General features: G+C 65.5%; 46 protein-coding genes (1 of these 46 running past the window's edge). 18 read left to right on the forward strand and 28 right to left on the reverse strand.

Features of this window, described 5'->3' with window-relative positions:
• Window positions 1-89: 89 nt before the first annotated feature.
• The 8 genes from G5C50_RS17540 to G5C50_RS17575 form a co-directional block, all read right to left on the reverse strand.
• Window positions 90-1,034, reverse strand: coding sequence for a hypothetical protein (locus tag G5C50_RS17540; protein ID WP_206107754.1), 945 nt, complete (start codon window positions 1,032-1,034; stop codon window positions 90-92).
• 645 nt (window positions 1,035-1,679) lie between these two features.
• On the reverse strand, window positions 1,680-2,882 hold the full coding sequence (locus tag G5C50_RS17545; RefSeq protein ID WP_165071475.1) for a deiodinase family protein: 1,203 nt from the start codon (window positions 2,880-2,882) through the stop codon (window positions 1,680-1,682).
• 61 nt (window positions 2,883-2,943) lie between these two features.
• A complete protein-coding gene (locus G5C50_RS17550; RefSeq protein WP_165071476.1) occupies window positions 2,944-3,336 on the reverse strand; it encodes a hypothetical protein in 393 nt (130 codons plus the stop codon).
• 15 nt (window positions 3,337-3,351) lie between these two features.
• Window positions 3,352-4,311, reverse strand: a complete 960-nt coding sequence (locus G5C50_RS17555; protein ID WP_165071478.1) for a DUF1559 domain-containing protein — start codon at window positions 4,309-4,311, stop codon at window positions 3,352-3,354.
• Window positions 4,312-5,267: 956 nt separating this feature from the next.
• Window positions 5,268-7,028, reverse strand: a complete 1,761-nt coding sequence (gene aspS, locus G5C50_RS17560) for an aspartate--tRNA ligase (protein ID WP_240907133.1) — start codon at window positions 7,026-7,028, stop codon at window positions 5,268-5,270.
• Window positions 7,029-7,150: 122 nt separating this feature from the next.
• The gene (aroA, locus tag G5C50_RS17565) at window positions 7,151-8,464 is read right to left on the reverse strand and encodes a 3-phosphoshikimate 1-carboxyvinyltransferase (RefSeq protein ID WP_165071479.1); all 1,314 of its coding nucleotides are present in this window, start codon (window positions 8,462-8,464) and stop codon (window positions 7,151-7,153) included.
• Between the two features lie 14 nt (window positions 8,465-8,478).
• A complete protein-coding gene (locus G5C50_RS17570) occupies window positions 8,479-8,796 on the reverse strand; it encodes a DUF167 domain-containing protein (RefSeq protein WP_165071481.1) in 318 nt (105 codons plus the stop codon).
• Complete coding sequence (locus G5C50_RS17575) at window positions 8,793-9,494, reverse strand: YggS family pyridoxal phosphate-dependent enzyme (RefSeq protein ID WP_165071482.1); 702 nt, start codon at window positions 9,492-9,494, stop codon at window positions 8,793-8,795. Before G5C50_RS17575 ends, G5C50_RS17570 begins: the two co-directional genes overlap by 4 nt.
• Window positions 9,495-9,590: 96 nt before the next feature.
• On the opposite strand from G5C50_RS17575, the gene G5C50_RS17580 reads away from it, so the two are divergent.
• Window positions 9,591-9,812, forward strand: a complete 222-nt coding sequence (locus G5C50_RS17580) for a hypothetical protein (RefSeq protein ID WP_165071483.1) — start codon at window positions 9,591-9,593, stop codon at window positions 9,810-9,812.
• Between the two features lies 1 nt (window position 9,813).
• On the opposite strand, the gene G5C50_RS17585 is transcribed toward G5C50_RS17580, so the two are convergent.
• Complete coding sequence (locus tag G5C50_RS17585; RefSeq protein WP_165071485.1) at window positions 9,814-11,034, reverse strand: hypothetical protein; 1,221 nt, start codon at window positions 11,032-11,034, stop codon at window positions 9,814-9,816.
• A 1,386-nt stretch (window positions 11,035-12,420) separates the two neighbouring features.
• On the opposite strand from G5C50_RS17585, the gene G5C50_RS17590 reads away from it, so the two are divergent.
• Window positions 12,421-14,832, forward strand: coding sequence for an exo-beta-N-acetylmuramidase NamZ domain-containing protein (locus G5C50_RS17590; protein WP_240907134.1), 2,412 nt, complete (start codon window positions 12,421-12,423; stop codon window positions 14,830-14,832).
• Window positions 14,833-14,841: 9 nt separating this feature from the next.
• Here the strand turns inward: G5C50_RS17590 and G5C50_RS17595 are convergent, their stop codons facing one another.
• The 3 genes from G5C50_RS17595 to G5C50_RS17605 all read right to left on the reverse strand — a co-directional run bounded on the left by G5C50_RS17595 (window position 14,842) and on the right by G5C50_RS17605 (window position 17,376).
• The gene (locus G5C50_RS17595) at window positions 14,842-15,582 is read right to left on the reverse strand and encodes a tyrosine-protein phosphatase (protein WP_165071486.1); all 741 of its coding nucleotides are present in this window, start codon (window positions 15,580-15,582) and stop codon (window positions 14,842-14,844) included.
• A 205-nt stretch (window positions 15,583-15,787) separates the two neighbouring features.
• On the reverse strand, window positions 15,788-16,696 hold the full coding sequence (locus G5C50_RS17600) for a polysaccharide biosynthesis/export family protein (RefSeq protein WP_165071488.1): 909 nt from the start codon (window positions 16,694-16,696) through the stop codon (window positions 15,788-15,790).
• A 236-nt stretch (window positions 16,697-16,932) separates the two neighbouring features.
• On the reverse strand, window positions 16,933-17,376 hold the full coding sequence (locus tag G5C50_RS17605) for a hypothetical protein (protein WP_165071489.1): 444 nt from the start codon (window positions 17,374-17,376) through the stop codon (window positions 16,933-16,935).
• A 350-nt stretch (window positions 17,377-17,726) separates the two neighbouring features.
• Here G5C50_RS17605 and G5C50_RS17610 point away from each other — a divergent pair, with 350 nt between their 5' ends.
• From G5C50_RS17610 to G5C50_RS17625, 4 genes are all read left to right on the forward strand, one after another.
• Window positions 17,727-18,560, forward strand: coding sequence for a hypothetical protein (locus G5C50_RS17610; protein WP_165071490.1), 834 nt, complete (start codon window positions 17,727-17,729; stop codon window positions 18,558-18,560).
• A gap of 100 nt (window positions 18,561-18,660) precedes the next feature.
• Window positions 18,661-20,181 carry a YcjF family protein gene (locus tag G5C50_RS17615; RefSeq protein ID WP_165071491.1) on the forward strand — a complete coding sequence of 507 codons (1,521 nt, stop codon included), beginning with the start codon at window positions 18,661-18,663 and terminating at the stop codon, window positions 20,179-20,181.
• 13 nt (window positions 20,182-20,194) lie between these two features.
• Window positions 20,195-21,628 (forward strand): GTP-binding protein, encoded by a 1,434-nt coding sequence (locus tag G5C50_RS17620; protein WP_165071492.1) that lies wholly within the window; start codon window positions 20,195-20,197, stop codon window positions 21,626-21,628.
• Entirely contained in the window at window positions 21,625-22,641 is a 1,017-nt protein-coding gene (locus G5C50_RS17625; protein WP_165071493.1) for a hypothetical protein, read from the forward strand. Before G5C50_RS17620 ends, G5C50_RS17625 begins: the two co-directional genes overlap by 4 nt.
• A gap of 14 nt (window positions 22,642-22,655) precedes the next feature.
• Here G5C50_RS17625 and G5C50_RS17630 read toward each other — a convergent pair whose 3' ends face one another.
• Genes G5C50_RS17630 through G5C50_RS17645 form a run of 4 tightly spaced genes read right to left on the reverse strand, consistent with a single transcriptional unit; the run spans window position 22,656 to window position 25,429 of the window.
• Window positions 22,656-23,528 carry a hypothetical protein gene (locus G5C50_RS17630; protein WP_165071494.1) on the reverse strand — a complete coding sequence of 291 codons (873 nt, stop codon included), beginning with the start codon at window positions 23,526-23,528 and terminating at the stop codon, window positions 22,656-22,658.
• Between the two features lie 6 nt (window positions 23,529-23,534).
• Window positions 23,535-24,038: an ExbD/TolR family protein gene (locus tag G5C50_RS17635; protein ID WP_240907135.1), complete on the reverse strand. Its 504-nt coding sequence runs from the start codon at window positions 24,036-24,038 to the stop codon at window positions 23,535-23,537.
• Between the two features lie 50 nt (window positions 24,039-24,088).
• A complete protein-coding gene (locus G5C50_RS17640) occupies window positions 24,089-24,568 on the reverse strand; it encodes an ExbD/TolR family protein (RefSeq protein WP_165071495.1) in 480 nt (159 codons plus the stop codon).
• Between the two features lie 60 nt (window positions 24,569-24,628).
• Window positions 24,629-25,429 (reverse strand): MotA/TolQ/ExbB proton channel family protein, encoded by an 801-nt coding sequence (locus tag G5C50_RS17645; RefSeq protein WP_240907136.1) that lies wholly within the window; start codon window positions 25,427-25,429, stop codon window positions 24,629-24,631.
• Window positions 25,430-25,808: 379 nt separating this feature from the next.
• Between G5C50_RS17645 and G5C50_RS17650 the strand changes: the two genes are divergently transcribed.
• Window positions 25,809-26,402, forward strand: coding sequence for a Maf family protein (locus G5C50_RS17650; protein WP_165071497.1), 594 nt, complete (start codon window positions 25,809-25,811; stop codon window positions 26,400-26,402).
• A 12-nt stretch (window positions 26,403-26,414) separates the two neighbouring features.
• On the opposite strand, the gene G5C50_RS17655 is transcribed toward G5C50_RS17650, so the two are convergent.
• Entirely contained in the window at window positions 26,415-26,825 is a 411-nt protein-coding gene (locus tag G5C50_RS17655) for a response regulator (protein WP_165071498.1), read from the reverse strand.
• 294 nt (window positions 26,826-27,119) lie between these two features.
• Between G5C50_RS17655 and G5C50_RS17660 the strand changes: the two genes are divergently transcribed.
• The 3 genes from G5C50_RS17660 (at window position 27,120) to G5C50_RS17670 (ending at window position 29,942) form a co-directional block, all read left to right on the forward strand.
• The gene (locus tag G5C50_RS17660; protein WP_165071500.1) at window positions 27,120-28,190 is read left to right on the forward strand and encodes a hypothetical protein; all 1,071 of its coding nucleotides are present in this window, start codon (window positions 27,120-27,122) and stop codon (window positions 28,188-28,190) included.
• 288 nt (window positions 28,191-28,478) lie between these two features.
• On the forward strand, window positions 28,479-28,796 hold the full coding sequence (locus tag G5C50_RS17665) for a hypothetical protein (protein ID WP_165071502.1): 318 nt from the start codon (window positions 28,479-28,481) through the stop codon (window positions 28,794-28,796).
• Between the two features lie 387 nt (window positions 28,797-29,183).
• Window positions 29,184-29,942 (forward strand): BON domain-containing protein, encoded by a 759-nt coding sequence (locus G5C50_RS17670; protein ID WP_165071503.1) that lies wholly within the window; start codon window positions 29,184-29,186, stop codon window positions 29,940-29,942.
• Between the two features lie 90 nt (window positions 29,943-30,032).
• Here the strand turns inward: G5C50_RS17670 and G5C50_RS17675 are convergent, their stop codons facing one another.
• Window positions 30,033-33,875, reverse strand: coding sequence for a DPP IV N-terminal domain-containing protein (locus G5C50_RS17675; RefSeq protein WP_165071505.1), 3,843 nt, complete (start codon window positions 33,873-33,875; stop codon window positions 30,033-30,035).
• Window positions 33,876-34,256: 381 nt separating this feature from the next.
• Window positions 34,257-34,802, reverse strand: a complete 546-nt coding sequence (locus tag G5C50_RS17680) for a hypothetical protein (RefSeq protein WP_165071507.1) — start codon at window positions 34,800-34,802, stop codon at window positions 34,257-34,259.
• A gap of 503 nt (window positions 34,803-35,305) precedes the next feature.
• On the opposite strand from G5C50_RS17680, the gene ispE reads away from it, so the two are divergent.
• The 5 genes from ispE (at window position 35,306) to G5C50_RS17705 (ending at window position 40,006) form a co-directional block, all read left to right on the forward strand.
• Window positions 35,306-36,184, forward strand: coding sequence for a 4-(cytidine 5'-diphospho)-2-C-methyl-D-erythritol kinase (gene ispE / locus G5C50_RS17685; RefSeq protein ID WP_165071508.1), 879 nt, complete (start codon window positions 35,306-35,308; stop codon window positions 36,182-36,184).
• A 31-nt stretch (window positions 36,185-36,215) separates the two neighbouring features.
• Window positions 36,216-36,851, forward strand: a complete 636-nt coding sequence (locus tag G5C50_RS17690; protein WP_165071510.1) for a SpoVG family protein — start codon at window positions 36,216-36,218, stop codon at window positions 36,849-36,851.
• Between the two features lie 164 nt (window positions 36,852-37,015).
• Window positions 37,016-37,951, forward strand: a complete 936-nt coding sequence (locus G5C50_RS17695) for an alpha/beta hydrolase (RefSeq protein WP_165071512.1) — start codon at window positions 37,016-37,018, stop codon at window positions 37,949-37,951.
• Between the two features lie 67 nt (window positions 37,952-38,018).
• Window positions 38,019-38,594 carry an ECF-type sigma factor gene (locus tag G5C50_RS17700; protein ID WP_165071513.1) on the forward strand — a complete coding sequence of 192 codons (576 nt, stop codon included), beginning with the start codon at window positions 38,019-38,021 and terminating at the stop codon, window positions 38,592-38,594.
• Window positions 38,595-38,806: 212 nt separating this feature from the next.
• Window positions 38,807-40,006, forward strand: coding sequence for an FHA domain-containing serine/threonine-protein kinase (locus tag G5C50_RS17705; protein ID WP_255487504.1), 1,200 nt, complete (start codon window positions 38,807-38,809; stop codon window positions 40,004-40,006).
• Window positions 40,007-40,018: 12 nt separating this feature from the next.
• Here G5C50_RS17705 and G5C50_RS17710 read toward each other — a convergent pair whose 3' ends face one another.
• The 8 genes from G5C50_RS17710 to G5C50_RS17745 form a co-directional block, all read right to left on the reverse strand.
• Entirely contained in the window at window positions 40,019-41,245 is a 1,227-nt protein-coding gene (locus G5C50_RS17710) for a GYF domain-containing protein (RefSeq protein WP_165071517.1), read from the reverse strand.
• A 55-nt stretch (window positions 41,246-41,300) separates the two neighbouring features.
• Window positions 41,301-42,329, reverse strand: a complete 1,029-nt coding sequence (locus G5C50_RS17715) for a hypothetical protein (protein ID WP_165071519.1) — start codon at window positions 42,327-42,329, stop codon at window positions 41,301-41,303.
• A gap of 179 nt (window positions 42,330-42,508) precedes the next feature.
• Window positions 42,509-43,294: a phosphoribosylformylglycinamidine synthase I gene (purQ, locus tag G5C50_RS17720; protein ID WP_165071520.1), complete on the reverse strand. Its 786-nt coding sequence runs from the start codon at window positions 43,292-43,294 to the stop codon at window positions 42,509-42,511.
• A gap of 58 nt (window positions 43,295-43,352) precedes the next feature.
• The gene (locus tag G5C50_RS17725; RefSeq protein ID WP_165071522.1) at window positions 43,353-44,195 is read right to left on the reverse strand and encodes an NYN domain-containing protein; all 843 of its coding nucleotides are present in this window, start codon (window positions 44,193-44,195) and stop codon (window positions 43,353-43,355) included.
• Window positions 44,196-44,290: 95 nt separating this feature from the next.
• Window positions 44,291-47,164, reverse strand: coding sequence for a phosphoribosylformylglycinamidine synthase subunit PurL (gene purL, locus G5C50_RS17730; protein ID WP_165071683.1), 2,874 nt, complete (start codon window positions 47,162-47,164; stop codon window positions 44,291-44,293).
• Window positions 47,165-47,259: 95 nt separating this feature from the next.
• Window positions 47,260-48,114, reverse strand: coding sequence for a prephenate dehydrogenase (locus G5C50_RS17735; RefSeq protein WP_240907138.1), 855 nt, complete (start codon window positions 48,112-48,114; stop codon window positions 47,260-47,262).
• Between the two features lie 162 nt (window positions 48,115-48,276).
• The gene (locus G5C50_RS17740; protein WP_165071524.1) at window positions 48,277-49,617 is read right to left on the reverse strand and encodes a protein kinase domain-containing protein; all 1,341 of its coding nucleotides are present in this window, start codon (window positions 49,615-49,617) and stop codon (window positions 48,277-48,279) included.
• 113 nt (window positions 49,618-49,730) lie between these two features.
• On the reverse strand, window positions 49,731-51,404 hold the full coding sequence (locus tag G5C50_RS17745; protein WP_165071525.1) for an AMP-binding protein: 1,674 nt from the start codon (window positions 51,402-51,404) through the stop codon (window positions 49,731-49,733).
• 325 nt (window positions 51,405-51,729) lie between these two features.
• Here G5C50_RS17745 and G5C50_RS17750 point away from each other — a divergent pair, with 325 nt between their 5' ends.
• Both G5C50_RS17750 and G5C50_RS17755 read left to right on the forward strand, forming a co-directional pair.
• On the forward strand, window positions 51,730-54,828 hold the full coding sequence (locus G5C50_RS17750; RefSeq protein ID WP_165071526.1) for a PSD1 and planctomycete cytochrome C domain-containing protein: 3,099 nt from the start codon (window positions 51,730-51,732) through the stop codon (window positions 54,826-54,828).
• 16 nt (window positions 54,829-54,844) lie between these two features.
• Complete coding sequence (locus G5C50_RS17755) at window positions 54,845-56,281, forward strand: DUF1501 domain-containing protein (RefSeq protein ID WP_165071527.1); 1,437 nt, start codon at window positions 54,845-54,847, stop codon at window positions 56,279-56,281.
• Here G5C50_RS17755 and G5C50_RS17760 read toward each other — a convergent pair.
• A complete protein-coding gene (locus tag G5C50_RS17760) occupies window positions 56,262-57,002 on the reverse strand; it encodes a tetratricopeptide repeat protein (RefSeq protein WP_165071529.1) in 741 nt (246 codons plus the stop codon). The two genes, G5C50_RS17755 and G5C50_RS17760, sit on opposite strands and share 20 nt — an antisense overlap.
• A 410-nt stretch (window positions 57,003-57,412) precedes the next feature.
• Between G5C50_RS17760 and G5C50_RS17765 the strand changes: the two genes are divergently transcribed.
• Window positions 57,413-57,671: the 5' portion of an APC family permease gene (locus tag G5C50_RS17765; protein ID WP_165071530.1), read on the forward strand. It continues 1,121 nt past the right edge of the window; only the first 259 of its 1,380 coding nucleotides appear in the window; it begins with the start codon at window positions 57,413-57,415; the stop codon falls past the right edge of the window.

Raw genomic sequence — 57,671 nt, forward strand, 5'->3', positions numbered from 1 at the left:
ACGTTTTGATCGCCGCCGCCGGAAAAGCGTTGGAGCTTGCGAGAGGCTTCCAATCGCCCCTGCGATGGCGGACTCGCTCGAACTCGCCCTCACCTCTGCGACGTCTGGACCTGCGCCGGCTGGCGAGAAGTCGAGTCGGCCAGCGTGCGAAAGGCCGACTCAATCTTGCGGGCTTCGGCGAGGTTCGCGGCGTCCTTCGTCGCGAGCCGTCCTGGCTCCAGAGGCAGGGTCCGCTCAACGCCAGCCGGGACATCGATCATCGCGAACGACCACGAAACGGGAATCCCGGCGAAGGACTTCGCCTTCACGTCCAGCGGACTGTCGACGACCGCAGGGGCAGCAAGTTCGCGGACGAGCATCGGTCCGTCGCCGTCCCTCAACTTGCACGCGAAGAGTTGCACGCGTCCCGAATCGGGGTCGACCAGAACGGCGTACATCACCTCGACCGTCTGATGCTCGGTTCCGACGACACAGGTCGTCGGAGTTCGGACGATGGCGAACGTGGGCGTCGCCCCCGCGAGGGTCGCCCTGCCTAGCTCGCGCGAGCCCGCGGCAAGGATGATCCGCTCCTTGGTCGACCACTCGCCCGAAAGCTGGCCGACGTTCGTCGACTCCACGATCACGTCGCCGCCCTCGCTCTCACCTCCAACGACTGGAGCAGCCAGCCCGACTCCGATCCTTCGCAGGCTGTAGACTCCCGCGTTCGCATCCCGGCCGACGTCTGCCAGGATCGATAACCTTATCCGCTTGGCCGTGACGTGCGCGGCTTCGGAGACCGTCCCCAGATCGCCCGAGGTCAAAACGGGAATCGACTTGAGGACGAGTTGAGACCATCCCGTCGGCATCCGGTCCGTGTGGAAAACCGTCCCCGCCGACAGACGCTCCAGTCGAGGCAAGCTGGCCGCTGAGGCGGCATTTGCGGCCGGTTGGATTTCGCCTCGCTCTCGCTCCCCAGCGCCAAACGACGCGAACGCCAGCACGACGAGCGTCGACCACCAGCGAAAACGGGAAGACGCGACCAATCCCCAGATCACAAGCAAACCTCTCAGGACCAAATCCGGAACCACCGGCTGTGCCGCCGCCGGATCATTTTAACCATTCTATCCAAACTCTCGCCATCTCTTCGATCCGGTGAAGTCAAACCTCAACACGTCACCGACGACGAGGCCATGGAAGGCCTTCCCCACGAGGATCGTGAAGGCGAGCGGAAGCACGATTGTAGGAGTCCGGAGTGAATTCGTTCCACCCAGTTTCCTGGAGACGTTCAAGGAGCGACCTATCGGGGGGAGATCTGGCGACGGCTATCTCGAAAAACGACCGACCGTTCAGCCCGCCGTCCGAAGCCTCCGCAGAAATCGCGATTTGGTCGTACCATCAGGATAGAGATGCGGACTCTCGGTCGTTCCTTGAGAATTCGGTCGCATGACGTGAGCCGACGGAGATTGCGCGGGAGGATTTCAGAGCGGCGCCGGCATAGCTTCTCGCCGAACGAAGCCACACGAGACAACGACTCAACTCCAACTTCCCCAAGCTTTTATTTCCATCAAGGCGGCATCTGAACGCTGACGAAGGAAGCCAATTCAAACCCGATTCCGGCTCAGAGTCGGAAAACGCGACGACCCCAGCGGGAGCGCCGGGGTCGACGTGGGTCGGTGGTGGAATGGGAGCGGTTGGATCGATCAGTTCGTCGTGGCGCTGGCATGCCCGCCGACGGAGGAGGCTTCGTCCTGGAGGAGGAGGATCAGCGATTGCTCCAGCTCGGCCGGCTTGAAACCGAAGGGGCCGCGGGCGTTCTTGAAGGCGATCTTCCCCGACTTGTCGAGGAGGTAGAACCGACCGGGCATTCCGCTGTAACGGGCCCCGACGGCGTCGTCGATCGTGTCGACGAGCATGGGGAACCCCAGGCTGAGGAGCTTCCCGCAGCGCTGGGCGACCTCGGCCCGTTCCTCATAGGTCGTCGGCTGGGCCGTCGACACGCCGACGAGGTCGTTGGACTGCATCCGCCAGCCGTCGCTGGGATGGGCCTCGCGGACGTAGACCATGACGAAGTCGGCCCGGTCGCCGTAGCGTCGGTGGAGCTTCTCGAAGTTGCCGGCCATGCTCCGGAATGGGCCGCAGGTGAAGTTGCCGAAGATCAGGACGATCGGCCTGGGGCCGACCAGCTTCGACAGCGTCAACTCGCCCTTGCCGTCGGCCGTTTTCAGAGTGAAGTCCGGGGCTGACTCGTCGAGCTTCGGACCGCTCTGAAGCGAGCCGATCTCCTGCCGGAACAGACCGCGGATCAACTGCTCCTTCGTCGGTCGGTCGCCGGGGCCCATCGAGCCCGAGGGGGTCGGCAGGACGCGTTCCAGGTCCATCCGCGAGAGGAACCCTGCGCCCTCGGGGTCGGCCGCCTTGAAGAACCTCTCGACCTCCTCCCGGACGACCTTGCCGTCGCCGTCGCGATCAAGTCGAGAGAAGAGCATCGAGCCGGGAGAGGGGGAATACGCCTTCGAGAAATCGAAGTCGGCCGCGGTCAGGGCCTCATCGTGGTCGCGGTCGAGACGGGCGAAGGACTCATCGTCGCCGGGGTATTCCTTGCGAGCGATCCTGCCGTCGCCGTCGCGGTCGAACCGGCTTCGGACGGCGTCCCAGCCGTAGCGGGTCTGGGTGGTCGACGTTCGGAACCAGCCGTTCGTGGAACCCATCGGCTCATCGTTGAGGATGGCCGTGTACATGTCGAGCCATTCGGGACGGTCGGGCCAGGCGTCGCGCAGAGCCTGCCAGCTTGCGTCGGGCTTGCCGGCCTCGGCGGGCTTCAATGGCTCATCGGCGACGGCCGGAAGGGCGACGGCCAGGCCGAGCGTGAAAGCCGCCGCGGAAAGAGAGAAGCGTGTGAGCATGAGCGTTCATCCAGGCAGGAGATGACGCCGAGCCCGAGGAGGCCCGGCGATGGAGATCCACTTATCTCATCATGTCGCGGAAGACGGTGACCGCTGGACTGGTGGTGACAAGGTATCGAGCGTCTCGTTCCACCTTCTTCCCCCTGGCGTTGAGGGTCAGCTTGACGCGGACGTCGAGGTTCGCGTCGGCCGGCTTGCCGTCGTCGACGTGGTAGTCGAGCAGCCTGGCGCCGGAGGTCCATTCCATGTCCTGAGCGACGATCGGAGGCGACGAGGACTGGAGCGAGTCGATCGACTTCCCCTCTTTCCAGGCGTCGAGCGTCGCCTTGAGGGCGACCATCGCACGATCGGGGTCGACCGGGTGGGCGACACCTGTGGAACAACCCGTCATCGACGCCCCAACCAGGACGGCGACGATGACGAGCAGGGAGCCGTGAAGAGAACGGAGCGGCATCGGTCGTCCTCCGAATCAGTAGGCGTCGCTGCTGATGACCTCGCCCCCAGCGATCGTCCCCAGGGCGCTCCAGGTCGGCAGGCTGACGGTGTTCTTGATGAATCTGACCGATCCGTCGGCCAGCAGCAGGTTGACTCCGCCGGAATGGAAGCTGCTCGGCGGCATCACGGCGCGGTTCGTGACGAAGAACCCACAGGAACGGCCGTTCGGCGGGTTGATGTGCTGGAAGATGTGCTGACCCGTCAGCCAAGGAGCCCCCATGAAGAGCGGGAACTGGTTGGACAGGTTGTTGATGTCGACGGCCTGGCACATGTTGTAGGCGTCGGTGACGGTCGTCGGCGCGAGGGGGGAGAAGAAGACGTCGGCCACCGGGCTGATCACCGCGTTGTTCCCGTCCGCGAGCACGCGCTCCGAGAACATGCCGGTGTTCGAGAGGCCGTCGGTCACGCTGGCGACCGTCTTGGACGTATTCCCGTGGAAGAGGCCGCTGGGTTCGGGAAGACCTGCGTTGCCGGCGACCGCCTCCTGCCAGACGATGCCGCTTCCCATGTCCGCCATGTAGTTCGTCTGACCGCCCAGCGAGGGGAGGGGGTTGCTCTTGTCCGACGGGCAGACGAAACCCGAGACCACAGTGAATCGGGCCGTCTGATTCGTCGCATCGTCGTACTTCATCACGAAGTTGATCGAGTTGAAGGCTGCGTTCTGCTCCAGCTGCGGCAGGATCATGCTGAGGGCAGAAAGCCCCGTGGCGCCGAACACCATGTTCGCCCCGGGGAAGGCTCCGCGGGCTTCGTGGTAGTTGTGGAGGGCCAGGCCGATCTGTTTGAGATTGTTGACGCATTGCACCCGCCGAGCGGCCTCGCGGGCCGCCTGCACGGCGGGAAGGAGGAGAGCGATCAGAACCGCGATGATGGCGATGACCACCAGCAGCTCGATGAGGGTGAAGCCGCGACCGCGACGAGGGAGGTTCGTCATGACTGCGATCCTGTGAAAGCGACGTGATGGGGATAACGAATCGCCAGCGAAAGACAGTGAACGAATCGAGGTGGAGGACCGCTCGTCGAACGACGAACGGCCTCGTCTTCAAGATGAGCCGGGTGAATTGACCGCGACGGCGTGGTCAGCCGTCCGGCGACGGTCGTGCTTCGTCGCCGGAAGGCTGGGTCCGCAGACCACGCCGGCGCGGTCAGCCCGCCCGAGCCCCTCTCGGAATCATCACTCTCGCCTGGCGGCGTCTGTCGAGAGGCCGTCGCGCAGGAGCGCTCAGACACAACCGACGTCGCGCATGGACGACCGCCAAGGATCGAAGCTGAATTCAGCCGCGATCAGGAGGCGCGTGGAGGGCGCTCAAGAGCCGCGCCGACGGGCGTCGGCGATCGGAGCGGCTCATCCCAGGGAGTGACCCTGAAACCGGCGGAGGGGGGAGCGACGACGATCCGTGGGAGGCACCCGTCGTTTCTCACGGTCGCAACGACCATGACAACTGGAGCATCGGCCGCAGGGGCTTTGGACCGGCATCGAGGCCCGTTGCAAGGGCGGGACGGAGTGTTCCAGGTCTGAGTCGCTGACTCGTCGGCGACCTGCAAGACCTGGAGCGTGACGAGCGACTTCGACGTGCTTCTCGCCGGGTGCGAACAACCAGCCCGGGCTTCGGGCCCGGCTGTCGCGCAGACGACCAGGAGCGCCAGGACTGGCGCAAGTCGTCCGATCGAGTTTCCCCGGACTTGCAACATCGTCATGATCAGGTCGAAACCGCACGAGGCCTGTTGGGCCGAGAACGCAGTGTGAAGGGCGTGCCTCTCAATCTATCCCCGCGCCAACGACTGTCAACGAATTTCCCTTTCAAAGGTTCAGAAAACGAACATCGCCGCGGAGGAATCCCTCGCGGCGACGTTCGTGAAGTTCAGATCCGGCTCGGAACGAGTCCGATATCAGGAGGACTTGATGTGAAGCTCCTTGAGCTGCCTCGGCGAGACGGTCCCCGGCGCGCCGGTCATCAGGTCGGTCCCCTTGGCCGTCTTGGGGAAGGCGATGCAGTCGCGAATGTTGGTCAGGCCGGCGTAGAGCATGACCAGACGGTCGTAGCCAAAGGCGATGCCGCCATGCGGCGGCGCCCCGTTGCGGAGGGCGCTCAGGAGGAAGCCGAACTTCTCCTCGGCCTCCTCGGGCGAGAGCCCCAGCAGGGCGAAGATCTTCGACTGGATGGCCGGATCATGGCAGCGGATGGTGCCGCCCGCTCCTTCCTCGCCGTTGATGACCAGGTCATACGCCTGGGCGCGGACCTTGGAGGGGTCCGTGTCCAGGAGCGGCAGGTCCTCGGCCAGCGGCATCGTGAACGGGTGGTGCTCGGCGACGTACCGGTTTTCCTCGGCGTCCCAGGCCAGCAGCGGGAAGCGGATGACCCACGAGTAATGGAAGCTCTTCGGGTCGTAGAGCTTCAATTCGGCCGCCAGTCGGGCGCGAAGATTGGAGAGCGCCTGACTGGTGACGGCCTGGGTGTCGGCGACGATCAGGATCAGGTCGCCGGCCTTGGCGTCGAACCGCTCACGAAGCTGAGCCTGGACCTCGGGCTTGAAGAACTTGGCCGTGGGACCCGCGAGCGTCTCGGCCTCGACCTTGAGCCAGACCAGGCCCTTCGCACCGAAGCTGCCGGCGAACTCGGTGAGCCCGTCCAGATCCTTGCGGCTGTACTTCTCCCCCGCGCCGGGGGCGCAGAGGCCTCGGATGCGGTTGCCGGCTTCCTTCGCCATCTGGAAGACGCGGAACTCGGTCTGCTCGGCGATGTCGGCGAGGTCCTTCAGCTCCAGGTCGTAGCGGAGGTCCGGCCGGTCGCTGCCGTAACGCTCCATCACGTCGTGATACTCGTAGCGTGGGAGCGGAATCGGCAGGTCCTGGCCGCCGAACTCCTTCGCCATGGCCGCGATCAGGCCCTCCATCGCGGTCATGACGTCCTGGTCTTCGACGAAGGACATCTCGATGTCGAGCTGCGTGAACTCGGGCTGCCGGGTGGCGCGAAGGTCCTCGTCACGGAAGCAGCGGGCGATCTGAAAGTAGCGGTCGAAACCCGAGACCATCAGCAACTGCTTGTAGAGCTGCGGCGACTGCGGCAGCGCGTAGAAGTGGCCCTCGTGGACGCGGCTGGGGACGAGGAAGTCGCGGGCGCCCTCCGGCGTGCTCCGACCAAGAACGGGGGTCTCCACCTCAAGGAAGCCCAGGTCGGAGAGGACCCGACGCATCGTCTGGCCGATCTGGTGCCGCATCACGAAGACGCGCTGGAGGTCCGGCCGGCGAAGGTCCAGGAAGCGGTACTTGAGCCGCAGCTCCTCGTTCGGCTCGGGCCCGTTGATCTCGAAGGGAGGGGTCGGCGAGGCGTTGTAGACGACCAGCTCGACGGCGCGAACCTCAACCTCGCCTGTCTTGAGCTTGGGGTTTTCCTTGCCGGCGAGTCGGGGCGCGACCTTGCCGCGGATGCCGACCACGTACTCGTTACGGAGTTCGCGCGCCTGGGCCTGGAGGTCGGCCCCAGCCTCGGGCTCGAAGACGACCTGGGTGACGCCGAAGCGGTCGCGGAGGTCGATGAACACCAGGCCGCCGAAGTCGCGCCAGGCGTCGACCCATCCGTTGAGCGCGACGGTCTCGCCGACCTGGGCCTTGGTCAATTCTCCGCAAGTGTGCGTCCGTTTCAGCAGCATGGTCCGTCCGCCGGCCTGTCGTCGCCGTAAAATGGTTCGCCGACCAGGCTTGAGACGCCCCAGAAGCGTTTCGGCCCGGCCGTGGTCAAGTGGTTCACGATACCCCCCCAGGAATCAGAGCGTCAAGCCGTCGGACCGGTTCGGACCCGGACCGCAGCCAGGTCGTCCCAGTAGTTGGGGTAGGTCTTGGCGACGCACCCCGGATCCTGGATCACGACCCCGGGGATCTTCAGCCCGGCCAGCGCGAAGGACATGGCCATCCGGTGGTCGTCGTAGGTCTTGATCGAGGCCGGCGTCAGGGCGTCCGGAGCAGGGGGGATGATGAGGAGACCGTCGGGCTGTTCGTCGACCACCGCCCCCAGCTTGCGGAGTTCCGCGGCGAGAGCGGCGATCCGGTCGGTCTCCTTGTGGCGGATGTGGCCGACGTTCCGAATCCGGGTCAGCCCGTCCGCGAAGAGGGCCACCACCGCCAGGGTCATCACGGTGTCGCTGATGGCGTTCATGTCGACGTCGACCGACCGCAGCGGGCCGCCGGTCACGGTGGTCCGATGACTCTCTCTCTCGACCTTGCAGCCCATGTGCTCCAGCACGTCGACGAACTGCATGTCCCCCTGGACGCTCGACGAGCCCAGGCCCTCGACGGTCACCGAGCCGCCGGTGATCGCGGCCAGGGCGAAGAAGTAGCTCGCGGCCGAGGCGTCCGGCTCGATGGGATAGTTCCGGCCGTCGTATCGACCGGGCTTGAGGATGAACCGCCTGTACTTGCGGTTCTCGGCCTCGTAGCCGAACTCGCGCATGACCGCGAGCGTCATCTCGACGTAGGGCTTCGAGACGAGCGTGCCCTCGACCTCGACCACCGTCTCTTCGCGGGCGTAAGGAACGGCCATCAGCAGCCCGCTGAGGAACTGGCTGGAGACGTCGCCACGGACGAAGGCGAAACCGCCGTCGAGACCGTCGGCCGTCACCAGGACCGGCGGGCAGCCCGTCTCAAGCTCGCTCTTGGTGAATGCGCCCAGCCCGTTGAGAGCCTGGAGCAGATCCTCCACCGGCCGCTGACGCATCCGAGGCGTGCCGTCGACGCGGTACTTCCCCTTGCCGACCGTCAGAGCCGCCGTGAGGAACCGGAGCGTGGTCCCCGAGTTGGCGACGTACATGTCGGCTTCGGCGGCGGGGAATCGGCCGCTGCAACCAGAGACGCGGATCGTCGAGGACGCGACATCGTGCTCGACTCCCACGCCCAGTTTCTTGAGGGCGTCGACCATCACTCGGGTGTCTTCGCTGTCGAGAGCCCCCGTGAGGACGCTCTCGCCCTTGGCGAGGGCGGCGACGATGAGGGCTCGGTTGGTCAGGCTCTTGGAGCCGGGAACGCGCACGGAAGCAACCGGCGCGGGGCCGGACCAGGGATCGATGGTCAGTTCAGCGGGGTAGTCGGGCATCGTTCTCTCGGTCGTCAGTCGTTCGAAGGCTTGGGTTCGGGCATGGCCGCGGCGATCAGTCGGCCGGCTTCCTCGGGCGACAGGCCGGCGAGGAGAATCCGCTTGCGGCGAGCGGTCTCGCCGGAGATCAAGGAGAGTTGCGAGGGCTTCAATCCAAGGGCTTTCGCGAGCACGTCCAGGATCGCGGCGTTGGCCTTCCCCTTGTCCGGCGGGGCGGTCACGGCGACTCGAAGGGCTCCAGCGTGCTCGCCGACCAGGCCGCTGCGACGCGCCGCGGGCTGTGCGTGGACGTACAGCAGGGCCCCCTCCTTGCTCGGCGTCAACTCGATCACGGTTCGGCTCCCTCAAACAGAGCGGAGCCCACGCGGACGAGCGTCGCCCCCTCCTCGACGGCCGCCTCGAAGTCGTTGGACATGCCCATGGAGAGGTGCGGCAGCGGCCGGCCCGTCAGCCGGGCCAGGGAATCGCGGATGGCTCGGAGTCGGACGAACGAGGGGCGGGCGGTTTCGGCGTCGGTCCCCCAGGCGGCCATCGTCATGAGGCCGACGACCTTGATCCGTGTGCAAGCGGCGATTGCCTGGGAATCGTCCAGAATCGAGGCGTCCTTCCAGCCGTGCTTCGCCTCCTCGTGAGAGGTGTTGACCTGAAGGCAGACCTCCGGCGGGTTGGCGGACTCGGCCGCCAGTTCATCGAGGGTCTGTAGGAGCTTCAACGAGTCGACGGCGTGGATCATCCGGACCATCGGAAATGTGCGCCGGGCCTTATTGCCCTGGAGGTGGCCGATCAGGTGCCAGCGAATTGGCATCGGGGAGTCGGAGAGAGCGTCAACCTTCTCCCAGAGCTCCTGGGGATAGTTCTCGCCCAGGTCGCGGGCGCCAGCCTCCAGTAAAGGACGGACGAGTTCGACCGGTCGCTTCTTGGTTACGGCCACGAGCGTGACGGTCGAGGGATCTCGGCCGGCGCGACGGGCGGCGGCGACGATCCTATCCTGGACTGAGGCGAGGTTCTCGCGGATGCGATCGGTATTCATAGCAGGGTGACGCGGTCGGCCGCGTCGGTTATTCTCGGTCGGATCGGGTCGTCTTGGAAATCGGCCCGCGCAGTTTGGGACCGAGGCGACCTGTCGATGAAGCCGCTTCTCATCATAACCGGAATCCTGTCGGCGGTCCTGATCACGGTTCAGGCGGTGCTCGGCCTGCTCATCCGGAGCGGCGGCAGCCCCCGACTCGTGACCAGCCATTTCCACACCGGGATGCTGACCGCCGTCGTGGTTCTGACCTACATCGTGCTCTCCCTCAACGCCATCCTCTCACAGCCTCGGCCGATCGACCGCGGCCCCGCCGACTGAATCAGGCGAGAGTCACGATGGGCTCAATGTCCCCTTCGGGAATCGCGAATCGACCGACCGCGAATCGGGCCGTCGTCGTGAAGCCCAGGAACGACCTCCGCGCCGCCGCGCCGAGGCTGCGGTAGATCACGAACGAATCGCCGCGTCCCCAACTCACGCGAGAAGCCCACGCGACGTCCGGCGAGCAGGCGGCGCCTCGCTCCGCGACGGTCAATGGCTTCCAAGCGAGGGCTTTTCGAGCCCGTTGGGCGTCCCACGAGATGAGCATCACCATCAAGGCTCTCCCGCCCCGCGACCTCTGGGCCAGGGAGATCCGACGTGTCGCCGGGTCGAACTCGAGCCGGGCGCCGCTAAGGGCCGCCAACTGAGTGACCTTGGCGCCAGGCCGCTTCCGGAGGCTCAGGCTGCCCAGGTCCGGGATCGACTCGACCGACAGCGGCGCGGGGACGTCCACGTGGGTCTCCCAAACCTCGTCCGGCGCGAGGCCTTCGACCTGGTCGGCCAGAATCGCCATTCGACGGCCTCGGAGCAGCAAGACGAGTCGCGTGACCTGGCGGCCTCCCGAGCGGAATGTCCACTCCGCGACATCCGCGGCTGAATTGGTCCCCCAGGCGGTCGGTTTGGGCGTGGACTCCGGCGAGGGCGCCGACCAGATGGGCCCAAACCAGGGAACGCCCGCGCCGAAGAGTTCAAACCGAGTTCCGGCGTCGGCCTGTCGCTGGTCGAAAACCAGGAAGTCCCCCCGAGGAGTCCAGTCGGCCCGGAGAACGCCCAGGACGCGATCCGTGCTCGACCAGGCGGGCAGGGGAGGGGGGACCGGTTCCGCGTCCCGACCCGGCAGCCACCAGGAAAGCACACGGTCGATGTCGGGCCGAGCGATCGCGGTGGAGACCCGCTTCCAATAGGCCCGGGGAGCCGTCTCGGCCGGAACGATTGCTTGCCGGCCGTCGGGCCGGGAGAACCGCATGAGCATGCGAACGAGGTCGGCCGCTCGCTCGTCGACGGCCTCCGGCCATCCAGGACGGACCCCACGCGCCTGCGCGATCCGTTCGATGGCGACGGGCCAGACTTCGAGTGGAATTTCGACAGGTGCTCCGGAAGCGTCCAACTCGCGGGACAGCCAACGCTCCAGCGGCGAGGAATCACCGCGCTTCTCCCAGACGTCGAGCGCCCTCTGGAGGCTGGCCGGAGTTTCCTGAGGAGCCATTAATTCATCGTTCATAACGGCCGTCCAAACGTCCTGTGCGGCCTGCGACCGCGCCTGGATCCGACGTACTCACACACCGGAAATTCGATCGTTGAAAGCTGCTGTTTATCTCTTCGGCAGAGCCTGCTCGGATCCTGTGCACCAGTGGGTCTCGGGAAGATGAAGTTTTGTTGGATCAGCCCTCGGAGGGGGCCTCCACGGGGATGCTCCCAAAAAAATTCGCTGGACGTAAGTTTTTGGAGCGTCAGGAAATCGGAATGGCAGCATGGGTGACGGCCCGGAATCTTGAGGCTGGCGTTTGGGTTCTGGCACCGGCTTTGCTTTATCCTCCTGGCGTCGAAACGAGAAACAAAACGACGACCAAAGTCGAGACGATTCCCAAGGTTACACCAAGACGGAGACAGGCCTGAACGGCCTCCCATACTTACAAGAAGCCACCCCACTGGCGACGATCGTCTCTGACGATTGCCCCGCCAAAGGGCGAGCGGGATGCCTCGCACGACCCCCCGCTCGCCCTTTCTCACACGAACGGTTCCGATCCCTGACCGGCACGAAAGGCGGGGAGACGTTGAGCCGAAGCGAGCCAACCGGTTTGTGGATGCGGTTCTTCATGGCCGAGGGAGAGGCGGCCACGGCGTACTGACTCTGCAACCGGTTTTTACACCCGGCTCCGACCCCAAAGGGTTGTCGAGCCAGTTCGAGACAACCGGCGGTGGATGCGGTTCTTCATGGCCGAGGGAGAGGCGGCCACGGTGAACCAAACCGCTGTCCGGTTTACTACAACGGTTCCGAATCACGGGAGTGGTTCGTCGAGCCCATCTGAGCCAACCGGTTTGTGGATGCGGTTCTTCATGGCCGAGGGAGAGGCGGCCACGGCGTACTGACTCTGCAACCGGTTTTTACACCCGGCTCCGACCCCAAAGGGTTGTTGAGCCAGTCCGAGACAACCGGCGGTGGATGCGGTTCTTCATGGCCGAGGGAGAGGCGGCCACGGTGAACCAAACCGCTGTCCGGTTTACTACAACGGTTCCGAATCGCTGAATGCGATTCGTCGAGCCCGCCCAAGCCAACCGGCAGTCGGTCTGGATGTTTGCGACCGAGGGAGAGGCGGTCGCAAGGATCACGAACGCTGTCCGGTTTTTTACAAGGCCGCCGAACCCGGCGGCACACAAGCTAACCGGTCTGTTGATCCGGAATTTTCACGACCGAGGGAGAGGCGGTCGTGAGAGTTCCAGTCGACGGCCGGTTTTTTATTTCGAAGCCGGCCTGCCTCGGCAGCCCACCTGAATCGCCGCATCCCGGCTGCTATCCCTTGCAGCCGGCTCTGCTTAGAATAAAGGCCTTCCGCGTCGGCGGCGACGCATGGGAAGACCTCACCAGGACCTCGCACCGAGGAGTGGGATGAACGTGGAAGAGCGCTTCGGCCGACGACTGGCGGCATGGATCGTATTTGGGGTGATGGGCTTCGCGGCATGCGGAGGCGTCGCCAACGCATATCAGCTTTCCGAACCGACGGTCGAGGCGGCCGCTGAACTCGGCTTCGACGCCAATCGGCTGGAGCGAGTGGGGGCGGCGGTGAAGAAGGCCGTCGATGCGGGGAGTATTCCCGGCGCCGTCGTGCTCGTCGGTCGCAACGGAGGCATTGCGTACGCCAAGGCTTTCGGCAATCGAGCCTCGGAGCCGGCCGTCGAGCCGATGACGCTCGACACGCTGTTCGACATGGCCTCGCTCACCAAGCCGATCGCGACCGCCACGTCGGTCATGGCTCTCATCGAGGAAGGCAAGATCCGCCCCAGCGATCCGATCGTGAAGTATTTCCCCGAACTCGACAATCACGGGAAGGGCCGCATCACCGTCGAGCACTTGCTCCGGCATCGCGGAGGTCTCATCCCCGACAATTCGATCAGCGACTACAAGGATGGCCCGGACGCGGCCTGGAAGAAGATCGCCGAGCTTCAGCCGGTCGCGCGGCCGGGGGCGAAGTTCATCTATTCGGACGTTGGCTTCATCATCCTGGGCAAGCTCGTCGAGAAGGTTTCGGGCAAGCCATTGTACGTCTTTGCCGCGGAGCGCGTCTTTGGGCCGACCGGGATGACGGACGCCCACTTCCGTCCTTTGGCCGGCGACGCCTCGAAATGGCCCGCCGTCGCTCGAATCGCCCCCACTGAGAAAGAAGGCGACGCCTTCCTCCGCGGCGTCGTCCACGACCCGCGCTCGCGGGCGCTCGGCGGCGTGGCAGGTCACGCGGGCCTCTTCGCCACGGCTGCCGACCTGGCCAACTACGCTCAGATGCTGCTCTATGACGGCGTCGCACCCAACGGCGACCGCGTCCTGAGCCCACTGACCGTCCGGCTGATGACGGACCCGGCCGACACCCCGTCGAACGAGCGTCGAGGACTCGGGTGGGACGTCGCCACCAGTTACAGCAGCCCGCGCGGCGAACTGTTCGGCACGACCGGCTTCGGCCACACCGGATTCACCGGCACAAGCATCTGGATCGATCCGGAAACGCAAACCTACGTCATCCTGCTGACGAGCCGGCTGCACCCGAAGGGTGGCGGATCGCCGATCTCCCTGCGTCGCGACGTGGCCACGCTCACGGCTGCCGCCCTCGCCGACCCGCCGGTGTACGACGCCACCTCGAATGAGCCCGTTACCGCCGCGACTCCGCCGGCCACGGTCAAGTGCGGGATCGACGTCCTGGCAGCCCACGGGTTCGACGCCCTCAAGGGGAAGCGGGTCGGTCTGGTGACGAACCATACCGGTCGCTCCGCCGACGGTCGCTCGACGATCGACGTCCTCTTCGCGGCCCCCGACGTCAAACTCGTCAAACTCTTTAGCCCCGAGCACGGCCTGCGCGGGTTGCTCGACCACGAGAAAATCACGAGCGGCGTCGACGAGAAGACCAATCTTCCCGTCGTCAGTCTGTACGAAGGCAAGAAGCGAAAGCCGCAGGATGAAGACCTGAAGGACCTCGACGTCCTCGTTTACGACATCCAGGACATCGGCGTCCGCTACTACACGTACATCTCCACGCTCGGCCTGGTGCTCGAGGCCGCCAAGGCCAACGGGAAGCAGGTCGTGGTGCTCGATCGTCCCAACCCGATCGGCGGCGTCGCCTTCGGCGGGCCGGTCCGGGACGAAGGGGAGGGGACGTTCGTCGCCTATCACACCATCCCGATCCGCCACGGCATGACCGTCGGAGAGATGGCCAAGCTCTACAACGCCGAGCGCAAGATCGGCGCCGAGCTGACGGTCATCCCCTGCGAAGGCTGGACGCGCGACGCGCTCTACGACCAGACCGGCCTGCTTTGGGTGAATCCCTCTCCGAACATGCGCAGCCTTACCGAAGCCCTGCTCTACCCGGGCGTCGGTTGGCTCGAAGGGACGAACCTGGCGACCGGCCGCGGCACCGACACGCCCTTTGAGCGAGTCGGCGCTCCCTGGATCAAGCCCATCGAATGGGCCCGCTCGCTCATGGCCATGAACCTGCCGGGCGTCGCGTTCACGCCGGTCGAGTTCACTCCGACCGAACGGCAGTATTCCGGCGAGAAGTGCGGCGGCGTCTACATCCAGATCACCGACCGCACAGCGTTCGAGCCGATCCGCCTGGGCCTGGCCCTCGCCTTGACGCTCCGACGCGACTACAAGGAGCAATGGAAGCCCGAGCGCATGCCGACGCTCCTCACCAGCAAGGCCACCTACGACGCAATCCTCGCCTCCAAGAGCATCGAGGAGATCGAGGCTCTCTGGGTGCAGGGCCTTTCCGACTTCGAGTCGGTCCGGAAGCAGTATTTGATCTATCCGGAGTGATCGGATCGGTCAGACGGGGAACCGCGCGCCCGGAGTGATCGGGCGCGGGTCCTTCGAGGGGTCGGGCGCCCGGTACTCGTCGCGAACCCAGCCTCGAAACCTCGACGGCTCGTGCTCCAGCCCCTGGGCTTTCAGCCAGGCGGCGTATTCATCGATCGGTTCGTGCAGATGTTGCGGACCGAGGATCGGGAAATGGCCGTGGAGGACCGTGAACCCCTCCATCGCCTTTTCCGGAGGCAGGCCGAGAACGTACAGGTTGTAGACGACGGTCGCCAACCCTGTCCGGTCCGCGCCGGCTCGGCAGTGGATCAGCAGGGGGGGAGGCGCGGAGGCGAGCGCGTCGATCAGGAACAGCAACTCACGCCGCGACGGCCGCCGCACGGCGCTGAGGGGCAAGTCGTAGAAGTCCACGCCTCCGGCTCGAGCGTTGCGGACCTCGTCCACATACCAGGACTCGGCCGGCGTCCCACCTCGCAGATTGAGGATCGACGCGAGGTGATGCTCGCGGATCATCTCGGGCAAACGCGTCGTCGGCTGAGACGATCGATACGCGCGGCCCGTGGCGATCACCCCGAAATTCTGGGTGAGATAGGGCCGCAACGCCAGCGGCGCAACCACGAGGATCACGGCCGCTCCCAGTAATCGGGCCGCAATCTTCAGTCGATGCCGCAAAGGTCGACGCTTGTACGCGTCGCTATCCGTCGAAACCAGGGGACGAAGACGTCGCCCTCTGGCGATGAGTCGGGTCATCAAGCCGGCGCTCCTTGCCTCAGGTGGGCGAACCGCGCGGCCATCATGAGCCGGCGCGGCCGCTTGGTCAATCCAACTTGGTCCCGACGGCGGGCGGACGTTTCCCGCCGATTCGCCCTCGAATACGAAGAGCCGGCCCGACCACGGGCGATGCCCAAGTCGGACCGGCTCATCTGTTCGACGGAATCATCTCAGGATCAGCAGATCAACGAGCCCCAGGCTGGGTCAGCAGCGAGTTGCTGGTTGCGCTGCTGGAGCTGCTCGACCCCGCGTTGATTCCGGCGGACGAGTACTGAATGCTGCGAATCGTGAACGAAGTCTGGAGCATTGAGTTGATGACCGTCTGGAATGGAGCGGCGAGACGGTCCAGGAAGATCGTCGTGCGGACGATCGGATCGCGATAGACGATGATGCGGTCGCCGGGCATAAGCTGGTAGTTGGTGGTGGGGTCGCCGCCGCTGGTGATGGCCGCGAGATTCACAGGCAGCAACTGTTCGCAGCATGCACCCGGAGGTGCGGGGCGGACCAGCCGAATGTTCTGGGGGGCGGCGGTCGGCATCAGGCCGCCGGCGTACTGGATGGCGTCGAGCACCGTCTCGTTGCCGGTGATCGGCAGCTTGCCAGGGGCGCCGACGTCGCCCAGGACGTAGTAATTCTTGCTGTTATAGGCCGTGACGTCGACGAAGACGCGGTCGGTGTCGCGTGGCTCGACGGGCTTCGGCTGCTGCGTCTTGGGATCTTCTTCCCAGAGGCCGAGCAGGTCGTCGGTGAGGTACTTTCGCAGGTGAAGGACGATCTTTTCCTTCACCTCGGACGTCGTCAAACCGGCGACATAGACCTCGCCGTAGAAGCCCAGACTGATTTTGCCGTCAGGCCGAACGAGTCGCTCGCCCGAGATCGGCCGACCTTCCAACGCGTCGAGAACCTCGACGAGGATCAGGTCGGGCGGCTCGATGATGTATTCGGGCATCGAGACTTTTTTGAATTCCGACGGGATGTTGCTGTTGGCGATCGCCTCTTCGGGCGTCTTCACCGTCTGGCAGCCGCAAGCGGCGCAGGCGGTCAGCAGCATCACCACCCAGCCGGCCCGGCGGATACTCCCTGTGCGTTCCATGCCTTCTCCTCCCGGCGTTCCGAGACCGGCTCGGCGGAGACCCCGGCTCCTGATTCGACCCGAGCGGCCGTCGCGATCCTTCGCGGCGTCCCCCGCTCGGCGGGTCTCCTGTCCCTATCTCCTTCGGCGGCCCGCGTCCCGGATCCCACTTCGATCACCCCAGGACCGGCCTTGACACGACTTAAAATCGGCATATTCCCCCGTCCGCTCAAATCGAAACGGGAGGGATTCCGTCGTTAGCGCACGCCTTCCGGAAAAAACCCGGCTGGGCGGTTGTAGAAATTGCGGGTCGTCGTTCGGCCGACCGGGGTTGAGACCTTCGGGGGAGTCTCCCTGCCGGAGCGGTTGAAATAAACCGAAGCCTGGCCTCCCGGCGCCCGCAGCGTCGCCCTTCTCGAGCCGGCCTGGCCCTGCGACGCCTGGGCCTTGGCGTCGACCGCCCCGCGCACCCCGCTGAACCGGCCGGAGCCGATCCCCGTGAACTGCTGGGCTGAGGAGACGGCCGACACCCCCGCCTGGCTCCTCGTCAACGGCACAGCGGTCCCAGACAGCATCTGCGCCGCCAGCGGATCCACCGCCATCACCTGGCCCGACGGATTGAACATCAGCGTCGGAGCCGTCGACTGCTGCGCCTGGGCAGTCCCCCCCGCAACAGCCGCCAACACCACCGCCGCGGCCATCCTTGCGACGCCTCGACAACCGTAAACCATGAGTCGCCTGGCCTTTCTTGGATCGGGAAAGACTCGTCATCGATCTCTTGACCCCTAGATCGGCCCGCCGCTTCCCCTCGTTTCAATCATTCGCACGCGAACGACCCCAAATCTCGGAACGTCCGTCAAGACCCCTGAATCCCAAATCTCCGTCAATTGCGTAAAACACGGAACCTACGCCTGCTTCCCAGTTTATCTACAGGTCCCCGAGCCCCAGGCCCGATCGTAGGGCAAGAGCCGTGACGGCGGCGTCGCGTTGGGACGGCCTCCCCCAGGAGTTCCGGAGGCGGAGCGTGCAACCCGATCGGACGAGGCAAGGAATGCACACGAATTCGTGGAGAAGGCGGCTGGGGACGTTGCTGCTGGCGACGGTGGCAGGCATGGTCCTGGCAGAATCCGCTCAGGCTCAGCAGATGGGGCTGTTCCCCCTGCACCCGATCAAGCGTAAGCGGGTGCCCTGTGACCAGGAAGATCCGGTCTACCGGATCTACAAGGACCAGTATTTCGGCTACCATCCGACCCTCTGGCGCCGCTTCCCCAGCGGCTGGGGCGCCCCCAGCCCCGAGGCTCCGAACAAGGAGCAAAACTACAAGGAGATCCCGCTCCTGAAGCCCGATTGGGCTTCGGACATGGAGCCGGGAGCCGAAGAGGGCGGCCAGCCGGGAGCAGCCCCGGCTCAGCCGAACGCCGCGAGGCCGAATCTTCCCCCCGCCCCCCCCGTGGACGACCGCAGCCCCTTCGAGATGGACGACAAGCCCGGCGCGGCGCCTCGGCAGGAGACGCCGCCGCGGCAGGAGCCTGCGCCTCGGCTCCCGAACGTCCCCGCGGCACCGGATGCGGAGAAGTCGCCGTTCGACCTTCCCGCCGCTCCCCGCGCCAGCAACACGAGGCCGCCGGAGCTCTCCTCGCCGACGGGTCCGTCCGCTTCTCGAACCGGCCGCGCCCGACGTTCGAGCGAGGTCGACGCGGCTGAGGCGGGTGGTCCGCTGCTCGCGATGCCGGACACCAGCCTTGACGACGCCTACCGCGCTCCCGAGCTGGGAGCGCCCATGGAAGCCGGCGCCGAGGTCCCCCAGCGCGTCCAGCAGGCGCCGCGACGCAGCCGTCTGGCATCCGTGATGGACAACCTCGGCTGGAACGTCAGCCGTCGCTGAGACTCGGGATTCCAGGCCGATCCCCTGGCGGGGTGGCAGGCGGGGTCGTCACAATCGAGGTGAGTCTCGAACGCGCCCCGCTCCTGCTGAGATCCTCGGTATGCGATCCCCTCAGCCCGCTTGGACACTCCCGGCCGTCGCGGCCGCCGCTTTTGCGGCCGTGGCGGCCTTCGTCGTCGTCGCGACGGCCGGCAACCGCCTCGGCGACTGGCGGCCGGGTCTTCTCATCGCGCTTGGGCTCGTGGTGGCTGGCGCTCTGGCCGGTCTGGTCTACGCCTGGCGCCGGCGCCCTGTTCCTCAGCCTGAAGAAGAAGCCGCCCCTAACCCCGCCGCTCTGGCCGAAGCCGCCCGCCAGCAGGCCGATCGAGCCCGTGAGCATATCGAAAAGATCCGGGACGCTCGACGTCGCGAAGAGCTGCGCGGCGAGTTATCGCGAATCGAGGAACAGCGAAACGCGGAGATGGACGTCGTCGTCTTCGGCACTGTCTCCGCAGGTAAGACTTCCCTGATCAATGCGCTGATCGGCCGCGAGGTCGGGGAGACCGGCGCGGTGATGGGAACGACCCGACAGGGCGAGAATCACGTCTACACGCTCCAAGGGGTTGAGGGAACGCTCCGACTCATCGATACACCGGGTATATCGGAAGCGGGCCTCGGCGGTACCGACCGAGAGAGTGAGGCTCGCCGACTGGCTGAACGCGCCGATCTGCTCCTCTTCGTCGTCGACCACGACCTGATCCGCCGCGAGTACGCCGTTCTCACTGAACTGGCCCGCCTGGGCAAGCGGTCGATCGTGGTGCTGAACAAGAAGGACCGATTCCCCGAAGCCGACGTCGCGGCGATACTCGCCAAGCTGAGAGAGAGGCTCGACGGCGTCGTCAAACCGCGGGACGTTGTGGCGATCGCCGCTGCTCCGCGCCCGATGCCTGTTCGCGTCGTCGCCGCCGACGGAACGTCGGAAACGGTTTACGAGATTCAAGAGCCCGATATCCAACCTCTTCGCGACGGCGTCGCCCGCGTGCTGTCGAACGAGGGAAACCTTCTCAGGGTGGCGAACCTTCTGATCAAGACCACGCTTCTGGGCCGGGAGGCCGAGTCGACACTCGACGCCGAACGTCGGCTCAAGAGCGAAGAGTTGATCGACCACTACCAGTGGGTGACAGCCGCCAAGGTCTTTGCCAACCCAGTCCCCGCGCTGAACCTCGTTCAGGGTGCAGCCGTGCAACTGGACCTGATCGCCGACCTCGCCCGCGTGTACGACCTGAATCCGTCGCCGGGACAGATGCGGGCCCTGGCGGCTCGGCTGGGGCAGGGGATGCTCAAGGTGGGACTCGTCGAGGCCGCGTCGTCGGTCGTCGCCGGCGTGTTCAAGCGGACGCCCACGACCTTCCTGGCCGCCGGCGCAGTCCAGGCTGTGACAATGGCCTATCTCTCTCGCATCGCCGGCAAGACTCTTTCGGACTACTTTCGGAACGGCGAGAACTGGGGGCCCGAAGGCGTGGAAGGCGCTCTCCTTCGCCAGTTCGAGGCCAACAGCCGGGCTGAGTTCCTCCAGGATTTCGCCGGTCAGGCCCTTGATCGGTTTCTGACCAAGGCGCGGCTCAAATCGGCTTCGGCATGACGGCGGAGAGACGATGACGACCCCAGGGAAACTCGACGGCTCGCCGACTCCCGCCGACGCGAAGGCGGCGCTCGATGCTCTGGAACGCGCGGCGAAGGCGGCCGAAGCCGAGGGCGAGCCGGACGCCGTCGAACGGGCTCGGGACAGCCTGAAGGCCACGCTTGACGCTCTGAAGCTCACGCCCGAGGAAGAAAAGGCGATGGGCCCGGAGGTCGCCCGGCTTCGCGAGTTGGCTCGCAAGCTCGATGAGACGACCGTCGAGATCGTTGCGTTCGGAATGGTCAGCCGGGGCAAGTCGTCGGTCCTCAACGCCTTGCTCGGCCGCGACGTGTTCGAAGTCGGCGCGACCCACGGAACGACGATCCGTCGCGGCTCACACGAATGGGCCGAGGCCGAGCCCGACGGGCTTCCGGACGCCCGGCTGATCCTGGTCGACACGCCCGGAATCGACGAGGTCGGCGGCGAGGTTCGCGAGATTCAGGCCCGCGACGCCGCCCGTCGCGCAGACCTGATCCTGTTCATCGTTTCGGGCGATATGCAGCGGATCGAAATCGACGCTCTGGCCGAGCTTCACAAGCATCGCAAGCCGATCATTCTGGTCTTCAACCAGGTCGATAAATATCCCGACGCCGACCGCGAGGCGATCCACGCCAAGCTGGAGGACGACCGCGTTAAAGGTCACGTCCGTCCCGAGGACGTCGTCCTCTGCGCTGCGAGGCCCGATCCCGTTCCCATCAAGATCCGCACGCCCGACGGCAAGTCTCGGATCGAGTGGGAACGTCCCGCGCCGCTGATCGAACCGCTCAAGGCCCGGATCCTCGACGTTCTCGAACGGGAGGGGAAGGCCCTTGTCGCACTGAATACCCTGCTGACGGCGGGTGATCTGCACGCCGAGATCCTGGATCGCAAGGTCCGAATTCGCGAGGAAGCCGCGAATCGCGTGATCTGGAACTACGCCCTCATGAAGGGGGCGGCCGTGGCGCTGAATCCAATCCCGGTCGCCGACCTGGCTGGCGGGGCGGCCGTCGATGTGGCGATGATCCTGGCGCTGAGCAAGGTCTACGGCATTCCGCTGACCCGCCCGGCCGCGATCCGTCTGGTACGCGACATGACGATCGCCATGGGGGCGACCGGACTGGTCCAGGTGGCGACACGGTTGATTGGCAGCGGCGTGAAGGCCTCGCTCGCCGGAGCGACGGTGATGACTGGCGGACTCGCCGCTCCACTGACGGCGCTGGGGTATGGGGCGATTGGACTGACGATGGCCGCCACGGCCGCCTCAGCATCGTACGTAATCGGGCATGCGGCCGGCGCCTATCTGAAGCAGGGAGGCCAGTGGGGGCCGCACGGCGTCAAAACGGTCGTGCAGCAGATCCTCGCCCAGTCCAAGACCGACTCGATTGTTGACCGCCTTCGCGACGAGTTGAAGTCGCAGATCAAGCCATGAGCCCTCGATCTCGAAAAGCCCTCGTCGCGACGGCTGTCATTGCGGTCGCACTTGCCGTCGTGGCCTTTGAGGTCGTCGCGACCCGACCCGTCCGCGGGGCCGTCCGTGCGTTCTTTGAACTCATCGCGATCGCCAACAGAGACGACGACCAACGAATCGAGGCGGCCCGCCCCTACTTCTCGTCCCGCTACCTGGCGTCTCATCCGATCCAGCCCGCCGAGGAAGGGGGGCTCGTCGGCCTCCCGCGTTCGATCCACCGGAACTTCCAGGCCTGGCGACAGGGCGACGAGGTCTGGATCTGCCCCTCGAACCGCGTCGGGTCGGTTTTCCGACTCGTCGAGGAAGGCGGCAGATGGCGGTTCGACGGCCTCGTGGGCTTGCTCCAAAGCGGCAACGTCCTCATCCCGGCCGACGAGCCACCGGACTCCCCCTCCCAATCAAGGAACCACGCCATGAATCGCTGGCTCGCCGTGCTTTCGGTCCTCTCGGTGATCGGGCTCCTCCCCACGACCTCCGCGCAGCAGGCCGCCCCCGCGCGTGAGATCCGCAACGGCTCGCTTTCGGCCGATGACCTGGCCGAGTTCCTCGGCGTCGGTGCGTGGGTCTTCGAGTATGAGGGGGGCCGGCCGAAGTGCCTGCTTGAAATCGAAGAGGAAGGTCAGAAAACCGTCAGTAAGAAGGAAGTTCTCGCCGTCGACGAACCCAACCATGGGCCGGAAGCTCGCCGAGGGAAAATCCTGCTCTTCATGCGGCGGGCCGACGTCCAGCTTCGGATTCACTCTGAAGCCTCGCGCGGAGGCGCCGGCATGGCCTTGCCGCCCGACGCCCTCTGGTGGGGTTGGAAGGCGTTCAGCGGATCAACGACCCGCCTGGAGAAGCCGGTCGCTCCCAAGCCCGGCGAGCCAGTCGTCCTTCTGCGTCATGAGATGATCGAAACCGGAGAGGGCGTCGCCGACCCCAAGCACCCGCGCAAGGTCGTGATGACGCTCAAACTGACGGTCGAATCCGACTGAGGGATGAAGGCCTCTCAGGGTTCGGGCGGAGGCTGATCCTCCGGGTCCGTCTGCGACTCGACCCACGACTGGAGGTCCTCCGGCGGGATCTCGTCGTTGAAGGTCCGTTCGGGGGTTCCTCGGCGGTGGGGGAAGGCTAGGAAGTTCAACATCTGGTAGACCCACCGCAGCAGCGAGATCAAGAACATCGCCCCGAGCACGACCATTGACCAGAAGAGGACCCGGTTCGACTCCTCGGCCGGTGCGTCGGTAGGACGCCGATCCCAGCCGATCTTGCCGATCAGCACGGGCGCTCCGCGCGCGGTATCACCCGCCTGGTACTTCATGACCTTCAGGAAGTAGCCGTTGAAGACGACCCGCTCGTTCACGTCGATCCCGATTGGGAAGCCTTCGGGAGCTTCCTCGAAAACGCAGTCGTAAGGGTATCTCCGCGCGTCGGGCGTGACGATCCAGGCCTCATAGAGCCATCCAGACTTGCTGAGCTTGGACTCAAACCGGACGACGCGAAGCGCCGCCCCTTGGATATGCACGGGGACGCCGCGATACAGTTCAGGACGCTCCCAGAGGTGGGTCAGGAAGACGTCGCGGCGCGCTTCGGCGGCGAGTTCCGCCGGAGTCTGCGGTCGGGCCTTTTCCAGCAGGTAGGCGTAAGCGGCGTTGTCTCGGAAGGTCATCGCCGTTCGGTCGGTCACCGTTTCGAAGACCTCGGACGAATCGGGCTGGATCGCAGCCGGAGCGGGACCGGCGCGAAGCGGCGGCTCTGCGGGAGGGGCGACGGGGCGGTGATAAGCGTAATACAACGCGCCCCAACCGGCAACAGTCAGAGCTGCCAGCAGCGCCAGCCGAGGAAGCTCCGACCCGTGGAAGAACGGGCTCGGTCGGTTCATGAGTCGTCAGCCTCCGTCGCCCTTCAACTCGTCGAAACTCAGCTTCGGCTCCTTCTTCGCCCGGATGAAGGCCTCGGTGAAGGCGTCGATGATCGACATCAATTCGGCGTAGCGGAGATTCGGGTCGATCTTGATGAGGGTTTGATCGAAAGGCGCGTCGGGGTCGAGGAGGTGGCGGTCCAGTTCCTTCGCGAGCGAGGCCGGGTCATTGGAAACGTCCATATCGGCGATGCTGATCTGGGCGAGTCGACCGGCGTCGTCCGCCTGGAGAACGACGGGGAGCGTCCGCAACGTAGCGGGGAGGTCGTTGGATGCCGCCGCTTCGGTCGGGGCGGCGGCCATGGCCGTCGCCGGCTGAGGCGGAAGCAGGTTCATCACGAACTGCCCCTCAACCGGCGCTGCGCGATACGTCAGGACGAAGAACGTCAGAAGCTGGAACGCCATGTCGAGCATCGGCGCGACGGGCACGTCCGGCCCTTCCATATCCGACTTCTTCCTGCGACGAACCACGGCCCGCCCCCCTCGATCGAATGTGAGAACGCGAATCGACGTCGTCGCGATCAGCTGCGAATCATCGCCTTGAGGGCGAACTTTCGGAAGCCCTGCGACTGACAGGCCTTGATGATCCCGAGCACCGAGCCGAAGTTCGTTTCCTTGTCGGCCCGCAGAATGATGGTCGTGGGAAGCGTCCCGGTCTCCGCGTCGAACTTGACGCCGGACGCCTTCAAGCCCAGCTTCACCAGGTCTGCCTGATGGCGGATCGTCTGGACGGCCTCGTCGATCCCCTGGGCGTGCTCACCCTGGAGCAAGCGTCCCTCGGAGTCGATGTTCAGGACGAGACGGTCCTCGGCGATCCGTGTGTCGTCCTCGACGGGCCGGGCCGAGCCGGCGTCCGGGAGGTTCACGCGCTGGTCGTAGTTGTCACTGGCGAAGTTGATCACCAGCATGAAGAACGTGATGAGCTGAAAGACGATGTCCAGGAGCGGCGTGAGGTTGGGCTCCGCCTTCATGGACGTCTTCGAATTGACGCTCCCGCTCATCGTGGCGAATCTCCCGGATCCTGCCTTCGTTCAGGCCGCCTCGGACCGTTCTCAGCCGGCTCAGGCGGTCGGCTGCTTGGAAGGAGCCTTGGCCGCTGCGACCAACGAGTTGATCGTGCGATCGGCGACGCGATTGGCCTCAATGGTCATCTGGGAGACGCGGTTGCGGAAGAAGGCGAAGAAGAAGATCGCCGGAACGGCGAGCGTGATCCCCTCAAGCGTGATGAAAAGGGCGGTTGAGATGCCCGCGGCCACCTTGTCGGGCCTCGGCTGTGCGCCGGCGGCGGTGGCGATCTCCTTGAAGCTCTCGATCATGCCCCAGACCGTTCCGACCAGCCCGATCATCGGGCCGAGCGTTCCGATCGTCGCCAGGTAGCTGATCTTCATCTCCAGCTCGGTGACGATCTCGTCCGAGGTCGCCGCCATCGCCTCCTTGGCCTCGGCCCGCCCATTGGGGAGGTTGGCGATCCCAGCGCGCACAAGACGAGCCAGGAACGAGTCGTTATCGCGGCAGATGTCATAGGCTTCCTGGAACTTCTTCTCCTTGATCGCCGTCTCCAGCTTCTCCACCAGGGCCGGCGGGACGGCCTCGCTCACCCGGTATTCGATAAACAACCGAATCACCAGGGCCGTGAAGTAGACCGAGAGGAACACAAGGAGAACGCCGATCGGACCCGAAGCCCGGATCGCCCACTGGAGCATGTTCTCCGGAGTCGCGGGCGTGGCCCCCTCGGCGGGGGTTGCGGCTCCGCCGGCGTTTGCCGGCTCCGCGGCGGGGGCGGCCGCGGGGGCCTCCTCAGGCGCGGCGGCCGGAGCCTCGGCGGCCGGCGGCGGGGCTTCCTTGGCCATATCCTGGGCCATGGATTGCGTGGCGCCTCCCGCCGCAAACCAGACCAATAAAGCCGCCGCTGCCGAGAACGCCAGCCAAGACCCGCTCGATCGGCGCGATCCCCGTCTCAGACGCATGTGACGCCCCCTCGTCCGACCAGCCCAGGAACGCTGGATCCGTGATGTGACCTCGACAGAACGACTCGACCCGTGATTCACTATCCGACGCCCGACAAGGCCTGTCAATCCGCTGGAATTCGGACTGCCCACGCCGATCCGGGCGCTGGAGAATCCGATGGCGACGCCCCAGTCCATCGGTCCCCCGCCTAAACCTACAACATTCGAGACGCCCGAGATCGTCTGACGTGTCGCGCCGGATCAAGTTTCGTTCAGATCGCACCGGGGACGTTCCATGTCGCGAGCCGCTTTGTCCGAGTTGATCCTGGCCAGCACCTCGACTTATCGACGGGCGCTGGTGGAGCGATTGGGGCTCCGATTCCGCTGTGAGGCGCCTCCGTTCGACGAAGCGGCCTTTCCCCGCGAGGGTCTCTCGCCCCGAGCGCTGGCGGAAGCCCTGGCGCGCGGGAAGGCGGAGAGCGTGTTCAACGCAAGCTCGAATGCCGTGGTAATCGGCTCCGACCAGTTGGTCTCATTCCAGGGACGTGTCTTTGGCAAGCCAGGAACGGCGGCGGGCGCCGTGGAGCAACTGGCCGTGATGTCGGGCAAAGCCCACGAACTGATCACGGCCATGGTGGTGATCGCCCCTGAAAGGCGCTTCGAACACACCGACGTCACGCGTCTGACGATGCGCACGCTGGACCGCCCTGCGATCGAGCGATACGTCGAACGCGACCGCCCCCTCGACTGCGCCGGCAGCTACAAGCTGGAGCAGGGGGGCGTGACGCTGTTCGATCGAATCGAGAGCGAGGATCAGACGGCGATCACCGGCTTGCCGTTGCTGGCGTTGACGCGGATCCTCGCCGAGTTGGGATTCAACGTCCCTTGAAACGAGAGCCGCTCAGGGCTCGTCGTCGTACCCGCCGGAGGTGCGGGGCGCCAGGCCGAGAACCTTGTCGATGGATCGGACGAGCTTCTCCATCGCGAACGGCTTGCGAATGTAATCGCGGACGCCCAGCATCTCGGCGTAGGCGCGGTGGCGGCTCCCCTCGTTGCCGGTGATCATGATGGTGGGGATCAGCCCGCCGGGGCGGCTGCGAAGCTTCTCAAGAACGAGGAAGCCGCTCTTCTTCGGCATCATCATGTCGAGGATGATGAGATCCGGGTTCTCGCGCTCGGCCACCATCAGCCCGGAGTTTCCGTCCCGAGCGACGAGGATCCGGAAGCCCCGGTTCTCCAGGATCGTGCGCATCGATTCAACGATCTCGTGGTCGTCGTCAACGAGCAGAATAGTCCGATGTTGTGGAGTCATGGCGTTGCTTTCTAGGCCCCGTCGGCGGGGCGCGCGAGAGTTCCGGCGATGCGCTTCGTCAGTCAGTCTATCCCCCGTTCCGGGCTCGGGCAAGTAGCCGAGTCGCCCGGCGACGGGCTCATGTTGGAGCATGGCCCCAACGGCGTCGCGGCCGAGCCACGACGTTCAGGCGCCCTCTTCTCAGGCGGAGGGGCGCGAGATCATAATAAAGTATGATTTCGGTCGGTCGGAGCAGCAACGGTTGCTGAGCCGTCGGTTGGCGATCGAGAATGCGATCGGCGAGGGCGAAACGCCATGAGATCACGAAACGCCTGGCTGTACAGCCTCGGACTATCCGGGGTTCTGGCCTTCGGACTGACGGGATGCGGCGGCGGCGACGTGCCCGACCCCAGTGCGGACGAGGCGGCGGCGACCGAAGAGGGCGGTGAAGCGCCGATCGAGCCAGCCGCTCCTGCCCCGGCCGGCGAAGCGCCCAGCCCTGAAGTGGCCGCCGCTCCAGCCGCACCAGCCGCGCCTGAAGCTCCCGCCGCTCCCGGGGCCCCGGCCGTCGCTTCGGCGGAGTCGGCCCCAGCGCCGACTGCTCCTCAGCCTGACGCACCGAAGTCCGAAGCCGTCCCCGTCGGCAAGTCGGACACGGCCGAGATGCTCGCTCTGGCGACAGGCGCGCCTCCCGCTCCCGCAGGAGCGAATGCTCCAAGCCCGGCGACTGGTTCCACTCCCGGCGGCCCCGCCCCGAGGCCGGGCGGTGCGCCGGGGGCGCCCGGTGAACGGGATGATCCTTCGCTGGCGTTCAACGCCGGCGCCCAGCCTGCACCTGGAGCCGGCCCTGGTGCCGCCCCCGGCGCAGGCGAGATCGCACCGCCCCGTGATCTCGGGGCCGGACCCGCGCCTGGTGGTGCGGAAGGAATGGGGGGGAGCGATCTGGCCGGCGGCGTCGGCGGCAACACCCCCAACGAGCCGGGCGATACGAACAGCCCCCACGGCGCGGTTAAAGCGTTTCTCTACGCACTCGAACATAAAGATCGAGACCGCCTCGCCGAAGCCACAGCGCTCCGAGCGAACAGCGACGAGGGCGGCAAGTATCGGGAACTGTTCTCCCGAATCATCGACAGCAGCATCTCCGACTCCGAGCTCGACGATTTGTCCACGAAGCTCCAGGGCTTCAAGGACACAGGCAGGAGCAACCAGATCAAGAGCACGGGGCGGGAAGGCGTGACGATCCAGAAGCAGTTGAAGGACGGCACAATCCTTCAGCGGACGGTCACGGTGCGCCGTGAGAAGAAGGGCTGGGGGGTGCTCGACATCAGCAACCAGTTGGAGTTCGACAGACCTCAGATGTCCAAGATGCCCAACCGGAGGCGTTGAGACTTCGCCCCAGGACTGGGTCGTCGAATGTAGATCTTTCTGCAATTCGGCCCATCGACTTCATGTAAAATCTGCACGGCCCGCGTCGAAATTCTCGGCGCAGGGCCGTTTTTTCATCAAGTTTTCGACTTGAACCGACGGGGGATCCCCCCGAATCGGCTCCACCGGTGACTTTGGTACGGCGAGTGCTCTAAGACAGGCCGCAATCTTCGCCGATTCACTTCATTCGATCGAATTCGCCCATCTCCGACGACCCGAAACAGGAACCAAGGAAGGAGCCTGTCAGGCATGTCCCTCGTCCATTTCAACTCCGGCGGCGTGTTCGAGATGTTCGTGATGTTCTTTCAGACCTTCGGGGTCGCGTCGCTCTTTCTGAATCGCCTGACACCTCACCACTCCTACTGGGCCAACGTGGGGCGGGTGGGCGTCATTCTCGCCCTGCTCGGGCTGGGCATTTCGGGGGCTCTCTGCGGCCGGCACGATTCCGAGTTCGCCCTCTTCGCTGGAGGAACCATGACGCTCCTCCTGATCGGCATGACGGTCGGCAACGGCGCGATCGATGCGGTTGATGCGACCAACAGCCTCGCCGACGCCGAGGCGGCCTGATCGCGGGGAATTTTCCGCGACCCAAAGCAATTCATATCAACGACTTTCGTTTCACGGGGCCATCAGGTCCCGTTTTTTTTTGGGCGGTCATTTGACGGCCCCGGAAGCGTGGTTCATAGTTCGGGCGAATCAGTTTCCGGATCGTCGGGCTGGCGTTCCGCATCGACCCCCACCTCGATTCACACCTCTGTCTCGCCGGCCCAGCGATTGATCTGGTCGAAGCGTCTCTCGTGCTTCCTCGGGGCTTTCCCGAACCATCGCCGAGAGCCTGCGACGCAGGTCGACCGTCACGCACAAAGGATTGTTCCCCGACCCGAACGGACGCCCCGCTCGCCGTTCGCCACACAAGGTCGAGTCGGATCCATGCGGGAGAAGGACTTGCCCAAAATGGTTGGACTGAAACGGATTTCAACCGTGATCGGTCTCATGGCCGTGACGGCCCCGATGGCGATGGGTCAGGCCACGACGAATCCGAACCAGGTCGTCGCCGACTCCGTGGCCGGCGCGCTGCGGGCCAGCCGGACGCTGGCCTCGACGCGGATCGAGATCGAGGCCCAGGGGGGCATGGTGACCCTTTCCGGGGTCGCCGCCAACGCCGACCTCAAGAGTGAAGCGATCGCCCGCGTCCAGCGGGTCGCCGGAGTCACCGGCGTCGTCGACCAGATCACGGTCAGCGACGCGTCGGTCCGCCCGGCCCAGTACGTCCCGCAGGTCGCCATGGGTGGCCATCTCGGCCACGGCGGCGCGGTCGGCGGCGCTCCGATCGGGCTCGACGGCACGACGGGCGGGGTTGTCTCCGGCCCGATGGCTGGCGGCATGGTCTCTGGCCCCGTCACCGACGGCGGCCCGCTCCCCGAAGGTCCTTCCGGTGGCGCCGGCGGCGGCGCCGGTGCGATGCAGGGCCCGCCGAACTACGCCTGGCCCAGCTACGCCCCCGCCGGGAACTTCTCGGCCGTCGGCTACCCGACCGCCTACCCCTGGCAGGCCTGGCCGAACATCGGCCCCTTCTATCCCTACCCGGAAGTCCCCCTCGACTGGCGGGCGGTCACCCTCCGCTGGGACGACGGCATCTGGTGGCTCGACTTCAAGAAGCACTACACCCGGCCGTTCTTCACCCCGTATCCGTTCGGCATCTTCGCCTACTGATCCGGCCTGACGAGCGAGCGGTCTGACTTCCACGGCCGACCGGGTCCTTCCCGGTCGGCCGTCTTTTTGCGCGCTCAGCTCTTCTGAGACTCACGGGTGAGCCGCCGCAGCCGGCCGAGGTGCCCTGGGACGAGACGGAGCTGCGGGAGCGACTGAAGTCGATGGGGCCGGCTCGAGACCCAGCAGGTTCCGGCGGATGAAATCGTGCTGGAGCTTGGCGTAGTGGCCGCTCATGATCCCGTGCCGCGAGCCCGGGTAAATCATCAGCTCGAAATCCTTGTTCGACCTCTGAAGCTCCTCGACGAACCGCATCGTGTTTCGCACCGAGACGTTGTCGTCGACCTCGCCGTGGACGATCAGCAGCTTGCCGTGAAGGTTTCTCGCGGCCTCGACCACCGACGACTTCTTGTAGCCCTCGGGGTTGTCCTGCGGGAGCCCCATCAGGCGTTCGGTGTAGATCGAGTCGTAGTCGTGCCAGTCCGTCACAGGCGCTCCGGCGATGCCGCAGGAGAAGAGGTCGGAGTGGGTCATGGCGTAGGCCGTCATGTAACCGCCGTAGCTGTGGCCGGTCATGCCGATCCTCGAGCCATCCACGTAGGGCTTTTGCTTGAGCCAGGCGAGGGCGTCCTTGATGTCCTCCAACTCCTGAACTCCGAGCTGTTTGTACGCCGTGAAGGCCGAAACCTGTCCCTTGCCGCTGGCCGGTCGCGGGTCGACGCGGAAAACGATAATCCCCTCGGACGCCAGCGCCTGGTCGTTGATGCGTCCAGCGGCCCAGACGTCGTTGACGACCGGCGTGTGCGGACCGCCGTACGTCGTGAACCAGACGGGGTGTTTGACCGTCGCGTCCATGTCGGCGGGAAGCGTTAACTCGCCCTCCAGGATGAATCCGTCGCGGGCAGGAATCTTCACCCGCTCCCGAGGCCCGAAGCGGAAGTCCTTGATCTTGTGGACCGGATTCGAGTCCACCGTCCGGACCGTAGAGCCGTCGGACGCAGTCAGCCGCACTCGGGACGGCGTCGTCAGGTCGGACCAGGTCGAGATAAAGTACCGCCCATTCGGGCTGTGGGTCGTCTGGTAGCTACCCGTCCCCGACGTGATCCGCTCGACTGACTCTCCGGGCTTCACCCGGTAGAGTTGCGTCGACATCGGGGCGTCCTTCGTGCCGAGGAAGACAACCTCGCCCGTCTTGGCGTCAAAGTGCTGGATCGACCGGACTTCCCACTCGCCCTCCGTCAATCTTCCCTGGGGCGAGCCGTCGGCCGCATAGCGATAGAGGTGCGGCCAGCCGTCGCGGCTGCTGAGCCAGAGGAATGAGCCGTCCTCCAGGAACGACGGGGCGGTCGGCGAGAATATCCAGGCCTTGGTCTGATCGCGGAAGAGGACGTGAGGCTTGGAACCGTCGACTGGAACGTCCAGGAGGTCGAGCCAGGTCTGCACGCGGTCCTGTACGCAGGCCAGAGCCGACTTTGAATCGGGACGCCAGAACAGGGCGCTGATGAGAAACGCGTTGGAAGAGTACTCGGACAGATCAGCCCACTGGACGGGTCCCCCTGCGGCGGACACGATGCCGAGCCGCACCTTGGGGTTGGGCTCGCCCGAGCGCGGATAGCGGTTGACCTCGACCGTTCGCTTCGACGAGTCCTCGTCATGGAGCATGGTCAGAGTCGGCACCTCGGCGTCGTCGAACTCCAGGAACGCGATGCGCTGCGAATCCGGGCTCCACCAGTAGGCCGACCACGAGCGGTCGAAGATCTCCTCGAAATAGACCCAATCCGCGCGGGCGTGGCGAAGATCGTCCTTACCTCCCGTCGTCAGGGCCCGATCAACCGGATTGTCGACGTCGACGACGTGCAGGTCGTAGTTCCGCACGAACGACACGCGCTTGCCGTCCGGACTGAACTGGGGATCGGTCTCGTCGCCGGGGTCGTTGGTCAGGCGGACTCCCTTCGTCCCGTCGAGCGCGACGTAGTAGAGGTCGTGCTCATGCTCGAACAGCAGAGCCTTCTTGCCCGCGTCGAACTTCGTCGCCCCCGACGAGCGAGCGAATCGCCCGCCGCCGCCTCCGCTGCCTCCCGACGCCAGACGTCGAGCCAGCCCCGGCAGGGCCTTGGCGTCGAGGCCCTGGATCCGCTTGAGCGACTCCAGGATCTTGTCCGAGTTGAGGAACGGCTCGGCGCGACCCGTGAGAGCTTCGATTTTCAGAGGGCCGTTCTCGCCGGCCCTCAACCAGTGTTCGTCATCGAGCCATTCGACGGAGACCGGCGATCCGGAGAAGCCGAAGGCCCCGCCTTCGACGACCCCCCGGTCGTCGAAGCGGATCGTCTTGGGCGGCGTCCTCTCGCTGGCGAGGTTGTCGGCGGCGGTCGTCAGCAGGGGAGTGGACTTCAAGAGGCGGACGACGGGGAAATCGGCTCCGGCTGCGACCCCTGCGAACTTCCGCCAGGTCGCCAGGCCGTCCTCAGAACGAGGCTCCAGCAAGTAGGCCGCCAGCGCGCCGAGGGGTTGAGCGTCCTTCACCACGAGAGTGCCGGCGGCGATCCGCCGGGTCTCGGTGCGCGGCGTCACCATCAACGAGGTTACGTCCTGGCGGTCCCAGCCGCGGGTCTCGGCTCGCTCGACCTCGTCCACGCGATACGCCTCGACCTCAAGGTCCAGATCCTCGCGCAGCTCCTGAACGTCGATCCCATGGCGTTGAAGGAGGGCGACGGCCTCCGACTGGTCGGGAGGTAACAGGTAGGCGAACGGGCGGACGACCGATTCGGTGGTCTCGAAGTCGACCAGCACCTCGGCGGGGTAATCCTTCGGCTCATCAGTGGCGACGCGACGGCCGTCCTGCTCCTTCTCGACGAAGCCCTGGATCGGCTCCGCCCCCTTGAGCGCCCGGGGCTTCGTCCGCAACGCGACGCGACGCGGCTCCGCTGGGGTGGTCTCCTGCGCGGAGGAACGGGCGGCGTCGAGGAGCTTCTTGATTTCGTCCTTCTGGCTCGACGCGTATTTGAGGCACTCGCGGACGAAGTCGCGGGTGGCCAGAACGCGCGTTTTGTACGGTGCGTATGAGTAGGCCTCCGACAGAATCCCGATTCGATTGCGAAGCCCGACGTAGTTGGTGCCGAACCGCCCCAGGGCGGGGAAGCTCTCCCAACGGGCGTGATCTCCGCCGAAGGAACCATAGTAGTAGACCTGCTGTCCGGTCGCCTTCTCGTAGGACTCGGTCAGCGCGGGGAACATCTTCGTCCGAGCGAAATCGATCAGCGAGGGATCGCCGGCCGGAACGCGAGGGCCTTCATAAGTGATCGTGTAGCGGTGGTGCGAACCGTTCGTCGTGTGGGTGTCGATGAACAGGTGCGGATTCCACTCGTTGAAGAACTGAACGAGAGCGCGAGTCTCAGGGGCTTCCAGCTTGATGAAGTCGCGGTTGAGGTCCAGGCTGCGGGCGTTCCCCCGCGTTCCCATCCCTTCCTCGGGCCCGACCTGACCGGGGCGGTTGTCCTTCGACATCCGGTCGTTGCCGTCCGGGTTGTAGATCGGGGCGAAAACGACGATCAGATTCTTGAGCAACTCGGGATGAGGCTCGGCGATCAGTTCGCGGGCGAGCATCGGCAGGGCTTCCTTGCCGCAGACCTCGCCGCCGTGGATGTCGCCGATCGCCAGGACGACCAGCTTGCCGGAGCGAGCGGCCTCGGCCGCGTTCACGACGGGAGGGTCGGCCAGGATCAGCAAGGGGAGGGATCGTCCCTCCTCGGTTCGGCCCAACTCGGAGAAGCGAGCGATCGGCGACTTCGCGGCAAGCTTCCGGCAGAGGGCGACGACGTCCTCGTGCCGGGCAGTCGCTTTGTAGTCGCTTTTCTCAGCGACCGTCGCGAGTTCATCAACCGGATTGACGGGAGCCTGAGCCGTCAGGGCGAACAGCAAGACCGACGTGACGAGCATCGCCGCGTGTTCCTCTTCGAGTTGGTGCGAATCATGGAAGCGAGTCGAGAGAGGCTCTTGGGAGAGGAGGGCCGGGAGCGGACGAGAGGACGTGCAAACCGTCCGGCGCCGGTCGCCCCACGCTCTTCTGCCCTGAAGGGGCGGTCGCCTGGATCATGTGGAGCGATGATCCTGGAGCCGGTCGAAAGTCGTCGGAGCTTGAAAGCGTCTCAGACGCTGGACCGCAAGAACACGCCGGTTGCTTGCAGATCCGACGACCTTCGCCCGATTCTTCGGGCCGCCGTCTCCGAACAGGAGTTGGGGGCCCGAAGGAATCCGGCCTGGCCGCACTCGATGGTTCGACGCGGCCTCTTTCTCAAGCAGGTGACCGGCGAGCGGGTCTCACTCGTCGTCGTCGCCGCTGTCGTCGTCGTCGTCGACTTCGACCTCGGGCTCATCATCGTCCTCGATTTCCTCGTCCTCCTCGACGGCCGCCACAACGGCCTTGGCCGGCTTAGCGGCCGACTTGGCACGGGACGGGGCGACCTCGGTCCGGGGGATGGAGGCGCCGATGCCGGGAGCGTCGGCGGGCATCTCTTCCTTGGACCGCTGGACGAAGTGGGTGCCCTTCCCCTTGGCCGTCAGTTCGGCCGCGCGGGCTTCAGCGGCTTCCTTCTGGTTGTATTCGAAGGTTCCGACAGCCTTGTAGGCGTCGTTCATGACGACCCAAACGACCTTCATGCGGGCGGCCGGTTTGGGGGCGCGGGCGGACTTGGCCTTGGACTTCGTCGGAGCCTTGGCCTTCTTCTTGGGACGTCGTGTAGAAACCTCATCGTCGTCGTCGTCGAGTTCAACGACGTCTTCGGTTTCGTCCTCCATCGGGTCGAGAGGCTCAGCCGCCTCGCTCTGACGTCGCAGTTCCAGTCGATTCAGCGGTTTCCCAGCCATGAAACCGTCCCTCGGGTCTCGGAAGAAGGAGCAACAAGGCGTCGCCTTGCGGAGAGTCTTGCAACCCTTGCCGGGCCTTCCCGGCGGGGCGCATACGATCCCTCAGCTTACTCCAACGCACGAGTTTCCGACAAGCCGGAGGCCTGAGAGGGGTTCTGGAGAGCAGTTCGCGCAGGCTTTTCAAGAGCAGGAGCGGCCTTCTGGAAGGGCTTTGAAAAAATGTAAAAGCCGTCCGTCGCGAGTGCCGACGCGATTTCGACTTATGGGCTTTTTCGCTCTTGCCGGGATCCGAACGACGGGATAGAAACTGCCCCAGAACGGGGCCTGAAAGGGCCCGAGTCCGCCAGGGAGATCGCCTTGAAAGCCGAAGTCCGCCTATCATACTTGATCGTACGAATGGGGGCCTCGGCATTGATCTTCTTCGGAATCGTCGGTCGCCGTGAGGCTCGCAGAATCGGTCCGTTCGCCGAGAGGCGGCGGAGCGTTGGAGGAGTTCTCGCGCAATGATCGTCCGTCCGATCGCCGGAGGCGTGGAAGTCCTCGCGCCGGCGAAGCTGAACCTGTTCCTGGAGGTGCCGAGGCGAAGGTCCGACGGCTACCATGAGGTGGAATCGCTGATGGCGGCCGTCGACATGTTCGACGAGCTGACCTTCCGCGAGGACGAAGGTGGGGCGATCGCGCTGGAGTGCGACGACCCGAGCCTCCCGGTCGACGGCCGGAACCTGGTGGTGCGAGCGGCTGAGCTTCTGAAGTCGGAAACAGGCTGCGCGAAGGGTGCGCGGATCTCCTTGAAAAAGGTGATCCCAGCCCAGGCGGGCCTGGCCGGCGGGTCGAGCGACGCAGCGGCGACGCTGGCGGCGTTGGACCGCCTCTGGGATCTGAGGACGCCCAAGGAACGACTCGCCGAGTTGGCGGGGCGGGTCGGCAGCGACGTGGCTTTCTTCCTGGACGGTCCGATCGCGGTCTGCCGCGGCCGGGGCGAGCTTGTGGAAGCCGTGTCCCTGACGTCCCCCCTCTCATTCGTGCTGGTCGCTCCGCGCGTCGGCCTGAGCACGGCCGACGTGTACCGTCGTCTGACGCCGCCGCGAGAGCCCCGAGCGATCCAGCCGGTCCTCGACGCGCTGGCCCTGAAGAGCCCCGAAGATCTGGGACGGAGCCTGTTCAACCGGCTCCAGCCCGTCGCCGAATCGATCTGTCCGGAGCTCGTCGCCGTGCGAGACGCTCTGGCGGGATTGAGCCCGCTGTTGTGCGGGTCCCTGATGAGTGGCAGTGGTTCAGCCTATTTTGGGATCGCCCGCGATCCCGCCGCGGCGGACCGCGTCGCGGAAGCCCTCAAGCCGCTCGGACTAGGATTGGTCCGGGTCGTGACCTGCGGCCCCTGAGCAGAGAACGCCTCGTAAAGGAGTACCGGCTGTGGAGATCACCGAAGTTCGCATCAAGCTCATGGAAGACAACTCGGGGAGCAACGAGCGGCTGCAGGCTTTCTGCAGCATCACGTTCGACGACATGTTCGTCATCCGCGACCTGAAGATCATCGAAGGGGCCAAGGGCTTCTTCGTGGCCATGCCTTCCCGCAAGCTGACTGACCGCTGCCACAACTGCGGCACCAAGAACCACCTGCGGAGCCGATTCTGCAATCAGTGCGGATGTCGGCTCGACGAGAACCGCGCTCTGCGCGACGCCGATGGGCGCGCCAAGCTCCACGCCGACATCGCCCACCCGATCAACTCGACCTGCCGCGAGAAGATCCAGGCCGCCGTGCTCGCCTCGTACGCCGAGGAACTCGAGCGGGCCAAGATGCCGGGCTACGTGTCGCGGTACGACGACTACGAGACCGACGACTTCGAGATGCCGTACGAAATCCACGGCCCGGCCGTGCACGCCGCCCCCGAGCCGCCGCTCCGTCGGAGCCCGCTCCGCGGCCACACGCAGCACGCTCGCGGCGGTCAGTCGATCCTCCGCGGCCCTCACGTCTCCCAGCGGAAAGAATCGTCCGAGGGGAGCATGACGTCCGACCAGCGGGAATCCTCGTTCGGCAACGGCATCTGAGCCGCTGACTCGATCCAATCAGGGCCCGACGCGCAGCCTCTCAGAGGTCTGCACGTCGGGCCTTTTTTTTGCGCCGACGGTGGCGTCGTCCCAACGCCAGGGCCCATAATAGGTCTGGAACGACATACGTACGAGACGCCGGATCGTACCCGGGAGCCCTCCCCATGGCGAATGACGCGGCCGCCGATCCCCTCGTGGAAGATGCGCCTCCGGGATCGCCGACGCCGTCTGGGAAGCGTCCCCTGATCGGGCGTTTCACGAGGCGCTTCCTCTTGATGGCGGGACTAACGTTCGTGGGCTTCTTCGCCTCCCTTTACGCGCTCCAGGGGAGCATGATCTTCCCGGGCTCCTCGACCCAGGGCCGACCCGAATCCGTCGTCCGCGCCGCGCCCGACGAGGAGTTGCTGCGGCTCCCATCGCCGGGCGGCGAGATCGTCGCCCTCTTCGCGCCGGCGCAGTCGCCCGCGGGTGCTCCCTTGTCCGACGCGGCCGACCGCCCCGCGCTCGTCTTTTTCTACGGCAATGCGATGTGCCTCGCCTACTCGGTCCCCGAGGTCGATCGTTTCCGGCGGCTGGGGATCAACGTGATCGTCCCCGACTATCTCGGCTACGGCATGAGCGGCGGCAAGGCCTCTGAGGTCGGTTGCCGCCAGGCGGCGGAGGCCTGCTACGCTTTCCTGAAGTCGCGGAAATTCCCGGCCGGACGCATCTTCGTCGGCGGCTGGTCGCTGGGCGGGGCGGTCGCGATCGACCTGGCCTCCCGAGAGGAAGTCGGCGGGCTCTTCGCGTTCAGCACCTTCACAAGCACTCGCGACATGGCCCGGACGTTCTTCCCGATCGCACCTCCCGCCGGCTTCTTCAAGGACAAGTTCGAGAGCCTCGAGAAGATCGCCGCGATCAAGTGCCCCATCCTCCTGGGACACGGTCGTCGAGACCCGCTCGTCCCGTTCGCGATGTTCGAACGCCTCTCCGCCGCCTGCTCGAATCCTCCGGCGAAGCTCGTCCTCGATCGGGCCGAGCATAACGACTTCCTCGACCTCGGCGGAGGGGCTCTCGACCGAGCCGTGACGGATCTCGTTTCGAAGCCCAAGCCCCGGTAGGGCGTGCGTATCCAGGAGGTTGCCCCTGCGCCGTTCACGCGGCTTCTGATTCAGACGGAGCCCGTCGATGGAAGACTCCGACGAGGACGTGACGCGGATCCTCGAGAAGATCCACGAGGGCGACTCGGACGCACGTCAACGACTGGTCGAGCGCGTCTACCGTGAATTTCGCGAGATGGCCGCCCAACTGATGCGGGGCGAGCGCGCCGGCCACACGCTTCAACCCACCGCCCTGGTGAATGAGGCGATGGTGCGCATGCTGGGCGACGAGGTGATCGACCGCGCCGCCGACCGCCGTCTGCTGTTCGCCAGCGTCGCCAACGTCATGCGTCAGGTGCTCGTCGATCACGCCCGGAAGCGTCGCACCCAGAAGCGCGGGGGAGGACGCACCCGCCTCGCGCTGGACGCGGTTCTCGAGTCGTTCGAGGATCGAAACATCGACGTCCTGTCCCTCCACGAAGCCCTTCAGAGGCTGTCCGAGTTCAGCCCCCGGCAGAGCGAGGTGGTCTCGCTTCGATTCTTCGGGGGTTTGACGATGCCGGAAATCGCCCAGGAACTGGGTTGCTCGTTGAGCACCGTCGAGGCCGACTTCCGCACGGCTCGCGCCTGGCTGCACGCCGAACTGGCGAGGGAGCCGCGGTGACGCCGGAGCTCTGGCGTCTGATCGAGGCTCGCTTCCAGGAAGCTCTCGCCTTGGAGGGAACCGCCCGCATCGAGTTCCTGCACGACCTCCGACGCGATTCCCCCGATGCAGCGGATGAGGTTGAGCGGCTCCTGGAGCACGATCGAGCTGCCTCGGCGGACTGGTGCGACTTGCTGCCGCCAAACTCTGGCCGGCCAGAGACGGCATTATCCGTGACCCTTCGGGTCCTCGACGGCCCCCACGCCGGCGAGTCGTTTACGTTCCACGGGCATGACACATTCGTGGTAGGCCGATCGCGAAAATCCTCCTTCCGATTGCCGGAGGCGGATATGACGCTTTCACGCTTTCAGTTCCTGATTGAGGTCAATCCCCCGATCTGCCGCCTGGTCGACATGGCCAGCACCAACGGCACGCGCGTCAACGGCCGTCGCGTCGACGTTGCCGAGTTGGATGACGGCGATGTGGTCCGGGGCGGGCGTACGAGCTTCGGCGTCTCCATCAACCGGGGTGGAAACTCGTCCTTTATCCCGCTCCCTCCTCATTCCGACGCCGCGCCGGCCTCGCCGACCCAGGACGAATTCCCCGCCGTACCGGGATTTCGGCTTGAGCGGTTGCTGGGAGAGGGAGCGACGGGGGCCGTCTATCTCGGCCGCGACGTTTTAGGAGAGGCAGCGGCGGTCAAACTCATCTCGCCGGCTGCGCTCGGGGCCCCAGGGGCCGTCGCACGATTTCTCCGCGAGGCGACCATTCTCAGGCGACTGGAACATCCGGGCATCGTCGGCTACAGAGCGATCGGCAAAGCAGGAAGCCAGCTCTACTTCGCCATGGAATACGTCGATGGTTCGGATGCGACGTCTCTGGTCGATCGCCAGGGGCCGCTGAATCCTCGCGAAGCCGTGAGGTTGATGACGCCGATCCTTGACGCTCTGACCTACGCCCACTCGGTCGGCTTCGTCCATCGCGACGTCAAACCGTCGAATGTCCTTGTCGGTTGGTGTCATGGCGAGGAGGTGGTAAAGCTCGCTGATTTCGGGCTGAGCCGGATCTACCAGGAGTCGACTCTTTGCGGCCTGACGATGACTGGCTGCGGCGGCGGCACGACCGGGTTCACTCCTCCCGAACAGGTCGTCGATCTGCGCTCGGCGGGGACTCACTCCGATCAATACGCGGCCGCGGCGACTCTCTACTACCTTCTCACCGGGACCACCATCCACGACTATCCCGCGACGATCCAGGGTCGACTTCGCAAGATCCTGAACGAGGACGCGGTTCCGTTGCGCTCCCGACGCGAGGACGCGCCGGTTGCTCTCGCTTCGGTCGTCGATCGCGCGCTCTCCCGCGAGCCGACCGACCGTTATCCAAGCGTCACGGCTTTCCGCGAGGCTCTCGTCGAGCATTGTGGCGACGGGTGACCAGTCCATCGATCAGGCGGCGGGCTTCTGCAATCGTGCGAGACGAAGAGCCGGCGGAGGGGCGACGCCCCAATGTGAGGGGCTCGTCATTCCGGTGCTCGTTCCTCGGGACGAGGCCGCTGAGTCCATCGCTCGGCGATCGCAGTAATTCCGAAACCGACGCAGGAAAGAGAGAGTCTCGAAGTCGGCGAAGCCCGCCGCTCCGAGCCCCCGAAGCGCCCACTGATCAGCGGCGAACTCCTCGTTCTCCGGGTGCGGCGACCCCACCTTGGCCGCCGACTCGTCCACGTCGTCTCCAGCCGGGAGGCCGTGCCCCAGGTCGATGTGCGCGATCTCATGTCCGATGACGAACGCCAACTCAGCCTCGTCCGCGACCAGCGAGAACAGGCCGCGAGTCAGATAGACGTATCCGCCGGAATGTGAGAACGCGTCGACTCCTTCCGAGTCGAGAATGATGAACCGGTAATCGCCGTTCTTTCGGGCGCAGTTCTTGAGCGAGGCCTCGGCCGCTTCCGCCACGCGGGCGGCGAGTTGGGGATCCTCAACCGCTCGGCGGCCCTTCATGAATCGCTCATGAATGAGACGCCCACGAGTCGCCTCGTCCATGACGACCGGCGTTTTCTCAGGAGCCGCGACCGTCGACTCCACGTCCTCCTCGATCGAGACCGGTTCCGGAGTGCTTGGAGTGTCGCGAACGGCTCCAGAGTTCGGCGGAATCGGCTCGGACTTGTCGACGGTCGAAGCCGGACGCGTCAACGGGAGCGACATCGAAGCGATTCCCAGCAATCCGACGGCCGCCAGTAGAGTTAGGCCAGCAATCCGACGTCCCCGCGAGAGACCCACCTGGCTCGCCTTCGCAGCATTCGGAGCAGGCGTCGACGTTCCCGGAGCGTTGTCGTTGTTCGGGAAGAGACCGCGAAGCCGCCGCGCTTCGATCCAGGAAGGAAGCCCTTCCCGCCAGACGAGATCCATCGGCTGGATCATCCGGGCCGTCGCCAGCGATCGGAGCTGCTGGTCGGAGACGGGCCCGTAGGTTCGTCCCTGGTGTTGGTACGACCATTTGGGCTTCGTTGCGAAGAGCCCCTGGATTCGCTTGGCCTTCACCCAGCGTCGAGAGCCCTGTTTCCTGACGAGGTCGTCGGGCTTCAGAACGCCGTCTCTCGCCAATCGCCGAAGCTGGGATGAATCGACCGGAGCCTCTGCCTTCGACTGGGTCGAGTAGTGCCATCGCCTGCTCATCGGTTGTCCCCCCAATATCAGCCGGGTTCCAGGGAGCGGTCTTCGACGAATCAGATCACTTGCCGTCGGCGGAGCTGGCGACCCTGAGGGTGGACCGATCCCCCTGCACGGCGAGTCCTCTCGCTTCCCGAAGCATCCTGAGCTGGGACGCCAGGAGCGGGTGCAGGGTGTTATACAGTTCGCGTTCGGAATCGGACGCGGCCGGGCTGAAAAGGAGCTTCGACCGCCGCATGAAGTCGACGAGTTCGCCGACGGTCGTCCCGCCGTAGTTGAGCATGTCCGCCAGAATCCGCTCAGCGCGGGCGTTGCGGAGGCACTTTGCGTGGGCCTCAAGGCCCCGGATGAACTCGCGAGCTGCGATGACGTCGGCCTTGTCGCGATCTGGGGCGATCCAGTCCAACCGGACGGTGAAGGACCGCAGGGCCTCCTCGATTTTCGCGACCGAATCGGCTCGAAGGTCGCCACGTCCAACGGCCTCGAAGGCGTTGGCCACCGCCCGACGGTAGAGCGAGCAAGCGTCGTCGAATCCAGGCTCCCGGAGAATCAACGGCCACTCGCCTCGTGCGAGAATCCGAGCACGCGAGATCACCAGGCCTTCGCTGGGCAAGGCAAGAGGGGCCCGGACGAAGGTTCCGCCCGGCACGGGGACGTTCAACGCGGTGATATCGCTGTAGGAAGGCCCCGCCTTTTCGGCCAGTTCCTTCACCAGAGCGTTCAGGGCGTCGCCATTGGCGACGTCACTGAGGTTTGGGTTCTCAAGCCGCCGCGTCTGGTTCGCGGATACTGCACGGCCCGCCCGCTCAGTCGCGCGGTGAAGCAGGTCGCGATGGCGGAGACTCGACTCGCGAGTCTGCATCTCCAACGCGTAGCTCTGCCGCATGAGGGTGTCGGTCAAGATGGAGTGGGCCGTGGCCGTGTTGAGGTTGAAACGGCCCGCACCGTCCAGGAATCGGCCCTCGCCGCGGAGCACGTCGCCCGCAAAGGTCGCTCCTGGGAACAACACCTCTGTTTGAGCCCACGCTTCCCGCGAGGCGAGCACCACGGCGACCGACAGGCAGGCGAGCTTTCCAATGTATCGCAACATCTCAGGTTCCCCCCAGCGGATCGGTCGCTCGGACCGATCCTTGTCCCGATTTTGGAGGCGACCTTTCGCCCCCCAACGTCGGAACTTGCGCGAACGCCGGAGGAAACCCTTGGCAAAATGCGAAAAAAATCTCTCGCGGGCGTAGCTTCCGCCCTAACCGATTATCCTATCGAAGGTTATCAGCGAAGCGACTCAACCGCGCCACGGAAGACCTTCAGGCCGTGACCCTCTCGGCCGAGCTTGTCGCCAAGGCGGGTCCAGCGGGGGTGGTGCAGGGGAGAGACGAAGCGTTCGGGGTGCGGCATGAGGCCGAAGATCCGGCCGGTGGGGTCGCAGACGCCTGCGGCGGCGAGCGGTGAGCCATTGGGATTGGCGGGGTAGTCCTGGGTGGGCCGCCCCTCGGCGTCGGCGTACTTCAGGACGATCCGGCCGGAGTCGTCAAGGGCCTGGAGTTCGCTGGGGTCGGCCAGCAGGAAGCGCCCCTCTCCGTGCGCGACGGGGAGATCCAGCGGTTCGGAGAACGATACGAACGGCGAGACCCCCGGCCGAGGGAGCAACGTCACCCAGCGAGCCTCAAACCGGGCCGATACGTTATGAGCAAGCGTGGCCGGCGAGGAAGCCTTCCCGTCTCCGCCGCCCGGGAGCAGCCCGCAACGGACGAGGACCTGAAAGCCGTTGCAGATCCCCAGAATCAGACCGCCGCGATCATGGAATCGGCGCAGGGCGTCGCCCAATCCGCGCGCGAGATGCGTGGCGAGGATCCGGCCGGCGCCGAGGTCGTCGCCGTAGGAGAACCCGCCGGGGATGGTCAGGATCTGAAACAGGTCAAGGACGTGGGGCTCTTCGAGCAACCGGCCGACGTGCCAGGTCTCGGGCCGGGCGCCGGCTAGGCTCCAGGCGGCGGCCGTCTCCTCGTCGCAGTTCGTTCCCGGCGCCCGCAGCACGATCACGCGAGGCGTGGCCATAACGATCTAGGTCCCTTTTCAGGCAGGATGCAATGCGTTCCGCCGCAGCGCGGCCGACTCAGAACGAAGATTCAGAGGCGCCGAAAGACGACGCTGACTGGTAGTCGCCCACGTCGGCCGCGCGGTAGGCGAGGCTTCGCCGGAGCAACTCGGACTCATACACCTGGACGACGAAGTCGGCCGCGATCTTCAGCCGGGACGAGGCCCCCTTGGCGGGAAAGTCGGCCGGCGACCCCTTGCGGAACTCGGCCACTCCGACGTGCTTGGAGCGGCTTTTGACGTAGTTGATTCCCGGAATCCCGTCGGCGTCGCCCGAGATCAGAAGGGCGATGTCGTAGGTGTCCTGAAGCGCCACCATATCCACCGCCAAACTGGTGTCGAGCCCCTTCTCGTTGACCGTATGGTTCAAGAGGTCGACCTTCCAGTGCCCTTCCTGGCGGATCTCGACGAAGTCGGTGGCTGACTGGACGCCGTGGTAGAATCGCTTCTTACGCTCCAGAGCCCGCCGCTTGCCCTCGTACCACTCGCGCGTCTCAGCGAAGCAGACGTTCCAGGCCTCTTCCAGGCGGCGATCCAGCGGAAGGTCCGGATTACGGCGGGCGGCGTCCTCGATGTAGGCGTCGCGGAGGCGGGGATTGACCTCGAACCGGGCGCGGAGACGAGCTTCCGCCTTGGGATCGTTAAGGTCCCACTCGTCCATCTTGCCTACGACGTACCAGTAGATCCGCGAGTGTTGCGCCGTGGGCCAGTTGGACCCCTCGGCGAAGGTGCGCCCCCAGAAGTGGACGCTCTGTTCGAAGACGTGGCGATAGAACGACCCGTAATCGTCCACTCGCAGGTTCAGATGCTTCAATACGCCGTCCAGATTGGACCCATCAACGAACGTGACAAACCTTAACATGGTGGGACTCTCCCGCTTTTACCACCGAGGCCATATCGATCATCTCATCCATAACCATGCGCCCGCGGACGGTCGCTCCATGACGATCTTTTGACTTACCAATCCAGAGGGCGGCGCCAGGCGTCTTCCAACTCGTCCAGCGATGCGTCGACGACGCGCTCGCCGGCGACGCCCTCGATCACCAACCGCGCCGCCTCGCCCGCTTCCGCCGCCTTCGTCACGCCCAGTCGAGCATAGGGGAGCCCTTCCAGGACGCCGGCGAAGTCCGACAGTAAGTCGGGCTCAACCTCGACCAGAAACCGCGAGGGCGTCTCCGAGAAGAGAATCGCCGCGTCGGAGCCGGCGGCGGAATCGCAGGGCACGTCCTTCAGCGAGATCGATGCGCCGATCCGGCCGGCGAAGGCGGACTCGGCCACCGCAACGGCCAGGCCTCCCTCGCTGAGGTCGTGGCAGCTTCGGATCAGTCCTCGAGCGATCGCCCGGTGAACGGCTCGGAACGTCGCGAGTCCAGCCGCCGGGTCGACGACAGGAACCGAGCCTCCTTCGAGCCCACACGTCTCGGCCCAGAGAGACCCGCCGAACTCCGCCCGCGTCGTCCCGACCAGAACGATCAGGTTCCCGGGCGCCTTGAAATCCATCGTCACGCAACGGTGGACGTCGGGGATCTGACCGATCGCGCTGATGAGCAGCGTGGGGGGGATCGCCAGGCTCTCACCCTCGTGCGAGTATTCGTTGTACAGACTGTCCTTGCCGGAGATGAACGGCGTCTTATAGGCCAACGCCATCTCCCGACAGGCCTGCGCGGCGCGGACGAGAGATCCGAGGGTCTCGGGCCGCTCTGGATTCCCCCAGCAGAAGTTGTCGAGCAGGGCGATGCGGTCGGGGTCCGCACCGACGGCCACGCAGTTTCGCACGGCCTCGTCGATGACGCAGGCGGCCATGGCGTACGCGTCGAGCCGTCCGTAACGGGGGTTGATCCCGCACGAGACCGCAAGACCCCGGTGCGAGCCGAGGACCGGCAGGATCACCGAGGCGTCGCCCGGTCCCCGCTCGTGTTCGCCTACAAGCGGCTTGACCACCGTCCGAGCCTGGACCTCGTGGTCGTACTGACGGACGATCCATTCCTTGCTGCAAACGTCCCAGTGGCTCAGAATCTTGAGCAAATCGGCCGTGAAGTCGCCGGAGGGCGGAGTCTCGATCGGCCGAGCAGGAGACGGAGTGTACGTCGCGGAACGGACGACGTCCGGCCGACCCTCGTGGAGGAAGTCCATCGAGAGGTCGCCAACCACCTGGCCATGATAGCGGAGCGTCAACCGGCCGCTGTCGACGAACTCGCCGAGATCGGTGGCCTCGACGCCCTCCATCGAGCAGAGGTCTCGGAATTCTTCCCAACTCTCCGGCGGGACGGCCAGGACCATGCGCTCCTGGGCCTCGGAGATCCAGATTTCGGTGTAGGAAAGCCCCTGATACTTCAGCGGCGCGTTTTCCAGATCGACGACGGCTCCGGACTCGGCGCCCATCTCGCCCACGGCTGAGCTGAACCCGCCGGCGCCGCAGTCGGTGATCGCGCGGAAGAGGCCGCGGTCGCGGGCCTGGACGATCACGTCCAGCACCATCTTCTCCGTGATCGCGTCGCCGATCTGCACTGAGCCGCCGGAGACGGATTCGCTCTCGCTGGTCAGTTCGACCGAGGAGAAGGTCGCGCCGTGGATGCCGTCCCGGCCGGTCCGGCCGCCGATCGCCACGATCCGATCTCCGGGCTCAACGCTCTTGAACGCCTTCCCGCGCGGAATTACGCCCACGGTCCCGCAGAAGACGAGAGGGTTGCCCAGATAGGCCGGGTCGACGACGAGGGCTCCGTTGACGGTGGGGATCCCCATCCGGTTGCCATAATCCCGAACGCCCGCGACGACCCCCTTGAGCACCCGTTTGGGGTGGAGGACTCCCGCCGGGAGTTGGTCGGGCGGCAGGTTCGGCGGAGCGACGCAAAAGACGTCGGTGTTGCAGATCGGCTTGGAGCCCAGGCCGGTGCCGAGCGCGTCGCGGATCACGCCGCCGATACCCGTGTTGGATCCGCCGTAGGGGTCGATGGCCGACGGGTGGTTGTGGGTCTCAACCTTGAAGCAGACGTCGAAATCGTCGTCGAACCGGACGACGCCGGCGTTGTCGGAGAAGACGCTGACAAGCCAGTCGAGCCCCAATTCCTGGGTGGCGGAGAAGATCGTCCGCTTCAGGAGGTTGGGGATCGGGGTGCCGTCGAAATCGATCCGGCCTCGGAGCGTTTTGTGCGAGCAGTGCTCGCTCCAGGTCTGGGCCAGGGTCTCCAGCTCGCAGTCGGTGGGGTCGCGGCCGAGGTCGCGGAAATGCGCCTGGATCGTCTTCATCTCGGCCAGGCTGAGCGAGAGCTGGCCTTCCTTGCTGGTCTTCAGCAGCTCCGCGTCGTCCATCTCGCGGATCGGGACGACGATCAGGGCGAATTGGTAAGGCTTGCCCTGGCCGAGGTGGTCCAGGCTCATCGGACCGACGACGGCCTGCTCAACGGCGTCGTTGGCAAGGACGCGCTGGATGAGACGAGGCAGCAGGTCGGCCGGGCCTTCGATTCGATAGCTGCGGACGCTTCGGGCGCCGTCGACGGAGTATCCCAGATCTCGAAGCAGCGCCAGCGCGCTCTCGGCCTCGGGATCCGTGACGCCAGGCTTTGGGAAGACGTGGATCAGGGCGTCCCCGACCGCTCCCGAGGCGGCAGGGCAGGATTCCACGCGGAACTTCTCGACGACAGGGTCGACCAGCACACGACGGGCGGCGTCGCTCACGTCGTCGGCGGAAAGCCCTCCCTCAACGAGGAAGCCGCGGCTGGCGGCGACCTTCCAGGGGCCGGGGAGTCCGGATTCCACCGCCTCCTGGGCGATGCGAAGGCCGGTCGAGTCGGGTTGCCCGGGGGCGGGTTCGATGTCGAGGTGCCAGAGCATGTTCGATGTCAACGCCAGAGGGGGATTTCGAAGGTCGACAAGTGAAACGGCGACGAATTCGTCGGGGAGTCGGGCGGCCGATCGGTTGGTGCGGATCAGACGCTGGGGGGCTGCTGGGCTTCGAACGACGCGCGGCGCGATCGAGCGTCGCTCCACCATCGGCGGATGGCTTCCTCGTCATCGTTCATCAGGGCGTACTTGAGAGCGGCGAGGCGGTCCTGAAGCTTGCCGACGGCGTTCATCAAGGGGCCGCGGTTCTCGCGGAAGATGGCCGTCCAGAGTTCGGTGTCGGCGCCGGCCACTCGGGTGCAGTCGCGGAAGGCGCCGGCAGCCAGCGGATGCCAGTCGGCCGGGACGGCGCCAGCAAGTGCGGCGGCCAGGGCGTGGGGCAGGTGGCTGGTAAAGGCCACCACCTCGTCATGCTCGGCCGGTCCCATCTCGACGATCCGGCAGCCCAGCCCCGACCAGAACGTGCGGGCGCGGCGAAGACGACCGGGAGGCGTTCGGGTCGTCGGCGTCAGCACGCAGACGCGATCGCGGTAAAGGTCGGCTCGAGCGAAGGCGGCTCCAGAACGCTCGGAGCCGGCCAGGGGATGGGCGGCGACGAACATCCCGGCGGCGCGAGGGCTCTTCTCGACGGCTTCCACGATCGCCCGCTTGGTACTGCCGGCGTCCGTGACAAGGGCTTCCGGTGGTGCTGAGTCCGCGGCCCGCCGGACATCCTCGGCCACACGGCCGACGGGCGTGCAGACGACGACGACGTCGGCCTCGGCGACCCCCCGAGCCAGGTCGGTCGTCGCTCGGTCGATCGCGCCTCGCTCGCGGGCGACTTCCAGGCTTGCGAGATCCCGGCCGACGCCGACGACCTCCTTCGCGAGTCCCCGAGCACGGAGCGCCATCCCGATCGACCCGCCGATCAGCCCTACGCCCACGACGGCAACCGTCCCCAAGCCTTCCAAGAGTCCACGCCCTCAGCGTTGTTGCAATCCTTAGATCACCACGTCGTTACGACCAGAAGCAAAGCTGTGAACTTCCGCCGACTTCGCGGCCTCTTCATCTTAACGACGCCATGAGACCGCGACGAGACCGATCCGCACGATCCGAGGGCGCTCTCAGGGATGTACGGTCGGCATCAACGCCTGAAGCGCGTCTCCCATCGCCTGGGCGGATTTCCAACGATCCTTGGGTTGTTTCTGGAGGGCCTTCATGAGAATCCGCTCCAACTCCTCGGGAGCGTCGGGCCGAAACGCGCGAAGCGGGATCGGCGGGGCCTCCAGAATCAGCTCATACGAATTGGCCTGGCGGGGGTTGAAGCCGAAATACGGGTACTCATTGGCCAGGAGATAGTAGAGCGTGGCGCCGGCGCTGTAGATGTCGGCCGGTTCCTTCACGTCGCGGAACTCGCGAATGTGGTCAGGGGAGAGGAACCCAGTCGAGCCGCCGACCTCTCCCTGCCTGGTCATGCTGGAGAAGAGGTTGCCTTCCGCGAAGCTCTTGGCGAGACCAAAGTCCGAAAGCTTGACGCGAGGTCGGTGAGTCGGCCCCATCACCAGGAGATTCGACGGCTTGACGTCCCGATGGACGTATCCCTTGGAATGGGCGTACGCCAGTGCGGAGAGCAGTTGCCGACCGATTTGCACGACCGTCGAAACCGGCAACGGCCGATACTGCCGCGACCACTCCAGTGCGTTCTTACCGTCGACGTATTCCATGACCAGTTGGAAGACGCCGTCCAGCTCGAACAGGTCGTAGAACGCGACAATCCCCGGATGGCCCTGGCCCGCGGGGGTGAGAAGATTCTTGAGGACGTGGATCTCGCGACGGAAATACTTCAACGCCTTTTCATCGGCCGAAGCGTTCGTCAGCAACATCTTAACGGCGACTCGGCGACCCGTGGAGAGCTGCGTGGCCCGGTAGACTTCGCCCATCCCTCCCTCGCCGATCAGTTCTTCGATGAGGAAGTCAGGGTGCGTTTCGGGGAACTGACGTCGTCGATTGCGGCAGTTCAGGCAGAGATCGGCGTCCGAAGGGTGGACGTTCAGCGGGACTGCGAAGCCAGTCGACTCGTCGGAGTGCGAATCCCCTGGGGCCGGGGACGAGATCCGCGCCCCACAGCCCAGGCAAGTTCGACTCAAAACGGACTCCCCGCCTGAGGAGCCGTGGACCATCACGTGGAACTCGCTCTGGCCGGCGACGATTTCATCCCCTTCGCGAAGCGTGACTCGCTCGACGTGCAGGCCGTTGACCTTGGTGCCGTTGGTGCTTCCCAGGTCGACGAGTTGGTAGGCGGGTCCGCTGCGTTCGATCCGGAAGTGCTCGCGGGAAAGAAGCAGGTCTCTCGTCATGGGGAGAGCCGCGCGCGAGGAACGACCGACGATCATCGGCTCGGTCCCCTCGATTCGACGTTCCTCGCCGATGTGCGGCCCTGAGGTCACTCGCAACACCAAATCCATGCGGGTCTCCGCAACGCTCCCGTCACGATGCAGTCTTACATGGAGAATTGTAGCAAGGGCGCCAACCCCGATGAAACGGATTGGGCGCGGAGAGGCCGCACGGAGACGAAGGATCAGGAGACCGGCTGCCGATTCGCCAGTTCGCGAAGCGCGCGGAGGTCGACCTTGCCGGTCCCGGTGATCGGGATCTCCTCGACAGCGACGAAATCTCGGACCGACGGAATCCAGAGTCGCGGAACGCCGGCGGCGATCAAGCGGCGGTGGATCTCGTCGGGAGTCGCCCCCAGTTCGGTGTACAGGATGCAGAGCCGCTCACCATGCTTCGGGTCGGGGATCGACGTGACGGCCACCTGTTGTTCGTCGACGCCCGCAGCCGCCATCACGGCCGACTCGACCCCGAGGTGGGGAACCATCTCGCCGGCGATCTTGGAGAACCGGCTGATCCGATCCGTGATCGTCAGGAAGCCGTCCTCGTCGACGAAGCCGAGGTCGCCGGTGGCGTACCAGCCGTCCTTCAGAACTTTCGCCGTCGCCTCCGGCTTGCCGAGATAGCCGGCCATGACCTGCGGGCCCTTGATGCAGATCAGCCCCGTCGCGCCCCGAGGAAGGTCCTCGTTCGTGGTCGGGTCCACAGTCTTGACCAGGGTTCCGGGAACAGGAAGCCCAACGGTCCCGGGCCTGTTCGCATAAACGGTCCGACCGTCCGGAAGGACCTTGGACGAAGGGACGTTCACCGAGACCACCGGCGAAAGTTCGGTCGTGCCGTAGCCCTGCATCGGCTCGATGTTCAAGACGTCCTTGATCTCGCGATAGCACTCGTCCTTGAGCTTCTCAGCGCCCAGGATCAGGTGCTTGACCGTCTTGAACTGCTCGGGCCGACAGGCCTTCAGGTACATCCGCGCGAACGACGGGGTGCCGGCCACGAGCGTGACGGAGTGCTCCTCGCAGAGCTTGCCGATCGCCTTGGCGTCGACCGGGTTGAAGTGGTAGACGACCGTTTTGCCGAGCACCAGCGCCGTCCACAGGCCGATCGTGTAGCCGAACGAATGGAAGAAGGGAAGGATCCCCAGGATCACCTCGCGGTCGTCCAACTCGATCTGTTCGTGCACCTGGAGGACGTTGCTGAGGATGTTCCGATTCGTGAGCATCACCCCCTTGGGCTCGCCGGTCGACCCCGAGGTGAAGATGACCGTGGCGAGATCGTCCAGACCTCGGTTCTTCAGCCCCGGGAAGAAGCTGGAGAGCAGGGCCGTGGGGACGGCCTTGGCTACGAAAGCGGCCCAGAGCTTGTCAGAGGTCCGCACCCTCGCTGGGACGTCTTCCAGCATCAGCAGTTCGGCGGACGGCCGAATGTGGCATTTCTCCAGGACCCGGCCCGAAGTGATCACCCGCTTGATGCCGCACTGCTCGACGGCCGAGTCGACCATCGCCTGATTGGTCGTGTAGTTCAGGTTGACCGGGACCTTCCCCAGCAGGGCGATCGCCAGATTGGCTACCGCGGAGGGGACCATCGGCGGAAGCATCAGGCCGACGAATTCCTCGTCTCCAAGTTCGCGGGCCAGCACACGGCTCAACGCGGCCGCCCGAAGGAGCGTTTCGCCGCAGGTGAGCTTGGCGCCAGTACTGTCACGCATCGCCAGCCGACCGGGATTTCGCCGTACCTGGTCAACAAACGCGTGCAAAAGCGTACGCCAGGCCGTCGGCAGGGGAGAAAGCGGCCTGACAAAGCCATGGCTCTCGCCGGCCTTGGCGGAGCGATCTTCGGCGACCGTCTCGTCAGCGTTCATATCGGAACTCCCGAAACGGCCTCTAACATGCCCAAGGAACCTTACTTGGGACGAATCGACGGGACCGTCACTTTACGCGAACGGGAGAATCGCGGCAACCTCGCCCTGGGGCGAAACTCGCATGGATCCATCACGCGCGGGTCGCAACCTCGGTCAGGTCGACTTCGCTTCGTCGACGGCTTCCTGGTGAGAGAGCCGCCTGGAAAGCCGGTCACGGCTGACGACGACTCTGTAACCCGTTACAATGGCGAAGTCCAAAGCCGCCGGGTCGTCAATCCCACCGATGCGTTCGTCTCCTGTTCGAGGTCGTGGCGAGGAGTGATCGATGACTTGGCGCTCAGCTATCAGAGCGACTGCGGCCCTCCTGGTCTTCTCGGCTCCCCTCGCGCGGGCTGAAGAGAACACGCCTGTCAGCGGTTCCGTCCGGTTCAACCGGGACGTTCGAGGCATCCTCTCGGACAAGTGTTTCCAATGTCACGGCCCCGACGAATCCCAGCGCAAGGGGAAACTGCGGCTCGACTCGTTCAAGTTCGCGACGGTCCCCGCGAACGGCGGCGATCCGGCCGTCCTGCCCGGCAAACCTGACGACAGCGAGTTGATCCGGCGGATCACCTCGGACGATCCCGAGGAAGTGATGCCCCCTCGGAAGACCGGCAAGCCGGTGACGCCCGAGGAGGTGAAAGTCCTTCGCTCGTGGATCGCCGGAGGGGCCGAGTACGAGGGCCATTGGGCGTTCATCCCTCCCGAACGCCCGGCCGCGCCCGAGGTCGCTTTCCCCGGCTGGGTCCGGAACCCGATCGACGCGTGGATTTTGAAGCGGTTGGAGCGAGACAGACTGACGCCCTCGCCCGAAGCCGACAGGACCACCCTGATCCGCCGCCTGACGCTCGATCTCACCGGCCTGCCGCCGACGATCGCCGAGGTCGACGCCTTCCTCGCCGACGATCGCGCCGACGCTTACGACCGCCTCGTCGACCGCCTTCTCGACTCTCCCCATTATGGCGAGCGCTGGGGACGCGTCTGGCTCGACGCCGCCCGCTACGCCGACTCCGACGGTTACGAGAAGGACAAGCCTCGCACCGTCCATTTCTACCGGGACTGGGTCGTCTCCGCCCTCAACCGCGACCTCCCCTACGACGAGTTCATTACGGAACAGATCGCCGGCGACCTGCTGCCGAACCCCAGCCAGGACCAGGTCGTCGCGACTGGCTTCTTGCGGAACTCGATGATCAACGAGGAAGGGGGCATCGATCCCGAGCAGTTTCGCGTCGAGGCGATGTTCGATCGGATGGACGCGATCGGCAAGGCGATCCTTGGCCTGACCATCCAGTGCGCCCAGTGCCACACCCACAAGTACGACCCCATCCAGCAGGTCGACTACTACCGGATGATGGCCTTCCTCAACAACGTGGACGAGGCCGCCGTCGCCGTTTACACGCCCGAGGAATTGAGGACCCGAAACAAGATCCTCAAAGGGATCGTCGCGATCGAGGACGAAATCCGTCGCGAGACGCCCGACTGGGCCGATCGTCAGCGCTCCTGGGAGGAGTCCGTCCGAGAGCCAGGTCCATCCTGGAAGATCGTCCGAACCGACGTCGATCAGAACAACGGCACCGGCCAGAAACACACGCTGATGCCGGACGGCTCGCTGCTGGCCTCGGGTTACGCCCCCACGATCCACGACGACAGCTTCACGGCCCTGGAACCCGTCCCCTCGGTCGCGGCCGTTCGGCTGGAGATGCTCAACGACCCCGCACTGCCGCTGTCGGGACCGGGCCGATCCACCAAGGGGCTGTTCGGGCTGACCGAGTTCCACCTCTTCACCGCCCCCGCCGACCGGCCCAACGAGAGGAAAGAAGTCGCCATCGCCCGAGCGACGGCCGACGTGAATCCGCCCGAAACCCTGCTCGCGGCAATCTTCGACGACAAGAAGGGCCGACGCCGCGTCACGGGCCCGATCGACTTCGCCATCGACCGGAAGGTCGAGACGGCCTGGGGGATCGACGTCGGGCCGGGGCGTCGCAACGTTCCGCGCAAGGCTGTCTTCGTCCTGGACAAGCCGGTGTCGTTCCCGGCCGGAGTGATCCTGACGTTCCGTCTCGACCAGCACCACGGCGGCTGGAACAGCGACGACAACCAGAACAACAACCTCGGCCGGTTTCGGTTCTCCATCACCGACGCTCCGGACGCCACGGCCGACCCGATACCCGCGCGGGTTCGTGAAGCCCTGGCGGTCCCATCCGAAAAAAGGACTCCCGAGCAAGCCGCCGCCGTCTTCAGCGCCTTCCGAACGTCCGTTCCCGAATGGAAGGACGCCAACGATCGGATCGAGGCGCTCTGGAAAGAGCATCCGGAGGGGGCGTCTCAGCTCGTTTTGCGGGATCGCGAGCGGGTGACGCATCGGCTGGAGCGTGGAGACTTCCTCAAACCGGCGGAGACCGTCTCACCCGGCTTGCCGACCTTCCTTAATCCTCCGCCCCAGGTAGACGGCCCCTCGTCGCGTTTGACGCTCGCGAGATGGCTCGTCGACCGCAAGGCGCCCACGACGGCTCGCTCAATCGTGAACCGAGTTTGGCAGGCGTACTTCGGAACGGGCCTCACAGCGACGAGCGAGGATCTGGGCTCCCAGTGCGAGCCGCCGTCGCATCCGGAGCTGCTCGACTGGCTGGCCGTCGAGTTCATGGATCGCGGCTGGAGCTTGAAGACGCTGCATCGCCTCATCGTGGAATCGAGCACCTATCGGCAATCCTCACGGACGACCTCGGAGTTGACCGCGAAGGATCCGTTCAACCGTCTGCTCGCCCGCGGCGCCCGAGTCCGCGCCGACGCCGAGGTCGTCCGCGACGTGACGCTCGCGGCCGGCGGGCTGCTCGACCCGACCATTGGCGGGCCGAGCATCACTCCTCCCGCGCCGGCTTTCCTGTTCCAGCCTCCCGCCAGTTACGGCCCGAAGCCCTGGCCGGAGACCACCGGTTCGGCGAAATACCGGAGGGCTCTCTACACGTTCCGGTTCCGGTCGATCCCGTACCCGATCCTCCAGGCGTTTGACGCCCCCAACGCCGACTTCGCCTGCGTTCGCCGCAGCCGGTCGAACACGCCGCTCCAGGCCCTCGCCCTGTTGAACGAGCCCGTTTCGCTCGACGCCGCGCGGTCGCTGGCCGCGATCACCCTGAAGGACGGGGGAGCAAACGATGAGGAGCGGATCGTCTACGCGTTTCGTCGCTGCCTCGCCCGCAAACCCACCGCCGCCGAACAGAAGGTGCTGACCGACCTCCTGCACAAGCAGGCCGAGCGGTTCACCGCCGACGCGGCCGACGCCGCGAAGCTCTCGGGCGGAGCGTCGGCTTCACCGGTCGAGCACGCGAGTTGGACGGTCCTCGCCCGCGTGCTGCTGAACCTCGACGAGACGATCACCAAGGAATGAGCCCGGAGTTCCGACCATGAATTGCCAGGACCGTCTCCTCCGCGGCCACAATCCTCTGGATGTCTCACGCCGCTGGTTCCTCGGCCAGTGCGGCGTTGGGCTGGGCGCGATGGCGCTCCGCGAGTTGATCGCCGCCGACGCCACAGCGGGCTCGCCGGCCGCCTTCGACCCGATGGCTGTGAAGGCTCCCCACTTCGCACCCAGGGCGAAGCGGGTGATCTTCCTGTTCATGGCGGGCGGCCCGTCGCATCTGGAGTTGTTCGACAACAAGCCGCAACTGGCGAAATTCGACGGCACTCTGCCGCCCGCCGAATTACTCAAGGGCTATCGTGCGGCGTTCATCAATCCCGACGCGAAGTTGCTCGGCCCCAAGTTCAAATTCGCCAGGCACGGAGCTTCTGGGATCGAGGTCTCGGAACTCCTGCCGCATACGGCCGGAGTGGTCGACGATCTGACGGTGATCAAGGGGATGTCGACCGACGCCTTCAACCACGCTCCGGGTCAGATCATGATGAGCACGGGCTCGATGATCTTCGGCCGGCCGAGCCTTGGGGCCTGGACCTGTTACGGACTGGGGAGCGAGTCGAAGGACCTGCCCGGCTTCGTCGTCTTCAGCACCGGCAAGAAGGGGCCGAGCGGCGGAAACTCCAACTGGGGAAGCGGCTTCCTGCCGACAGTCTATCAGGGCGTCCAGTTCCGCACCGGCGGCGATCCGGTCCTCTATCTCTCGAACCCCGAAGGCGTCGACCAGCGGATTCAGCGCGACTCGCTGGACGCGATCCACGCGCTCGACGACCAGCGGCTGCAAGCGATGGGCGACCCCGAGATCGCCACCCGGATCAACTCTTACGAGACGGCCTTCCGGATGCAGATGACGGCTCCCGACGTCATGGACGTCTCGCGAGAGCCGCAGCACATCCTCGACATGTACGGCGTCGAGCCTGGTAAGGGCTCATTCGGAGGCACCTGCCTGCTGGCCCGCCGCCTGCTGGAACGCGGCGTTCGGTTCGTGGAGATCTTCCACGAAGCCTGGGACCAGCACGGCAACCTCACCGCCGATTTGAAGCGCAACTGCGCCGAGACCGACAAGGCGTCGGCCGCGCTGATCCGCGACCTCAAACAGCGCGGGATGCTGGACGACACGCTGGTGATCTGGGGCGGCGAGTTCGGCCGGACGCCCATGGTGCAGGGGGGCTCGGACGGACGGGACCACCACCCCAACGCCTTCAGCATGTGGATGGCCGGCGGCGGTGCGAAACCCGGAATCGCCCACGGCGAAAGCGACGATCTGGGCTTCTCCGTGGCCCGGGACAAGGTCCACGTCCACGACCTGAACGCAACGATCCTGCATTTACTCGGCTTCGACCACACGCGGTTGACCTACCGCTTCCAGGGTCGCGACTTCCGCCTGACGGACGTCCACGGCCGAGTCGTCAACGAACTGATCGCCTAGCCAGCTTGGCGACGTTCTCGCGAACCGCCGCGGCGCGAGCCTCGGCGGCTCTCGCTTCCTGGCCACGGCCAAGGCGGTCGAGAACCTGAGCCCGCGCGTCCAGAGCCACCGCCAGATCGGCGCTGTCCGGGTTGGCGTTCTCGTGAATTCGGATCGCACGGAGATAGTGGGAATCCGCCAATGCCAGGTCGCCGGCGCGAGCCTCGGCGTCCGCAAGTTCCTTGATCGTCAGCGCAAGCCGTGGCGAACCCGCGCCGACGTTCTTCTCCTCGATTTTCATCGCGCGCGTGAAGAGCGGAACCGACTCGGCGTCCTTCTGTAACTCGCGTTCGATGACTGCCAGCAGATAGACCGCATCAAAGAGGACGTCGTCGCGGGTTCTGGGATCATGCTCGCGAGCCTCGATCACCCATTTCGCCAACGGCTCAGCCTGCGCGAACTTCTTCTGGGCGCAAAGAACTCGGGCCAGGTCGTGATAGCTTCGCGCCGTCACGCCGAGATGGTTCTTCTGATACGGACTGATGGATTCGATCGCCTTCGAGAAGCGGAATTCCGCGAGTTCGTATTCGCCCCGACGGAAAGCCGACCAGCCGATGTCGTGATAATGCGACATGTCGAAGAGCGCCTGCTGCTCGACCAGTTCGTCGCCCCCAGCGAGGACGGGCGTTACGACGGTGAAGGCGGCGACGAGCAGGATTGACGGCAGATGTTTCGCGTTCATCGATCACACTCGGTCGGCGGATTTTGATCGGATCACTTCTGATACATCGTATGGGATCAGCGCCGCAGGGGCGTGTTCCTTTCCGAATATTTCGCGAGCGGTCCTCGTCCGACGCTGACCGATGGACGGACGTCGGCCCTGCGAGGGCGGAGCTGCCCGTCTGGGAGAGTCTGCTGTCAGGTTGTGCTCGAGGCGATTCATCACGTCGATCAAGAGCAGGGTGCCGTCGGCCTTGTCCGAGGCGGACCGTGGTGGTCGGCGTTGGAGTCGGACATGATCGCTCTCCGGGAGAGGGTCAGAGGCACGCTCGTCGAGCGACCGGGGATTGCGGCAAGCGATGTGCCGCCCCAAGATGGGAACCTCGATACCCGCCGAGGGCGGGGAGCCAGGAGACGACCAGGACGGTTCTGATGCTGCAACGTCGCTTACGCCTGCTCCAGGCGGTCAGTCTGAACATGTCGATGATGGTCGGGGTCGGCCCGTTCATCACGATTCCGGCCATTCTCGCCTCGATGGGCGGTCCCCAGGCGATGCTCGGATGGATTCTCGGCGCCCTTGTGGCCCTGGCGGACGGACTTGTCTGGTGCGAGCTGGCCTCCGCTTTTCCGGGCTCGGGGGGGACCTACCACTTTTTCGACGCCGCCTATGGAGAGTCGCAGAAGGGGAGGG

Origin of the sequence: Paludisphaera rhizosphaerae (genome assembly GCF_011065895.1) — a bacterium.
Taxonomy (GTDB): domain Bacteria; phylum Planctomycetota; class Planctomycetia; order Isosphaerales; family Isosphaeraceae; genus Paludisphaera; species Paludisphaera rhizosphaerae.

Bases quoted from the DNA above. Each gene is read 5' to 3' on its own strand.
- G5C50_RS17545 (WP_165071475.1), bottom strand. From the start codon at position 2,882: ATGCTCACACGCTTCTCTCTTTCCGCGGCGGCTTTCACGCTCGGCCTG.
- G5C50_RS17550 (WP_165071476.1), bottom strand. From the start codon at position 3,336: ATGCCGCTCCGTTCTCTTCACGGCTCCCTGCTCGTCATCGTCGCCGTC.
- G5C50_RS17555 (WP_165071478.1), bottom strand. From the start codon at position 4,311: ATGACGAACCTCCCTCGTCGCGGTCGCGGCTTCACCCTCATCGAGCTG.
- aspS (WP_240907133.1), bottom strand. From the start codon at position 7,028: ATGCTGCTGAAACGGACGCACACTTGCGGAGAATTGACCAAGGCCCAG.
- aroA (WP_165071479.1), bottom strand. From the start codon at position 8,464: ATGCCCGACTACCCCGCTGAACTGACCATCGATCCCTGGTCCGGCCCC.
- G5C50_RS17575 (WP_165071482.1), bottom strand. From the start codon at position 9,494: ATGAATACCGATCGCATCCGCGAGAACCTCGCCTCAGTCCAGGATAGG.
- G5C50_RS17580 (WP_165071483.1), top strand. From the start codon at position 9,591: ATGAAGCCGCTTCTCATCATAACCGGAATCCTGTCGGCGGTCCTGATC.
- G5C50_RS17585 (WP_165071485.1), bottom strand. From the start codon at position 11,034: ATGAACGATGAATTAATGGCTCCTCAGGAAACTCCGGCCAGCCTCCAG.
- G5C50_RS17590 (WP_240907134.1), top strand. From the start codon at position 12,421: ATGAACGTGGAAGAGCGCTTCGGCCGACGACTGGCGGCATGGATCGTA.
- G5C50_RS17595 (WP_165071486.1), bottom strand. From the start codon at position 15,582: ATGACCCGACTCATCGCCAGAGGGCGACGTCTTCGTCCCCTGGTTTCG.
- G5C50_RS17600 (WP_165071488.1), bottom strand. From the start codon at position 16,696: ATGGAACGCACAGGGAGTATCCGCCGGGCCGGCTGGGTGGTGATGCTG.
- G5C50_RS17605 (WP_165071489.1), bottom strand. From the start codon at position 17,376: ATGGCCGCGGCGGTGGTGTTGGCGGCTGTTGCGGGGGGGACTGCCCAG.
- G5C50_RS17610 (WP_165071490.1), top strand. From the start codon at position 17,727: ATGCACACGAATTCGTGGAGAAGGCGGCTGGGGACGTTGCTGCTGGCG.
- G5C50_RS17615 (WP_165071491.1), top strand. From the start codon at position 18,661: ATGCGATCCCCTCAGCCCGCTTGGACACTCCCGGCCGTCGCGGCCGCC.
- G5C50_RS17620 (WP_165071492.1), top strand. From the start codon at position 20,195: ATGACGACCCCAGGGAAACTCGACGGCTCGCCGACTCCCGCCGACGCG.
- G5C50_RS17625 (WP_165071493.1), top strand. From the start codon at position 21,625: ATGAGCCCTCGATCTCGAAAAGCCCTCGTCGCGACGGCTGTCATTGCG.
- G5C50_RS17630 (WP_165071494.1), bottom strand. From the start codon at position 23,528: ATGAACCGACCGAGCCCGTTCTTCCACGGGTCGGAGCTTCCTCGGCTG.
- G5C50_RS17640 (WP_165071495.1), bottom strand. From the start codon at position 24,568: ATGAGCGGGAGCGTCAATTCGAAGACGTCCATGAAGGCGGAGCCCAAC.
- G5C50_RS17645 (WP_240907136.1), bottom strand. From the start codon at position 25,429: ATGGCCCAGGATATGGCCAAGGAAGCCCCGCCGCCGGCCGCCGAGGCT.
- G5C50_RS17650 (WP_165071497.1), top strand. From the start codon at position 25,809: ATGTCGCGAGCCGCTTTGTCCGAGTTGATCCTGGCCAGCACCTCGACT.
- G5C50_RS17655 (WP_165071498.1), bottom strand. From the start codon at position 26,825: ATGACTCCACAACATCGGACTATTCTGCTCGTTGACGACGACCACGAG.
- G5C50_RS17660 (WP_165071500.1), top strand. From the start codon at position 27,120: ATGAGATCACGAAACGCCTGGCTGTACAGCCTCGGACTATCCGGGGTT.
- G5C50_RS17665 (WP_165071502.1), top strand. From the start codon at position 28,479: ATGTCCCTCGTCCATTTCAACTCCGGCGGCGTGTTCGAGATGTTCGTG.
- G5C50_RS17670 (WP_165071503.1), top strand. From the start codon at position 29,184: ATGGTTGGACTGAAACGGATTTCAACCGTGATCGGTCTCATGGCCGTG.
- G5C50_RS17675 (WP_165071505.1), bottom strand. From the start codon at position 33,875: ATGCTCGTCACGTCGGTCTTGCTGTTCGCCCTGACGGCTCAGGCTCCC.
- G5C50_RS17680 (WP_165071507.1), bottom strand. From the start codon at position 34,802: ATGGCTGGGAAACCGCTGAATCGACTGGAACTGCGACGTCAGAGCGAG.
- ispE (WP_165071508.1), top strand. From the start codon at position 35,306: ATGATCGTCCGTCCGATCGCCGGAGGCGTGGAAGTCCTCGCGCCGGCG.
- G5C50_RS17695 (WP_165071512.1), top strand. From the start codon at position 37,016: ATGGCGAATGACGCGGCCGCCGATCCCCTCGTGGAAGATGCGCCTCCG.
- G5C50_RS17700 (WP_165071513.1), top strand. From the start codon at position 38,019: ATGGAAGACTCCGACGAGGACGTGACGCGGATCCTCGAGAAGATCCAC.
- G5C50_RS17710 (WP_165071517.1), bottom strand. From the start codon at position 41,245: ATGAGCAGGCGATGGCACTACTCGACCCAGTCGAAGGCAGAGGCTCCG.
- G5C50_RS17715 (WP_165071519.1), bottom strand. From the start codon at position 42,329: ATGTTGCGATACATTGGAAAGCTCGCCTGCCTGTCGGTCGCCGTGGTG.
- purQ (WP_165071520.1), bottom strand. From the start codon at position 43,294: ATGGCCACGCCTCGCGTGATCGTGCTGCGGGCGCCGGGAACGAACTGC.
- G5C50_RS17725 (WP_165071522.1), bottom strand. From the start codon at position 44,195: ATGTTAAGGTTTGTCACGTTCGTTGATGGGTCCAATCTGGACGGCGTA.
- purL (WP_165071683.1), bottom strand. From the start codon at position 47,164: ATGCTCTGGCACCTCGACATCGAACCCGCCCCCGGGCAACCCGACTCG.
- G5C50_RS17740 (WP_165071524.1), bottom strand. From the start codon at position 49,617: ATGGATTTGGTGTTGCGAGTGACCTCAGGGCCGCACATCGGCGAGGAA.
- G5C50_RS17745 (WP_165071525.1), bottom strand. From the start codon at position 51,404: ATGAACGCTGACGAGACGGTCGCCGAAGATCGCTCCGCCAAGGCCGGC.
- G5C50_RS17750 (WP_165071526.1), top strand. From the start codon at position 51,730: ATGACTTGGCGCTCAGCTATCAGAGCGACTGCGGCCCTCCTGGTCTTC.
- G5C50_RS17755 (WP_165071527.1), top strand. From the start codon at position 54,845: ATGAATTGCCAGGACCGTCTCCTCCGCGGCCACAATCCTCTGGATGTC.
- G5C50_RS17760 (WP_165071529.1), bottom strand. From the start codon at position 57,002: ATGAACGCGAAACATCTGCCGTCAATCCTGCTCGTCGCCGCCTTCACC.